We start from the raw sequence: 56,191 nt of genomic DNA, 5'->3' as shown, positions 1-56,191 counted from the left end.
AGACATGGGCTTCTCTGCTGCTAAGACTTATGACTTGGAAGTATGGATTCCTGCGCAAAATACTTATCGTGAAATCTCAAGCTGTTCAAATACAGAAGATTTCCAAGCTCGTCGTGCCCAAATCCGTTACCGTGATGAAGCCGATGGTAAGGTTAAACTTCTTCATACTTTGAATGGTTCTGGACTTGCTGTTGGACGTACAGTCGCTGCTATCCTTGAAAACTATCAAAACGAAGATGGTTCTGTGACCATTCCAGAAGTTCTTCGTCCATACATGGGTGGAGCTGAAGTTATCAAACCATAATTAAATAGATGTAAAAAGAGGAGGCTGAGCTTCCTCTTTTTGAGTAATTCAAAAGAAACAGGTAGAAATCTTTCATTCTACCTGTTTTTATTTATTTCTTAGTAGCCACCCATCATAGATGGATCCATAGCTGGCGCTGGTGCAGCAGGTTCTGGTTTATTCGCTACGACTGCTTCTGTTGTTAGAATTAAGCTTGCTACTGAAGCTGCATTCTGAAGGGCTGAACGGCTAACCTTAACAGGATCGATAATTCCTGCTTCAATCATGTTGACCCATTCACCTGTTGCAGCATTGAAGCCTGTTCCAAGCTCTGCATTTTTCAAACGATCGATAACAATTGAACCTTCATAACCTGCATTATAAGCGATTTGGCGTACAGGTTCTTCCAAGGCACGAAGAACAATGTTACGTCCTGTTGCTTCATCACCTTCTAACTCCAAGGTCGCAACAGCAGAGATAACATTGACAAGGGCAGTACCACCACCTGCAACGATACCTTCTTCAACAGCTGCGCGAGTCGCATTGAGAGCGTCTTCGATGCGGAGTTTCATTTCTTTCAATTCTGTTTCTGTTGCAGCACCAACCTTGATAACTGCTACCCCACCTGACAACTTAGCCAAGCGTTCTTGGAGTTTTTCACGGTCAAATTCTGAAGTTGTTGTTTCAATTTGTGATTTTATGACAGCAACACGGTTAGCAATTGCTTCAGGATTACCTGCACCTTCTACAATGACTGTACTATCTTTATCAACAGACACTTTAGCTGCTTGACCAAGTGCTTCAATGGTAGCATCTTTCAATTCAAGACCAAGATCTTCTGTGATAACAGTTCCGCCTGTCAAAATGGCAATATCTTCCAGCATAGCCTTACGACGATCACCAAATCCAGGCGCCTTAACAGCAACGACGTTGAAGGTTCCACGAATTTTGTTCAAAACAAGAGTTGGAAGAGCTTCACCGTCAACATCGTCTGCAATAATCAAAAGTGGACGACTGCTTTGAAGAATGCTTTCTAGAAGTGGCAAGATTTCTTGGATATTTGAAATCTTCTTATCTGTAATCAAAATGTATGGATTTTCAAGGTCTGCAACCATTTTTTCATTGTCAGTGACCATGTACTGTGATAGATAACCACGGTCAAATTGCATTCCTTCTACAACTTCAAGCTCTGTTTCCATCCCACGTGATTCTTCAATGGTGATGACTCCATCCTTGCCAACTTTTTCCATGGCTTCAGAGATGTACTCACCAACTTTTTCAGAACGAGATGAGACAGCAGCAACCTGCGCGATAGCTTCTTTGTTGGCGACAGGAATAGCATTGTTCTTCAAGGCTTCTACAGCAGTTGCAACTGCTGCTTCAATCCCACGACGGATACCGATTGGGTTTGCGCCAGCCGTAACGTTTTTGATCCCTTCACGAACAATGGCCTGAGTCAATACTGTTGCAGTAGTTGTCCCGTCACCAGCGATATCATTGGTTTTAGAAGCCACTTCTGACACCAATTTGGCACCCATATTTTCAAAATGGTCTTCTAACTCGATTTCTTTGGCGATTGTTACACCGTCGTTGGTGATCAATGGAGAACCAAATGATTTTTCAAGCACAACGTTACGACCTTTAGGCCCCAAGGTTACTTTAACAGTATCAGCTAGGATATCAACACCACGAACCATAGCTGAACGTGCATCAGATGAAAATTTAATGTCTTTTGCCATACTTACTTTCTCCTTCTATTATTCCACGATTGCCAAGATATTTGCTTCACCTACGATGATATACTTTTCATCACCATCTTTGACATCAATACCTGCATGAGCTTCCACTAAAACCTGATCTCCAACTTTTACACTTGGAGCGACTAACTCACCGCTCAAGGTACGAACACCTTGTCCAGTAGCCACTACAGTAGCTGTTTTTGTTTTTTCTTGAGATGTTCCTGCTAGGACAAAGCCTCCGACAGTTTGTTCTTTTTCTTCAATTTTTAAGACCACACGGTCTCCTAATGGTTTCAACATTTGTTTTCCTCCATAACATAATCATATTGTTAGCACTCTTTATACATGAGTGCTAAACCATAGTTCTATTGTATCACTTGGTCAAAAATAGTCAAGAAAAAAGTCTGATTTATAGCACAAAAAGAGTTGGAGAAAATTCTCAAACTCTTGTCATTTTAGAATGGAAGTTCCTCTTCTTCCAAGACCAAATCTGCTAAGTCTTGTCCAGCATTATTTTCACGCATAGCACGTTGGGCGCGACTTTCTAAGAGTTGGAAGCCCGTACAGAGAACTTCTGTTACATAGTTGGTCTGTCCATTTTTCTCGAAGCGACGGGTACGTAGTTCCCCATCCACAGAAATGAGACTGCCTTTGCTTCCATAACTCGCCAAAGTTTCAGCAAGTTTGCCCCAGACTACAATATTGATGAAGTCTGCTTCACGTTCCCCATTTTGATCTTTATAACGGCGATTCACTGCGATAGTTGCTCGTGCAACAGACTTGTCATTGTTGGTTTTGTGCAATTCTGGTGTTGCCACAATTCTTCCAATAAGAATAATTTTATTAAACATTTTTTCATCCTCCTACTTATCTATTCGAAGGTAAAAGAAAAAAGTTACAAAATTTGTAACTTTTTTAAAATAATGTTAGTCTCTATGAATCATAAATCCAGTTGCTTGTTGATTGGCCATGATGGTCACATCTGTGATTTGCACACGACGAGGTTGGCTGGTCACATAAACCACAGCATCTGCGATATCTTGTGCCTGTAAGGCTTCGAGTCCCTGATAGACCGTTGCAGCCCGTTCCTCATCTCCATGGAAACGGACTTTTGAAAAATCAGTCTCTACAATACCAGGTTGAATGGTTGTCACCTTGATATCTGTCGCGATGGTATCAATCCGTAGTCCATCTGAAAAGGTTTTGACTGCAGCCTTGGTTGCTGAATAGACTGCTGCACCAGCGTAAGCGTAAATACCTGCGGTTGAACCCATATTAATGATATGGCCTTGATTTGCAGTCACCATAGAAGGCAAGAGACAACGAGTAACAGCCATCAAGCCCTTGACATTGGTATCCAGCATGGTCAGCATATCCAACTCTTCATAATCCTGATAGGGAGCTAAGCCTAAAGCAAGTCCAGCGTTATTGACCAATATATCAATCTGACCTACAGTCTCTATAATTTCCGAACAAACAGTCTTAACCATGCTCATATCCGTAACATCTAAAGGAAAGGTCCAGACTTTTTGATTTGGAAAGGCTTCTGCGAACTCAGTTTTGAGAGCTTCAAGTCTTTCTGTTCGACGTCCTGTGAGAACAATATTCTCACCTTTTTCTAGATAGGCACGCGCAATTGCTTCACCAATACCTGATGTTGCACCTGTAATGACTACATTTTTTGCCATCTTATTTCCCTCAAGCGAAGATTATAAATCACTTTTAGTGACTAAGCAGTCCAGTGCTTAGCTGGGTCAAAGGGTGTTCCAACTACCTGGTCGTCTGACAGTTCAATGACACCACGTTTTTGCGGAGCATTTGGCAAGGCAAGTTCACGAGGACTACACATCATCCCAAAACTCTTTTCCCCACGAAGTTCACCTGGGAAAATGAGATTGCCTTTGGGCATCATAGCTCCTGGAAGAGCGACAATGGTTTTCAAACCGACACGCGCATTGGGAGCACCTGCAACGATTTGCACTGTCTTGTCACTTGCGACTGCAACTTGGCAGATGTTGAGGTGGTCACTATCTGGATGAGCTACCATCTCGACAATCTCACCAACAACAAACTTAGGTTCCTTGTCATTAACAATTTCCTCTGTAAAACCTTCCGCCTGCAATTCTTGATTCAAACGAGCTACTTGGTCGTCTGTCAAGAATACTTGACCACGTTCCTCAATTTCGAATAAGCTAGAAACTTCAAAAATATTCCAAGCAACAGTTTCACCTGTTTCCTTTAGGAAAACACGCGCTACATTGCCTTTACGTTCAACATCTAGTTTGGCATCGCCACTGTTTTTCACGATGACCATAAGGACATCACCAACATGTTCTTTGTTATATGTAAAAATCATTCTTTCTTTTCTCCTATTTTAATCCTGCTAAAAAGTCGTTTATTTGTGCCTTGGTTTTACGATCACGATTGACAAAGCGTCCAATCTCCTTGTCCTTATCTAAGACAACAAGACTTGGAATCCCGTAAACATCCCAAAGTTTGGCTAAGTCCATGTACTCATCACGGTCTACTCGTATAAAGGTAAACTCTGGATTTGACTCTTCAATCTCTGGCAAAGCAGGGTAGATATAACGACAATCGCCACACCAATCCGCAACAAAAAGGAAGACCTTCTTGCCATCCTGCTCTACTAGATTTGCTAATTCTTCGATACTCTTAGGAGAAATCATAAGACTTCCTCCTCATAGATGAGATCTTCATCTTCATAGACAAAGGTATAGTGACGACCATCTTCAAAAATGACACCACCAACGAGACGTTCTAGGCTACTTTCGTACACTTGGACATAGAGAGTCGCTATCTCACCCATCTCTGAAAAGGAGTCACGCACAAGAGCGGTCAACTCTTCCTGCGTTTTCATGAGTTTGTGGTCATCGGCTACTTTCTTAGCTCCAAAAGCAAGTGCTCCGAGGCCTACTAATGCCAAACCTGTTTTAATGATATTTTTCGTTTTCATGCTAACATTGTAACACAAAAAGATAAGTAGGACAAATCGTGAATGCTATTTTCGTTTGAACTATATGTACCTCATTTCAAGAAATATTGACTCCTATCTCCTCCTATGGTACAACACCTCAAAGTAATGATTTACTTATCCATAAAATTCTAAGGAGACTCTATATGAACAAAGAAAGTTATTTTGACGGTGGATTACTCAGCTTTATTGGACACTCGATTGTCGCTTTTTTCATCATCGCCTTAACTCTAGAAATTGCCACACCTTGGGCCGTTTGTTTTATGCAAGGTTGGAAAGTCAGACATACTGTCATCGATGATCAACGTTTATATTTTGATGGAACTGGTGCCCAGTTATTTGGAAATTGGATCAAATGGTTCTTACTGACGATTATCACTCTTGAAATCTATTCATTTTGGTTAAAAATAAAAACAGAACAATGGATTACCAAGCATACCCATCATATGTAAAAAGTGCGGTTTATAGACCACACTTTTTTTATAGCTCTTAATAATATCTCTCACCAAACAAATCCTCTGGCAATTCATGAAAACCCTTGCCTGCCTTGAAATTTTCAAACTTGCCTAGCAAGAACTGGTAGGCATCCAAGCGACTTTCATAGCGAATCATGGCATCTTTAGCACGCTCATCTTGATCTTCTTCATAGACTTTTTGGCTTTCCTTATGCGCCATGTCATTGATCATGATCTGGGTATTGACCCAGGCTTCAAATTCTTTCATAAATTCTTGTTCGTAACTCATTGTTTCTCCTTATTCTATTCCTCGATAATAATCTGTATCAATCTCACGGTAAGGCTGGATATCCTGAACATACTCCAATACACCTTGAAATTCTCCATTTTCATCGTGTACTGCAGCATAGGTGATATGGACAAACTTACCTCGTGACTCGGACTTGAACCACATCTCGTACTTGTCCTTGACCCCGTCACGAAGACCTTTCATAATGGTCTTAACCTTATCAAGGTACTTGGGCGGATGACATAGCTCAACATTGCGCCCAACTTGAGACGGTGTCCGCTTGAAAATCATCTCTTTTGCTGGCGTATTGTCATTGTAATACTGGAAGATATCATCTTTATTGACAAAGGTAATCTCCATAGGCAAATGATTAAGGATAAGATTCGCCTGTTCAACTGAAAGATAGCCATTTCCAAAAGCCTGCTGACTATTTCGGTCCATCACTGCTTCCTTTTCCTTAGGTGTAAAGGTGATGGTAAACTGACCCTCTGGCGTATCAATCACTTGTTGAACCTGTCCATCTACAGTTTCTGACCGACTTGCTTCTTCTACACTTTTCTTCTCAACAAAGCTTTTACGTTCAGGAACCCATTTTTCAGATGGCCGGATGATCGCATAGCCATAAGCATCACTTTCCTCGGCAATCTGAATCCAGTCATCCTGGGTGAAGGATTCGAGCAGAATCATGAGGAGGATGGACTCTTCCTTGAAAATCATACTCTCAAATTCAGTCGCAAAAGCCTCAAAATCTGTCTTTACAATACCAATGGATGATTCTGGTAGTGACCTAACTGTCCCCAAGGCTTTTTGATAAAGTTCCCTGATTTGATCATCCACTCCCCACATGACTTTTGGAGGCGAATCATGTCCATAACGCTCCATGATAGGAAAGAAGAGTTTTTCCTTGCGCTGGTAGTGACGGTCGAACTGACCTACAAGCCCCATCTGACGAACCAACCCCTTACGCATCTCTGCAAGCATTTCCTCGTCTTCCATAGACTCATATGTGTCTAACAATCTTCGAACACGAATCAAGGCAGCACGGAGAGCTAGATTTTCATCCTTAAAAACACGCACAGGATGACCAGGATGATCGGTGTCCTCAACTTCGACACCCTTAACAGCATTCTTAAAGAGATTGGCATGAACATCACAGAGCTCCATGACGTCTTCAAATGTCACACCTGAGTCAGAGTTCATCAACTCGTGCTCCATGAGAGAAATCTCGATAGCTGATACACCTGTAAAGGTTGCATCAAAGCGTTCCTGAACGGATTCAGGGGAGGCTCCATTATGCAATTCTAATAAAATATCCCGTAGGATATGAATACGTTCATCTGCCATTAGTCTATTCCAATCACTTCGTAACCATTTGCTTCAAGTGTGCGCACAATCTTATCCATAGGAGTTCCCTCCAGTTTAGACCCCTGTTTGAGCGATACTTTTCGTCCGACTGTATTTCGCATCAAAGGATTTGCAAGAGGTTTAAAACCGAGTTCTACTAGGATATCTAAAACTTCTGGATGCTTGTCCACAACTTCCGCAACAGGAATAGATACATCAATGATATTGTCCATCATAACCTCCATCATATTCTCTAACAGTTTTTTCTTTTTTATTATACCACAAGGGCAAAGATTAAAAAACTAGCAGTAGAAGACTTGCTAGTTTATTTCGTATAATTTCATTATTTCTAATTATATAGACTTTTCCTAGTAAAACCTCAAAGTCTTATCCTTACCATGATCATCAGAGAAGTTTGAAAAACCAATCTATGATCTTGAAAAGAATTCTATAGAACAGTAATTGGAAGGCGAAAGAGATTAGAAACCAGAGAATTTTTATCAAACCAACAATTGGTGTTATAAAAAGAAGAGTGAAGAGTCTCCAAAAAGATTTCATTCTTTATCCTCCGGCTTCATTAACCAAGTAGCTGTATCCATAAGCTTATCTACGAGAACTAATTTTCCCAAACTAACGACTATGTTTTCATCTTTTTTTATGGTTTCTGCAACTTTTAAAGCTTGCCTTGTAAGAAGATAATTACCGTAGGTTTTGACCAGTACTGTTATGATCCCCATGTCAATCTCCTTCTATGATTTCCACTTCTTTTCGGATAGTGGCAACATCTCTTTGATATTGTGCTTCATCGTAGTTAATCAATTTGGACAATTCTTTTTGCAATCTTTCTCCCATGGGTTTCATGGTCGCAAAAGTTAAGCCACCTGATAGGACTCCACCTAAGATAGGAATAACTTTTCCCATCCCCTTAGCCAATCCTCCCTTAGTCAGATTCACTCCAAAGATTTTCAGAGCTTTTTCCAAAATTGGATACCAAAGAGTCTTTGTCAAAGCCTTTTTGTTTACAATTTTCATCACTTGCTTAGCAACTGTAACACCACCAGAACGAAGTAGAGCGCCCGCACCATTTACTCCCAACATCACTCCCAGATAGAGCAAGAGGGTATTTTTAGCTTCTTCGCTCAGCTCATTTCGCGAAGCCCAGAGATCATCATAGCCGTAAATATAGCCTAGCTCCTGGGCTAGTTTTAATGAAAATGCGTAAAATTGGGCTACATCTGTCGGAATGGTAACTGCCATGGCAATACCTCCTGGCAAACCTGCCAAAACAGATGTCCCACTTGCCAGTAAAACATTATCTTTAATACAGGCATTGGCCACTTGATCTAAGGTTTCCTTAGGTAATAAAGCTGTCGGCCCTTCTTCCAATAATCTAGGAATATCCTTTGAAGCCACTTTCTTAGAGAATTTATCCATTAAAAATTTTGACCGGTTCACTTTGACGACAGGAAGTTTTACTACCTGTTGCAACACATGCATCGCCACATCTTCTTTAGCCATCTCTATCTCCGTTTTTCATTCATATCAAGCTTTATCTTATCATATTTATGGAATAAATGATATTTTCAAGATTTATTTTCTTGATTTCTACTCATCTAATCTGACTAGACAATGACCTACTTATAGACACACAAAAAAGAGGGTTTCCCCTCTTTCTGCTTAATGTTTATCCAGATTGCGTAGCATTTCATCAATTTTGTTTCCATATTCGATGGATTCATCTTTGACAAAAGTTAAGTCTGGAATTTTGTACAATTTCAAATTGCGACCAAGTTCACGTTTGATAGTACCAGTTGCTTTTTCAAGTCCGACTTGAGCTTTCTGATTATCTGAAGCAAGATTACTCAAAATAGTGTAGTAAACCTTAGCCATAGATAAATCACCTAGCATCTGAACATCAGTGATAGTCACACCTTGGACACGCGGATCACGGACTTTCTTTTGCAAAATCTCATTGACTTCGCGCTTGATTTCCATGCCCACACGGTCCGTACGGAAATGATTTGCCATGCGTTTTCCTTTCTCTCAATTGAACCAAAAGCTAGGCCAGCAGACCTAGCTATTTTTAAACTTATTGATTTTCAATTCAAATTGAAACGAAGTTCAATTTGAACTTATCTGCTTCTTTCACCGTGGCGAAAGTGATTGGACTGATAATTCAATTCAATCACTGGGTATTTTGGGGACTCTAGGCTCAAAAATAAGCAATGAAACCATCGGTTTGCTTGTGTCCCTCACCACCTAAGAAAGGAGCAAAAACCTTATCTCTTGATTTCTTCCATGATATAAGCTTCAATCACATCATCCATCTTGATATCATTGTAGCCGTCAATCATGAGACCACCTTCACGGCCGTTTGTAACTTCTTTAACGTCATCTTTATAGTGTTTCAAGCTAGCTAGGGCACCATCGTAAATAACGACACCATCACGGATGACACGGACTTTAGAGTCGCGAGTAACTTTACCGCTGGTAACCATAAATCCACCGATTGTTCCCACTTTAGATACCTTGAAGGTTTCGCGGATGATCGCTTCACCGATAACTTTTTCTTTAAATTCTGGGTCAAGCATCCCTTTCATGGCTTCTTCCATCTCTTCGATAACCTTGTAGATGATACTGTGGAGACGGATTTCTACATCGTCAGCTTCTGCTTGTTGACGAGCTTGTGGTGTAGGACGCACGTTGAAACCAACGATAAAGGCATTTGAAGCCTCGGCAAGAGTCACGTCAGATTCATTGATAGCACCAACTGCTGAGTGAACAATAGTTACTTTAACGCCTTCCACATCAATCTTTTGAAGTGATGCAGAGAGAGCTTCAACAGAACCTTGTACGTCGGCTTTGATGATGACGTTAACTGACTTGAGTTCTCCTGCTTTAAGGGTATCAAAGAGGTTTTCAAGGCTAACACGTTGAGTAGCTTGACGTTGCTTCATAAGAGCACGTTTGGCACGTTCTTCACCAGCTGCACGCGCAGATTTTTCATCTTCGTAAACAGCAAAGTGGTCACCTGCCATTGGCGCTTCATTCAAACCAGTGATAGATACTGGTGTTGATGGGCCTGCAACCTTCACACGACGTCCAAGGTCGTTAGTCATAGCACGGACACGTCCGAAAGTATTTCCGACAACGATTGGATCTTGAACGTTCAAAGTACCTTGTTGGACAAGGAGGGTCGCAACTGCACCTTTTCCTTTATCCAAACGAGCTTCAATAACAGTACCAATGGCACGAACTGTTGGATCTGCTTTGAGTTCTTGGATTTCAGCCACAAGTAGAACAGTTTCCAAGAGTTCATCGATATTTTGGTTGAATTTAGCTGAGATTTCTACAAACTCAGAATCTCCACCCCAGGCAGTTGACATAACACCGTGTTCAGCCAATTCACCGATCACACGTTCTGGGTTGGCACCTGGTTTATCGATTTTGTTGATGGCTACGATGATTGGAACATTAGCAGCTTTTGAGTGGTTGATGGCTTCGATTGTCTGAGGCATAACCCCATCATCTGCCGCTACGACCAAGATAGTAATATCGGTAACAGAAGCACCACGCGCACGCATAGAAGTAAAGGCCGCGTGTCCTGGTGTATCAAGGAAGGTAATCTTCTTGCCATTTTCCACGATTTGGTAGGCACCGATATGCTGAGTGATACCACCTGCTTCTCCTGTTGCAACACGAGAATTACGAAGGGTATCCAAGAGGGTTGTTTTACCATGGTCAACGTGTCCCATGATAGTAACAACTGGTGGACGCTCTACAAGTTCATCTTCATTGAGATAACCATCTTCAGCGAAGAAACGTTCGATATCAGCATTGTCCACTTCAACCTTTTGTTTCGCATCAATACCGTAATCGACCATGAGGAGTTCGATTGTTTCACCGTCCAAGGACTGGTTTTGTGTCGCCATCACACCCATCATGAAGAGTTTCTTAACAATCTCAGCTGGTTCGCGTTTGATACGTTTTGCGATTTCCGCAACGGTCATACCATCTGTATATTCAAATTCTGTTGGCAATTCATGGAACTTACGCTCTGTAACAGGTTTTGGTGCCTGATTACGGTTATTTTTGTTATTGCCTTTTTTATTCTTTTTGTTATTGTTCCAGTTACTATTTCTTTGATTTCTCACTTGATTTTGACTACTTCGATTCTTTTGTTGTTTTCTAGGACCATCTTCTTCGTGATCGAAATCATCACGTTCTTTGTCTGGTCGGGCTTGTTTCTTACGACGTGTATCCACTACAGGTTCTTTAGCTGCAGGAGCAACTTCAACCACTGGTTGAACTGGCTGCGCTTGTTCAGCTAACTTAGCAGCTTCTTCAAAGATTTCCTCAGGTTCCTTGCGTTTGTTTGCTTGGGTCAAGGCTTCTTTAGCTGCTTGAGTTTGCTTGAAGCGTTCCTCACTTGAACGAGCATATTCTGCATTTTGCTCTGCCTTTAGAGCAGCTGCACGGGCTTTAAAGTCAACACGTGGGCCAGCTTGATTTGGACGGTTGTCCTCTTGCTTGCGGCGATCATTTCCGCGATTTTGCTGACCTTGTTGTTTTTTACCTTGATCATTGAATCGACGGTTGTCACGATTGCCTTGACCTTGTTTACCACCATTACGGTTATCATTTTTTTGACGATTCCCATTTTGTTGATGGTCACGGTTATTACCCTTATTTTGCTTGCGTCGTTCAGCCTGCTCTTTTGCACGTGCTTCACGCTCAGCCTTAAAGTTTCGACTCTGCGGTTTTGCTGGTGCCACTTTTTCTTCTTTAGGGGCAACAGCTGCTGCTGGTTTTGCCTCTTCCTTAGCGTCAACTGGCTTTGGAGCCACAGGTTTCGATTCTACCTTTGGAGCAGGAGCAGGTTTAAAACTTGCTACGATTTTTGAAGCAGCTGCTTCCTCCACACTTGATGAGTGGCTTTTTACATCCAAGCCCAACTCTTTTGCACGCGCTACAACTTCTTTACTTTCTTTTCCAAGTTCTTTTGCGATTTCGTACAATCTTTTCTTAGACAAATCATGTCCTCCTCTTCTATTCCATAAGAGACCTCATTTTCTTTGTAAATCCAGCATCTGTCACAGCCAAAACTTTTCTTGATTTTCCGACTGCTATGCTTAATTCCAGTGTTGAAAACACGGTAATAACTTCTACTTGATAATAATGACTTTTATCCTGAATCTTCTTGGTCAGGTTGGGGGCGGCATCATGAGCGAGAAATACCAGCTTTACTTTCTGGTCTTGAATGGCCTTGACCACCATTTCTTCACCCGAGATGATTTTCCCTGCTCTTTGAGCAAGTCCCAAGAGATTGGCAATTTTTTGCTTATTCAAGTCCTAACTCTCTTCTTTTCACTTTGTGATCGACATAGGCAATCAACTCGTCATAAAAGCTTTCTTCAACTTCCATACTAAAGCTACGGTTAAAGACTTTTTTCTTTTTGGCCTCAAGGGCTTCTGCATTGTCTAGCTTGATATAAGCGCCACGACCACTAGCCTTGCCTGTTGGGTCGATAAAGACCTGTCCTTCTTTGTTCTTGACAATACGGAGTAAATCTCGCTTATCAATCACTTCATTGGAAACAACAGACTTGCGCAAAGGGATTTTTCTAGTTTTCATCCTTCCCTCCTCTGATCAGCTCTTATTCTTCTACCAATTCATCTGCTTCTACCTGGTCAGCTTCTTCTGCTGCTTCCATGGCTTCAAACTCACTGGCAGACTTGATATCGATACGATATCCTGTCAAATGAGCTGCCAAACGAACATTTTGTCCACGGCGACCGATGGCAAGAGAAAGCTTGTTATCTGGCACAACGACCAAGGCACGCTTGCTGTCGTTTTCATCAAAGATAACTTGGTCAACTTCTGCAGGAGCGATAGCGTTGTAGATAAATTCAGCTGGATCGGCTACCCATTCGATAACGTCGATGTTTTCTTCGATTGGAACCATACGATCGCTCTTGGCATCGTAGCGAGCTGGGTGGAATTTGCTAGTAATTTTCTTGATGTTAGCACCACCACGTCCGACGATTGTCCCGATCGCATCCACGTTTGGATTATGGCTACGAACAGCAACCTTGGTACGGTCACCTGCTTCACGAGCAACACTCATGATTTCAACAGTTCCGTCATAGACCTCAGGAATTTCTTGTTCCATCAAGCGTTTGATCATTTCTGGATGGCTACGACTCACAAATACGTTCACACCACGAGGATTGTCTTCAACCTTGTAGACATAAACTTCGATACGATCATGAGAAGCAAAAACTTCTCCAGGAATTTGGTCTTGTTTTGACAATTGAGCTTCGATGCTGCCAAGGTTGACATAGATAAAGCGATTGTCGAAGCGCTCCACTGTACCTGACATAATTTCTTGCTCATGCTCTTTGTAAGTATTGTAGGTAATGGCACGTGTTTGCTTGCGCATTTTTTCCATGATGGTTTGTTTGGCAGATTGAGCTGCTACACGACCAAACTCACCTGGTGCTTCTTCAAATTTAATCTTGTCCCCAAGCTCGTAAGCTGAGTTAATGGCAAGAGCATCTTTTAAGCTGATTTCCAAACGGCTATCAAATACTTCATCAACAACTTCACGGACAGTATAAACTGTAAAGTCACCTGTCTTTTCGTTGAAATCAATGGCTACGCTATCAGACTGCCCATAGCGTCTGCGATAGGCTGAACGAAGCGATTCCACCACTGCATCAATGATGTCTTCTTTTTTGATTCCCTTGTCTTCTTCCAAAATGCGGAAGGCCTCTAGCATTTCTTTACTCATCTTCTATTCACTTTTGAATCTTCAAAAGCTTCCTTTCTTTTACTATAATTTTACTGCTAAACGTGCTTTTGACACCAAACTGTATGGGATTTGGACCGTTTTCTTACGTGTCTTGTCCATATATTCCATAGTCAACTCATCCTCTTCAAAGGCTAGCAAGGTTCCTTCAAAGACCTTTTGCTTATCGATGGCTTGGTAAAGTCCAACATGGATGTATTTCCCAACTGCTCCAGCGACTGCTTCCTTGGTTTTCAAAGGACGTTCCAAGCCTGGGCTGGTGATTTCTAGGAAATATTGTTCTGGGAAGGGATCTGGCTTGATAGTATCTAGGACAGGACTGATAATCTCTGTCAAGTCCGCTGTGTCGTTCAAGGTAATTCCCTCTGGTTTATCTACAAAAATACTAAGAATCATGTCACTGCCAATCTTTCCGTACTCGATATCCACGAGTTCAAAGGGAGCTTCAATGACAGGTTCTACGACTTCTCTGACTAATTCTACGATAGTTGCGATTGCGTCCACCTCCTCATAAGCAAGAGGCGAAGATATTTCCCCGCCTCACTTTCTCATATTCTTACTTATAGTATAGCACTTTTGACTACTTATGTAAAGTATAAGCACTCAGAAGGCTTGATTTTAAGCTTTTTCTTAAAATTCTGCCTCAACTCGATAGATGACCTGACCCTTACTTGAGAATTTTTCTTCATATTCTGTCATGACATTGCCTTCAAAGTCGCTGGCGTGCAAGTCCAACCAAACTCCATTGAGCTTCATGCCATATTGAGAAAAACTCACTAGGCTATATTCAAACAAGCCGCGGTTATCCGTTTTGAAATGAATCTCACCGTGTTCAGGCAAGATACGCTTGAAGGTATCCAAGAAACTCTTATAGGTTAGACGACGCTTTTCATGGCGCTTTTTAGGCCACGGATCTGAAAAGTTTAGGTACAAGCGATCAATCTCACCATCTTCAAAGTAGTCGGTCAAATCAGAACCATCAACCCACAATAATTTAATATTAGGTACAGCGACTTCCAAAACCTTGTCCAAGGCATAACTCAAAACAGACTTTTGAATATCAATCCCGATATAGTTGATATTAGGGTTTTGCTTGGCCATACCTGACACAAAGGCTCCCTTACCACTACCAACCTCAACATGGATAGGATTGTCATTTCCAAAGAGGTCTCGCCATTTTCCTTTGGCTTCTAAAGGATTTAAGACAACATACTGAGGATTAGCCTCTAGTAATTCTGTTGCCCCTTTACGATTTCTAACTCTCATCTCTTCTTTCCATACTTGTCACGGAAGATACGCAAGGCATAAATCTCCCGATTGACATTTTCTAGATCTTCATTTGTATAATATTTGGCAATCTGGCTCAAGAAGGATAACTGAGCATACCAAAATAGTTTGTTGATGACTGTTTGGTTGTATTTGTAACCATAATAAGTCAACCACTCTTTCCACTGATAGTCTGGAATATAGTGACATAGCATATGCGCCACATCAAACATGCGATCCGTTAAGCGAACGGAATCCCAATCCACTAAATAAATAAGACCGCTCTCTGTCTCAATCCAATTACTATGTCGTACATCTCCATGAACGATCGTTGCATAATCTTCCCTAAAGTTTGGCAAACTTCCTCGCAAATCCTCTACTACCATTCTTAGATATTGATTGTTCTTCAAGGATTCTGGAGCATCTTTTAACCAAGCCTGAAGCAAGTCAAAAGGTGTTTCTAAAGAATAGCCCAAACGAGTCAATTGCGTCATCAAAGGACGCGAACGATGCAAGCGGCTCAAAATATTGATAATCTGCTTGCGATTCATATCATAAGGGGTCAAAATTTTACCATTCAACCATTCTTGGGCACACATATCACGCCCATCCGATAAACGGCGAGTCCATAATAATTGAGGAGCGATTTGTTCCTTGGCTAAACCAGGTAGGATTGGAGAGGTGTTCATTTTAATAAAGACGCGCTTCCCATTAGGGTAGCTTCCCATATAAGCTTTCCCACTTTTCCCAGGTATAGGGGTCAGCGTTAGCTCAATATCACCCAAGTCCATTTCTTTCCTCCGTATAAAGTTTCCTTACTATTCTACTAGTTTTTAGCCTATTCGTCAACCAGTCCAGACCCGATTCTCAAAGAAAAGCCTCTGGGGTGGTTTGGGTTATCATTATAGAAAGAAAAAGGTAAGCACAATCTCCTACTTACCTTTCATGATTTTTATAAATAAAATAAGAGTGGCCAACTGTTGTAAAACATATGGACTAAAGTAGAAACCCATAGATTTTGGCTCTTTTTATAAGCAAAGCCTAGCAACAAGCCCCCAAGTAGATAAAAAATAAACGAAGGGACATTGGAAGGTCCATGCAAGAAAGAAAAGAGAGAGGAAGTTAGAACAAGCCCTAACCACGAATTATCAAAAACCGCCCCCTGAATAAGTCCTCTAAAAATGAGTTCCTCCTGGATGGGTCCAAAAACTGAGGTAGCCAAAATCAAAGACAGGGAAATTCCTCTGCTGACTTCCGCCAAGTGTTGAGCTCCTGCGCCAGAAGAAACAGCGAAGAAACGAATATAAACTAGCGTCTCAAGCACACTTAGAAGAAAAGTTCCAATGAAGAGCAAGAGTTGTTTCTTGCTTAAAATCCCAAAAGAAATCATTTCAAACTGTCTAGCATAAGCAACACTCATCGAGGTTACAAGAAGACTTACAATAATCAGTGCAGGTTCATTTTGAAAAAAATCCCCATGGTTAATCGTATAAGGAACTGTAATGACGATTATTAGTACTAAAAATCCAAAACAAAAGGCATGACATTTATTAAAAATGGCCATAAACACAACCTCTCTCCTATTTAGAATCATCAAAATAAGGATGCAAAAATTTTTATTTATGAACTCTTTGTTTCCACTTGATCATACCTGAAGTAATCAAGAGTGCAACAGCTATACGTAATAGATTGTAACTTTCTTCCTCTCCTGTATTAGGTAGTAATTGTTTGCTCAAATGAATGGTTTGGGAGGCAGAATCATTCCCCTTAACTTCGGATAAAGAAGTTTGTAACTTATCAGTATTTTCAGAGATTGTCTTAGATGTATCTCCTCGCTTCTTCTTATCTGTCATTACCAAATCTTCAGGCTGAACAGTTATAGTGTTAGAAGGAGGAATATTATTCTTCAATTGTTCTCTACTATCACTATTATTAGTTAAATTTTCCTTTGAATTCTCCACCTCTCCTGTTTTATCATCACGGACACTTTCTGTTACTGTATCCTCAGAAGATGCTACTGTTTCCGTTTGCTTAGGTGAGTTTCTCGAGTACATATAATCATAAACCTGTTGTGCAGTTGCTCCGCCACCAACCCATCCAGATATCGGACGTCCATTTCTTAAATACAAAATTGTTGGTGTTCCTGGAATACCGACTTTTTTAAATAGAAACTCTCTCGCTTCCCCGTCAAAATCTTTACCATCCAAATCATAATATTCTAACTTCTTTTCAATTAAGTTATTAAATTCTTTCAATTCAGGAGAAAATTGACGACAATGAGAACAAGTTTTTCTACCAAAATATATAGTATGTTCCAATTGATCCTCTGTAAAAGATTGACGAACGGCTTCAATATCTATCTTTTTAAATTCCGCAACATTCTGCTCATACTCTTCGGGAGTTACAACGGAAGGTTTATGCTCAACATTTTCCGTACCCGATTGCAGATCTGATGCCACAACAGAACTATCATTAGCCCGGATAGAGGAAGAAGTAGTTTGTTCTTCTGCATATGCAACACCTGTAGTAATAGATGCAAATACAAGTGGTACAAGTAATAGTGATTTTATCTTTTGTTTCTTCATAAGAATACTCCTTTACATTTGATATATTTATCTTACCTTATTTAAGATTACAAATTCATCTAAATCTTAAATGGTCATCAAAACATCTTGAATTGCAAAAACTTCATTAAAAAAGGTAAGCATTTCGAAAACACTTACCCTTTTATACTTCATTAACCTCTACTTTTTATAATACTTCAAGCCCCAAACGAGCAGAAGCATGATAATAAAGCATAGAATAGCTCCAATATAGGCGATTAGTTGTTGATAGGATTCTACTGCTGTGATACCTCTATACAAACAGATAATAGTCATAAAACATGTCAATCCTACGAACATTAATTGATTGGCTCTAGGACTTACCAAATCATCATCTTCAAATTTTTTCACTCTCATTTTCCTAGTGAGATAAACAACAGCCAAAATAGAAGTCAAGTTGATAACCACTAAAATCAATTGGCAAATTAAGGAAAAATTTAAAAATTGACGAGAGAGAAATAGATAAGTAGAGATTAGCAAAGGCAACTGACCTAGAAACAATCTCATTAGAAATACGTTGCGTTTTTTAGCAAATATTTTTTCCATACCTAAACTCCATTACAATTAAATGATATCTAATCATTTTCTAAAATTTGATAACTTTTGTGAAATGTTTTAGCAGAAACAACTCTATGATTGGTGATATCTAGATAATCACCTGGGTAACCAAGAACATACATTCCATAACCAGCGAATCCTCCTCCAACTGTTCCAACTAGACCAAACTTGATATTCGTTGCGAGAGAAGTGTTGAGACCTGCCATTAGAATGCGCACATGATTATCCAACCAAACCATATAATTTTTTTGAAAAGCTTCCTCTACCCAACTTGGTTTAGGAGTTGCTTGACCAATTTCCCAAACATCAACAATTTGATTCCCATATTTTGCCTTCATAGCTTCAATCCTTTTTAAATACCATTACATGAGTTTGGAGTTCCCCCTATACCATAAGGACCACATGGTTTTGAAAAATGTATAATAGGCCACTTACCATTTAATTGATCCAAAGTTGGAGAAGGTGCTAGCCCACCCAATAAACCAGAAAGCATATCTCCCCAACCTCCGAAACCTCCTTCAACTTTCGCAAGCATCTCAGTATCCATAATCTCAAATTGTGACATCATTTTTGTATTCATGATGAATACCTCCATTTTTATTTTAATTTTTGTCCTGTTGCAACCTTGACAATTTCAGTATAGCACTATTTGTTAAAGTTTTTTCATCCGAATCTTGAATTGTCATCGAAACATCTTGAATTGCAAAAACTTCATTAAAAAAGGTAAGCATTTCGAAAACACTTACACTTTTATACTTCATTAACCTCTACTTTTTATAATACTTCAACCCCAAAACGAGCAGAAGTGTGATAATAAAGCATAGAATAGCTCCAATATAGGCGATTAGTTGTTGATAGGATTCTACTGCTGTGATACCTCTATACAAACAGATGATAGTCATGAAACATGTCAATCCTACGAACATTAGTTGATTGGCTCTAGGACTTACCAAATCATCATCTTCAAATTTTTTCACTCTCATTTCCCTAGTGAGATAAACAACAGCCAAAATAGAAGCCAAGTTAATAACCACTAAAAGAAATTGGAAAACCAAGGAAAAATTTAAAAACTGACGAGATAGAAATAGATAAGTGGAGACAAGTAAGGGCAACTGACCTAGGAACAATCTTGCAAGAAAGATGTTCCGTTTTTTAGCAAGAAAAGTTTTCATTTCTTTGCTCCTTTCTTTTTCATTAAAGCAAAATAGATCATAACCGCAATCACATAGGCTATGGTATAAAATAGCTGATACCAAGTACTCTCCCTAAGCGGATAAAGAAAGATGGACATGATTAGATACAATATGAAAATGACAAGTATTTTTTTCTTCATAAGATCCCCTTCTTAATATGTGATATGTGCTTTATCTTAGTTAAGCTTTAACCTTTACTCTCTTAGTTTAGCACTCCTTTTGATCTTTGATTACTCAAATCATGAATGGTCATCTAAACCTCCTAAATTGTTAATAAAAAAGCAAGCACGAAAAACATGCTGGCCTCTTTACACTGTAATGATATCAACTTGTTTGTAGACTTTTCATCCTGCTATCACATATCATTTTGACAGCCGAAACAATATTAAAGAAACTCCCCTGTAGATTATGCTAGCAAATACAGGGGAGGGATTTATTTTTCAGGGGGTACTATCTGTATTCTTTTTGGGAGATTTTGAAAATATTTTTTTAATTAAATCATCCATATAAGGACTAAATACACCAACTACTAAACCAATAATAAAACTCTTAAAATCCATAATTACCACCAACATATTGCTACATAGGCTACACCTCCAAGTATAGCTCCTCCTGCATCACCAGTTGCAACGCCTTGCCATGTTCCTGTTTTAATTCCTAATTGAAGACCTCTTGCTACTCCTCCTCCAACACCTGCTTTAGCAAAATCTCCCCAATTGCAACCGTCACCTTCAACGCAAGCAAGCATCTCAGTAGCCATAACAGAAAATTGTTCCATCATTTTTGTATCCATGATGAATACCTCCATTTTATTTTTAATTTTTGTCCTGTTGCAACTTTGACAAGTATAGTATAGCATTGTCAAAGTTGCAACAGGACAAAAATCTATGTTCAGAGTTGAGTGTCATTAAGAATAAGATTTATTATGTATCTATTTTTTATGGTGTATTACTATTTTCTATTGGATTAACATCAAAAGTATTTGTCTTTACCAGCTTAACTTCAATAACTATGATAACTCTATCCATAATAGGACTTTTTAAAATTAAACGCAAGGACAAGGAGTAAATATGTTAGAATTAAATTTCAATAAATTAGAGGAAATGTATCCGACTGCATGCTATCAGCGAGTGGTGCGCTAGGTACGATAGCTAGCGTAGGAGCAATAACAGGTCCCGTTGGCTGGGGTGTCGCACTAGTTTCTGCAGCAGGCTTTGGCTTCCTAACGGGATATAATTGCGCTGCTTTATATTTAAAAGGAGATTAAAGATACATATGATTTAGAAAGTTATAAAAGAAATATCTTATACAAATCATAACTACCTGTCAAACGGGTGGTTTGTACCAGGGCTATAAGTCCAAATTACTAGCCAGCGCCTAAAGACGCTGGATTTCACGTTGTTCAAGCCTCATTGCTCTTGACTCGTCACTTGCCTCTTAAAGAGGCTTTAGTATTACTTACCACTATCCCTAAAGGGATCCTCATATTCTTTTACACTCAATTTATCTAGTGCTATATCATGCTTTACTCGTTCTCAAATTTTTAGACTCGTGAAGAAATCATCCACTGGATAATTTCTTTAATCTTGAATATATTTCTTAATTGTGGCTTCATTGAGCCCTACTGTACTCACATAATAACCTTCTGCCCAGAAATAACTTGTACTTAAGATTGGCGTGTTTGTCAAACATCATGAGTGCACTTTTACCCTTTAAATAACCCATGAAACTTGAAACACTTATCCTTGGTGGAATACTTACTAACATATGTACACGATCTGGCATCAAGTGTCCTTCGATAATTTCAACTCCTTTATAACTACACAAACGATGAAATATTTCGCCTAAACTACTCCGATATTGATTATAAATGACTTTTCGTCTATACTTAGGGGTGAACACAATGTGATAGAACACATCCACTTTGTGTGTGATAAACTATGAGACTTTTGGACCATGGTTTTCTCCTTTCGCTTTACAATTGGCTTGAACACCTTTATTGTATCGCGTTTGGAGTTTTTGGGGTATAACCTTCGACGCGCACCCGCATAGCGGGTGGTTTATTTGGCTCGCACCTCACGGAGCGAGACGGACTAATAGTCACATAACAAGGCAAAAAGCAACGGTTTTAAAGCCGTTGCTTTTTGCATGAGTCAGAGAGAGTGTTATCTCAGGCTCTATTAAAACTGTATCAAAACCACAAGTTGAGTCACAATATTGTATATTTAAAATGTTTAAGAGTAATTAAACAATGAAAATAATAAATTAATCCCCGTGAAGATATAAACTAGTACATGCATAGCCTAATCTAAAACCAGCTGCACCTGCCACAAGCAAACCTGCCAAACCAGCAGGTCCTGCCGCAATTGCTAACGCACTGGCACCAATACCATACGCACAATCAGCAATGTTCCCACCTCCAGAAATTTCTTCTAGAGTAGTTTGATCAATATTTTTCATAATTATCTCCTTAATCACCAGTGTGATACCATGCACCACAAGAATATCCTGTGCCAAATCCAGTAGCCGCTGCTCCAACCGCCAGCAGTGCAAAAGTTCCCCAGCCAATCGGACCTGAAGCGGCTGCTAAAATGGCACCACTCATGCCAATTCCGGTCGCACAAGACAACGCATTTCCTCCGCCAACAACATTTTCTAAGTCATTAATAGCTAAATCAATCATTTTTTCTCCTTTTGTATTTCTTATAATTAACATGACACGATATAATGGAAGTAATAATTAACACACCTCCAATAATAAAGTTTAATAAATCCTGATGTTCTACAACTACGTACAGACCAAATAAACATAGGCCAAATTGCGAACTACAGTTTTGAAATTTCATCAAGCCCCCCATTTTACAAAATTGATATACACTCTAATCTGGTTCATACAATATACTTTATAAGTATTTACTATGAGTAAAACCTGTAAGATTGATACATTTCTTTTTTGTCTTGTTGCAACTTTGACAAGTATAGTATATCGCTGTTTATTAAATTTTTTCATCCAAATCTTGAATTGTCATCGAAACATCTTGAATTAGCTTTTTTATTTCAAAGCATATTCTATAACTTTTTAAAGAAAGATAGCTTCTAATTACTTTTTTACCATTCAGGAAGTTTCAATGACTATTCAAGATTTTATAAGATATGAACTTATTATTATGGCATAATAAACTCATCTATTATATGAAAGGATTTGCCAATGACTTCTTATAAACGTACATTTGTTCCACAAATAGATGCTAGAGACTGTGGTGTTGCTGCCTTAGCCTCGATTGCTAAATTCTATGGTTCAGATTTTTCTCTAGCTCACCTAAGAGAACTTGCAAAGACCAATAAAGAAGGAACGACTGCTCTTGGCATTGTAAAAGCCGCTGATGAAATGGGCTTTGAAACAAGACCAGTTCAAGCAGATAAAACTCTCTTTGACATGAGTGATGTCCCCTATCCATTTATCGTTCACGTTAACAAAGAAGGAAAACTCCAACATTACTATGTTGTCTATCAAACAAAGAAAGACCATCTGATTATTGGTGATCCTGACCCTTCTGTAAAAATCACCAAAATGTCAAAAGAACGCTTTTTTTCTGAATGGACTGGAGTAGCTATTTTTCTAGCTCCCAAACCCAGCTATCAACCCCATAAAGATAAAAAGAATGGTCTACTGAGTTTCCTTCCTCTGATTTTCAAACAAAGATCTCTCATTGCTTACATTGTTCTCTCAAGCTTATTGGTCACGATTATCAATATCGGTGGTTCTTATTATCTCCAAGGAATCTTAGATGAATATATCCCAAATCAGATGAAATCAACTTTAGGAATCATCTCAGTTGGTCTGGTTATAACCTATATCCTCCAACAAGTCATGAGCTTCTCCCGTGATTATCTCCTAACTGTTCTGAGTCAAAGATTAAGTATTGATGTGATTTTATCTTATATCCGCCATATTTTTGAACTTCCTATGTCTTTCTTTGCGACACGTCGTACAGGAGAAATCATTTCACGGTTCACAGATGCTAACTCTATTATAGATGCCTTGGCTTCTACCATTCTTTCTCTTTTTCTGGATGTTTCTATTCTGATTCTTGTAGGGGGTGTCTTACTGGCACAAAACCCTAATCTCTTCCTTCTTTCTCTTATTTCCATTCCTATATACATGTTCATCATCTTTTCTTTTATGAAGCCTTTTGAAAAAATGAACCATGATGTCATGCAAAGTAATTCTATGGTTAGTTCTGCCATCATTGAAGATATCAACGGGATTGAAACTATCAAATCGCTCACTAGTGAAGAAAACCGATACCAAAATATAGACAGTGAATTTGTAGATTATTTGGAAAAATCCTTTAAGCTCAGCAAATATTCTATTTTGCAAACGAGTTTAAAGCAGGGAACAAAATTAGTTCTGAATATCCTTATCCTATGGTTTGGCGCTCAATTAGTCATGTCGAGTAAAATTTCTATCGGTCAGCTGATTACTTTTAACACACTTCTTTCTTACTTTACAACTCCTATGGAAAATATTATCAACCTCCAAACCAAACTCCAATCTGCGAAGGTCGCTAATAACCGTTTGAACGAAGTCTATCTAGTCGAATCTGAATTTCAAGTTCAAGAAAACCCTGTTCATTCACATTTTTTGATGGGCGATATTGAATTTGATGACCTTTCTTATAAGTATGGTTTTGGACGAGATACCTTAACAGATATTAATCTCACGATTAAACAAGGAGATAAGGTTAGCCTAGTTGGAGTTAGTGGTTCTGGTAAAACAACTTTAGCCAAAATGATTGTTAATTTCTTTGACCCTTACAAAGGACATATTTCCATCAATCATCAGGATATTAAAAACATTGATAAAAAAGTCTTACGACGTCATATTAATTACCTGCCTCAACAAGCCTATATCTTTAATGGCTCTATATTAGAAAACTTAACCTTGGGTGGTAATAATATGATTAGCCAAGAAGATATTCTAAGAGCTTGTGAATTAGCTGAAATCCGTCAAGACATTGAAAGAATGCCTATGGGCTATCAAACTCAGCTCTCTGATGGATCTGGCTTATCTGGAGGACAGAAGCAGCGAATTGCTCTCGCTCGCGCTCTTTTAACTAAAGCTCCTGTTTTAATACTGGATGAAGCTACTAGCGGTCTTGATGTCTTGACTGAGAAAAAGGTTATAGATAATCTTATGTCCCTAACTGATAAAACCATTCTCTTTGTAGCCCATCGTCTCAGTATAGCCGAACGAACTAATAGTGTCATTGTTCTTGACCAGGGTAAAATCATTGAAGTTGGTAGTCATCAAGAGTTAATGAAGGCGCAAGGCTTCTACCATCATCTATTCAACAAATAAGGAGAATGTTATGAATCCTAATCTTTTTAGAAGCGTCGAGTTTTATCAGAGACGTTACCATAACTATGCGACAGTATTAATCATACCACTTTCATTACTGTTTACTTTCATCGTGATTTTCTCCCTCGTTGCCACAAAAGAAATTACTGTTACATCGCAAGGAGAAGTCACTCCTACAAGTGTCATTGCATCCATTCAGTCAACCAGCGATAATACTATCTTAGCTAATCATTTAGTGGCAAATCAAGTAGTTGAGAAAGGTGATTTACTCATCAAATACTCTGAAACAATGGAAGAGAGCCAGAAAACTGCCTTAGAAACTCAATTACAAAGACTTGAGAAGCAAAAAGAAGGACTTGGAATTTTGAAACAAAGCTTAGAAAAAAATACCGATCTTTTTTCTGGTGAGGATGAGTTTGGCTACCATAATACCTTTATGAATTTTACCAAACAAGCTCGTGATATTGAACTGGGTATATCAAAGACTAACACTGAGGTTTCAAATCAAGCCAACCTTGCCAATAGCAGTTCATCAGCTATCGAACAAGAAATCATAAAAATCCAACAACGAATTGGAGAATATGAAGAACTGAGAGATGCTATCATAAATAAAAAATCTCGATTACCAACTGGTAATCCACACCAGTCAACCTTGAATAGTTATCTTGTAGCATCACAAGGACAGACACAAGGAGCTATAGATGAGCAATTTTTCTCTCAAATTAATCAAAGTGTTACAGGTCTCGAATCATCTATCGCCAATCTTAAAATTCAACAAGCTGGTATTGGAAGTGTAGCAACTTATGACAATAGTTTAGAAACCAAAATTGATGTACTTCGCACTCAGTTTTTACAGACAGCTTCTCAGCAACAACTAACCGTGGAGAATCAATTAACAGAATTAAAAGTACAACTAGATCAAGCGACACAGCGCTTAGAAAACAATACCTTAACCGCTCCAAGTAAAGGTATCGTTCATCTGAACAGTGAATTTGAAGGTAAAAATAGAATTCCAACTGGTACAGAAATTGCTCAAATATTCCCTATTATAACAGATACAAGAGAAGTACTAATCACTTACTACGTATCATCTGACTATCTCCCCTTACTAGATAAAGGACAAACTGTAAGATTAAAGCTTGAGAAGATTGGAAATCATGGCATTACCATCATCGGCCAACTTCAGACAATTGATCAAACTCCTACCAGAACAGAGCAAGGAAATCTCTTTAAATTAACCGCTCTTGCAAAACTATCTAATGAGGATAGTAAACTCATCCAATATGGCTTACAAGGTCGCGTCACTAGTGTAACTGCAAAGAAAACATATTTTGATTATTTCAAAGATAAAATTTTAACACATTCTGATTAATTTTCAGATAACACTCTATAACTATTTATTATCTTATAAAACAGGAGAATTGTAACATGGATAAGAATCAAAATCTAACCTCATTTCAAGAACTAACAACTACCGAACTCAACCAAATTACAGGTGGAGGATGGTGGGAAGATATCTTATACAGCCTTAATATAATTAAGCATAACAATACGAAAGGACTTCATCATCCAATACAACTATAAAAAATAAGACCGAGAAACAAGCACTCTCGGTCTTATTTTTTCATCATTCTATAGGTATCATAGTAAGCACCTGACGAAAGACTTGATCTTGACAGGTGGTATTGAGACTAGCATTGGGATAACTTTCCACAATCTTCATGACAGTATAAAGACCAACACCTCTGTCCTCCCCTTTAGAACTAACTCCAAAAGAGAAGATTTCAGAAATATTTATGCCCTCTTCTTTGATGGAATTTTCGATGATGAAGGTCTCCTGTGCTCCACTTTTTAAAAAGGCGATTGAAACATGAGGTTGACTGGCCTCTACACTGGCTTCAATGGCATTGTCACAAAGGATAGATACGATGGTCAAAAAATCAAGCAGGTTCATACTCTCGACTTGAATCTCCTCAGGAACTTCGACATTAAAGACAATGTCCTTTTCTCTAGCTTTTATAAATTTTCCAGCTAGAAGACTTTTGAGGGCACGATCCCGAACATTCACCAATCTGCCAAGGTCATATTTATTGTCCTGCAATTTTTGGCTGGAGTCCTTCAAGACGGAGTCGTAGACCTCTTTTATCTGCTCTATATCCTCCTCTTCAATGCCTAGTCGTAAGCTGGTCAAGAGGTTGGTGTAGTCATGGCGAAAACTCCGTACTTCCTTGTAAAGCTCCTCTATATGCAGACTATACCGCTCCATATCTTTGTAGCGCAAGTCCTGCTCTTGGTCCAGTCTCTCATGGAGTTTGTCCTTCAAATAGGTATCCAATTTCTTGATAACCCCCATAAAAAAGAGTAGGTAAAACACTAGGATGAGATGGCGAACAGTCGTTGATTGAATACCTTGCTCATATTCAAAGTAAGACAGACTTTGTATCACCAAATAGTAAGCCCCCATTATCCAGTTAATCTGAGTCAGGGACTTTTGAAAGGCTTTATCTAGAATCTCCCTTCTCAAACTAGTAAAATCATAGTCCAACCATTTCAAAAAGGCTAGAGAAATGAAGAAATTGAAAATTATTATACATAACCCAGTAAATGAGTAGTCATCATATACTTGCCCTTGTCCCAAAAATGGAAGCACAAAATAGGAGACCCCTCTATAAAAGAGATTCACCAATATCATTGGAAAGAGACCATAAAAGAAGAGAAGTTTTTTAGGAAGCCCTCTTAACAGTAAGAAAGACAAGCCGATGCCATACAAGGGTTCCATAAAATAAGATAGGTAAATATTTCCTACTATATAGCCAATCATTACAAAAACAAAGGCCAACAGTATCTTAAAAAGAAAGGCCTTAAAAATCCTCTCGAAAGTGAGACCAATTCCATCCACCTTAAAGAAAATGACAATTTCTAGCCCATTAGTAATAAGTGTATGCAATAATATCCAAGCAATATTCATAAACTCTCCTAGCTCAATGTAAGTTATTGATAGCCTCAGACACTTCCCTGACCTTATAACGCGCGATCAGACAGCTTCCGCTATTAGGAAAGAAAAGGAGTTTTTCTTTCTTATCCAAACGAACTACATTGGTTGGATTGATGAGGAAGGAGCGATGGCACTGCAAGAGACGTGGCTCCTGCTTGAGAACCTCCTCTAAACTCGCCGTAAATTCCAACCTGTCTGTCTTGGTATAGAGGATAACACGATGGGGTCTTGGGGATGTTTCGAGATAGTAAACCTCTTTAAAAGGATACTGGAATTGAGCAAATTTTGATTTAAAGTAAAAGCAATCGTCCGCCAGACTTTTACTATCTTGACTATTGGCATAGAGGAGGGCTGTCTCGATACGAGATTCAAACTCCTCTGCCGACAAGGCCTTATCAATGTAGTCCAAAGCTGAAACTTGGTAGCGAAAAGACAGGGGCATAAACTCTGAGTGAGTCGTCACAAAGACAATCAGGGCATAAGGATCCCGATCCCGAATCTTTCTAGCCACTTCCAGACCCTTCATCTCTTCGTTTCGAATCTCAATGTCCAAAAAGAAAAGCTGATGCGCCCCCTTCTCATGCACCTCTGCCAGCAGTTGGTTTGGCTTGCCAAAAACTTCAAAAGAACTGGGAATGATACTCTGTTTTTTCAAAAGTTTTTCAATCGTCGTTTCAATTCTTGCTTGTTGGGAAAAATCATCTTCTAAAACAAAAATTCTCATCTTCTTACTCTCCTTCTTTCAACCATTTTTGGCGAATTTCTCTATAACGACGTCTGGAATACTGAACAGCATATCGACCTTCTTCTCCAAGAAAAAGAGTCTTTGATTGGAGTTCCATGGATTTTACTCGTTCAAGGTTGACCAGACAATTTCGATGACATCTCGTTAAGGTATCCCCATATTGTTTCTCAAGCTTGCTTAAATTTTGAAACAGATCAAAGCTAGCTTCTTTAGTAAAAATCTGCACGGTATGGGCTTTACTTGGATGCGTTTGGATGTAGTAGATATCCTTTATGTTTAATTTGAAAATTTCTTTCTCTTTTTGAATGATGATATAGTTCATGGCTAAAACCTCCTGTAGAGAGGATACCATAAGTCTAGCAACTAATTTTCACCAAATCCTAAACGGTCCTCAAAAATTCCTAAAGTGTTGAAGTTTTTACTAAATAACCACGATAACCTTACAACTATTTTATCATAAAATTCCGCTATTACCATTCAGGAAATTTCAATGACAATTAAAGATTTGTAGATAAAAAAAGAGTAAAAAGTGATAGGCTATGATTAGAAAGACAAAGGCTTCAAACAACTCTAAAACCATCACAAAGGAGGAATTCTCATGACGGATACAGACCCCATCAAAACCGCTCAGGCACTGATAACTGAGTTAAACAAAGCTTACCAAGTCTGCAAACAGGCAACAGCTGACGATGTCCGTTTCCAGGAGCAACTGGACAATATCCTCTGCTTTCTCTCTAAAACTGAGACAGTGGATAATCGATTCTTGATTGAGCTGGAAAAATTTTACCAAACTTCCAGTCTTCTCATGGGCCTCAGTGCTCTCAATCCAGACGGCCCTACCCGTGCCGCTTGGAGAGCCTATGACCGCTTCCACTTTGACCAAGTCAAAACCAAGCTGAGTCTCTACGGGCCAACCCTTATCTTGTAGTAACTAAAAAGAAGCTGAGACAGATTGAACTCAACTTCTTTTTTAGTATCATATAAGCAATGTTATACTCAATGAAAATCAAAGAGCAAAATAGGAAGCTAGCCGCAGGTTGCTCAAAGTACCGCTTTGAGGTTGCAGATGGATGCTGACCTAGTTTGAAGAGATTTTCGAAGAGTATTAGTCTCTACGGACCAACCATTATCCTGTAGTAACTAAAAAGAAGCTGAGACAGATTGAACTCAACTTCTTTTTTAGTATCATATAAGCAATGTAATACTCAGTGAAAATCAAAGAGCAAACTAGGAAGCTAGCCGCAGGTTGCTCAAAGCATCGCTTTGAGGTTGCAGATGGATGCTGACCTAGTTTGAAGAGATTTTCGAAGAGTATTAGTCCTGCATCTGGCGTTTCACCTGATAAGGGAGATACAAAATCTGTAAGACCAAGCCAGCTCCAAAGAGGGCTAGAAGGGCTAGTTTTTCTTGGAGGGCAATCAACCCAACTACCAGTTGAACCAATAAAACAAAACTAGTCAATCCTCGGACAACTGCCTGTAACCCTTTTTCCTTTTGTCCCTTTTCTAGCGGGAAAAGTTGGGTCAAATATTGGTAATCAAAGGCATGATAGAGAGCCAATAACTGAAAGAGTAAGAGGTAGTTAAATAAAACCACTACTGCTGTTGCAATCCAAGCTTGCTCGATAAAGATCAACGCCAGCAAAGATAGGAAGAGGAGGCGAAGACTGAGGGCAAAGAGATCTCCATTTCGCAGATAAGAACGAAGATAGAGGTTCTGCCAAATCTTGCTCGGCACCTTCTGAACTGCTTTTAGGATAAAATCTAGATAAGCTCGTCGCTTGACGCTGTTTGAAATTCCCTTGACTTGGGTAAAGAGGGCAAAGAAGCGAAGCAAGAACTGCTTGCGTTTACTTTCTTGGGCAATCACATAGTCCCAGTCCAGATGATTTGCACTAAAAAACTTGCCAGTCTTTTTCTGAAAAAGGAAATATTTCACGACTCCCAAAAGAAGAACATAAACACCAAAAACTCCTAAGCCTAAGCCCATGACTAAAAATAGAGGGGCAAAAAGAAGCAAAAAGAGAGTCTGTACACTAACCCAAAAGATGAAGGAAACTAGGCTTTGCTTTTGGATATGTTCTCTCACTTCTTCTTCAGCTACTAAGAGAAAGAGCTTATCAGGAGCTTCCACATAGGTCGCGATTCCACCCCAAAGCATGAGTAAAATAGAGACAATCCCCACAAACAAAAGGATAGGCCAATGATTTTCAGGAAAATGCTGGAGCAGTTGACTATACTGATAGGCTAGAAACCCTACTAAAACCAGTAAAAACAAGACAAAGTGGTCATTGAGTACATAGCGCAGATAACCGACACACTCTTTACGAAAATCCTGCTTTCGCTTTAGAAACAAGTCTTTCATCTGTCCTCCTCTTTGGTCAAAGCCAAATAGATATCATTGAGACTTGCTTGAGACATGGCAAAAGCTTGTCTCAGTTCTTCAAGATCCCCTTTAGCCCTCACTTGTCCTTTGTGAAGAATGACAAAAGAGTCACACATTTTTTCAGCAGAGTCAAGAACGTGGGTACTCATGAGGATAGACTTGCCTTTTTTCTTTTCAAGGTCCAAAAGCTGAATCAAGTCCGAAATCGCCAGGGGATCAAGACCAAGGAAAGGTTCATCGACGATAAAGAGACTCGGATCCACAACAAAGGCACAGATAATCATGACCTTCTGCTTCATCCCTTTCGAAAAATGAACAGGGAACCAATCCAACTTCTGATCCAAACGGAACATTTTTAAAAGAGGTTCTACACGTTCAAAAGCTAGGTTTTGCTCAATACCATAGGCCATGGCAACCGTCTCGATATGTTCTCTGAGAGTTAATTCTTCGTACAAACTAGGAGTTTCAGGAATGTAACCAATCTGCTGACGATATTCTCGAGGATTGGCACCTAAAGTTAGTCCGTCGATGTTTATTTCTCCACTATAAGGTGTCAAAAGTCCAATAATTTCATTGATGGTCGTCGATTTCCCAGCACCATTTAGACCGATCAAACCGACCAACTGCCCACTTTCAACTGTAAAGGACACATCTTTCAAGACAGGAACATGAACATAGCCCCCAGTCAGGTTTTTAATTTCTAACATATTTTCTCCAAATCTGGTATAATGTAGCTATATTATATCAAAATTCAATACAGTAGAGGTAGATTTTATGTCAGATTGCATTTTTTGTAAAATTATCGCAGGAGAGATTCCCGCATCAAAGGTTTACGAAGATGATCAAGTTCTTGCCTTCCTTGATATCTCACAAGTAACACCTGGTCACACCTTGGTCGTACCAAAAGAACACTACCGCAATCTTTTAGAAATGGATGCTGCAAGTGCCAGCCAACTTTTCGCCCAAGTACCAAAGATTGCTCAAAAAGTCATGAAAGCTACCAAAGCTGAAGGCATGAATATCATCGCCAACTGTGAAGAAGTTGCTGGACAAACGGTTTTCCATACCCATGTTCACCTTGTTCCTCGCTATAGTGCAGATGACGACCTAAAAATTGACTTTATCGCACATGAACCAGACTTCGACAAACTTGCTCAAGTCGCTGAAACAATCAAAAACGCTTAAGGAGTCACTATGAAACTATCAAATTTACTACTTTTTGCAGGCTCTGCAGTCGGTTCATACCTCCTCATTAAGAATCGCCAAGCTATCACTGAAGAAGTTCTAGATACTACTGATCGTGTTGAAGCCATTAAGGATGACTTGGATATTATCCAAGATAGCCTGCAAATTATCGACCAACAAAAAGAACTCATCAAGGAATATCAAAAAGATTTGACCTATAAGTTTAAAGTCCTGGAAAAAGATGTTCAAACTAGACTTGCTGTACTAAAAGAAATGCAGAAAACTGAAGAAAACTAATGTAAAGAAAATCTCCAACTTTCCTTATTCCCCTTTAAAGCCATTTTGGGTCAGCAGATCCTAACAGACCAGGGAGGGCATGAAAATGAAACAGTTTTTTAAAGTTTTGACGCGGATCATCCTGATTATTTGTGGGGGTCTCTGCCTTCTTGCAGCTCTGGCATTTCTAATACTGGCCAATCTTTTCAAGGCCTCACCAAGTGACATCCGAGAAGGAAATGAAGCCTTAAAACAAATCTTTATCTCCCTTGACCTGCCTCCTGAGAAAGTAGAATCAAATGGAAGCTATCAATTCGAGGGTGGGGGCTTAGATTTTTATGTGACTTTCTCAGATGATGTCGTCAATAGCCACCCAGTCCTAAAAGAAAGCCCAAACCTCACTAAAAACCGACTCAAAGTCTATGTCTTAAACACAGGAGATATTTCCTACCATTCAGTAGAAGACAACTTATTCAATCATGGTTTATTCCAATTTTTAGAGGAGGAAAGCAGGAAGTATTTCCAAGAAATCGGAAAGAAATCAAATCCTTCTTACTTTATTCTCTCTTGGAGGGATCCAGAAAGCATGAAAAAGGGAATCGCATTCTATGAAAAAGCGTTGACCTTGGTGGATATCCAGGACAATTCGGCGATTAAGCGCATTGATACCGTCACCGTTAAGCCTGGCAAGGAAGCAGAACTTAAGCAACTCATCCAGGACATGGATGAGGCTGGCTTACTCACTCAAAGATCTGAATAGCAGACCAACCAGAGATTATTTCTCCCATGCTAAACTTCCAAATATTACACGAAAAAAGAGCCCTCGGGCTCTTCAGAACGAAGACAAACGTCATTTTTGGCGTTTGTCTTTTTCTCTTTTCAAAAATAGTTTGTCTCATCATCTACTAATCTATACCAAAATCTGAATTTGAGAAAAATAAAAAGGGATATTTCCTATCCATTTCACCAGTTTTTTAATATTTAAACACGCCAAAGTAAGCCCAACCTGATCCTCCATTTTGGACTTTCCTTTCTCTCTAGTGTATCTCAAATTATGGTACTCCTTAGCCGTCCCAAAGAGCCGTTCAATTGTTTCTTTGCGCTTCTTATAGAGCTCTTTCATTTCTCTTTGGTGACGAATCTCCTCACAAAATTCAAGGGCATCTTTCCAGACATGTCTCGTTACTACTTTTTGATGATTTTGGCTTTGGGTACAAACGGATAATAAAGGACAGGCAACACATACTTTGGGATTACTCTTATACTCACGGTAGCCTTCTCGAGTGGTAGTGCGATAGCTTAATACTTGATTCTCTGGACAAATATAAGAGTCATGACTTGCATCATAAACAAAATTACTAGGTCTTAAGTTCCCCTTTACTCCCTTTGGACGAGTATAAGGAAAGACAGGGATGATGTTTCGCTCTAACAAATAATGGGCAATAGTTGGGGTCTTGTAGCCTGAATCCGCAATAATATAGCGTGGAGAGAAAGGTTCTAACTTTGAAAATAGGGCAGGGAAAGCCTGGCTATCATGAACATTTCCTGCTTCAACCGTATAAGCCAAGGCCCAACCATGCTTATCGCAAGCAACTTGGGCAGAATAGGCAAATACTTCCTTGTGTTCGCCCTTGTGAAACCAACCACATTCGGGATCTGTCGTTGAGATTTTCTTTTCCTTAGCCTCACTTTCTTTTGCGGGCTTTAAGGACTTTTTTGCGTGTTTTTTCCGATCTAAATCAATCTCAACTGCCAATTGTTCACTCATAAATTTAGCTTGTTGATCTACCATTTCCTTACGGTACTTGTGACTATTAGCTGCCGCTTTGATATGGGTACCATCCACAAATATTTCAGAAGGATCAATTAAACCTGCATACAAAGCTTGGTTGAGAACTTGGGAAAAAATCTCAGAAATGAGTTCTTTATCTTGAAAACGACGACTGTAATTTTTCCCATAGGTAGTAAAATGAGGAACCTTATCATCTAAAGTTAGTCCGAGAAACCAACGATAGGCTACGTTTACTTCAATCTCTTTCATGGTTTGACGCATAGAACGGATACCATAAAAACATTTGATTAAAGGAATTTTGACTAACATGACGGGATCAAGACTAGGCCGACCATTATCTGGACTATAGGTATCTTCTACCAAATCATAGATAAAGCCAAAATCAACCTTTGAATCAACTTGTCGAAGAAAGTGATCTTTAGGGACCAATTCGTCTATTGTATAGAAACCATATTGCTTACGATTATAATCAGGTTTTTCTTTGTGAAACATAGGGATTACCTCACAACTCTTCTTACCTCTATTATACGACTTTACAAAAAGAAAAGCCCTTAGAAACTTGAGTTCTAAGGACTTTGTCTTCAATCTGAAGAGCCCTCGGGCTCTTTTTACTTTATGCTCTATTCTCCTTCAAAGGCATCCTTAATATGGTCAAAGAAGCCTTTTTTCTTTGGATTGACTTTTAGATCACCTGCAGCTGCGAATTCTTTCAAGGCTGCTTTTTGTCGTTCGTTCAAGCCTGTTGGAGTCACGACATTAACAGTCACGTATTGGTCACCAATGGCACCACCACGAAGGCTAGGCGCACCTTTACCACGTAGGCGGAATCGTTTACCAGTCTGAGTTCCTTCTGGAATGACTAATTCTACATCACCATGAACTGTAGGGATATCTACTGTATCACCAAGTGCTGCTTGAACAAAATTGAGGTTCAAATTGTAGAAGATAGTAGTTCCTTCACGTTCAAACTTATCACTAGTTTCAACTGAAACCACCACGTACAAGTCACCATAAGGACCACCATTAAAGCCGGCTTCACCTTGACCAGCTAGGCGGATTTGTTGACCTGTTTCCACACCAGCAGGGATTTTTACGTGCACGCTATGGGCTTGTTTTTCATGACCAGTTCCATGACAGGTTGTACATGGATCTTTAATTTCTTGACCACGGCCATGACAGACATCACAGGTTACTTGGCGACGCATCATACCAAGAGGTGTTTGGGTATCAACATTGATCACACCTGAACCATGACAGCGTCCACAAGTAACTGGACTTGTTCCAGGTTTAGCACCAGACCCATTACAAGTACGACAGCTTGCTTCACGATTGTATTTGACTTCCTTTTCTGTACCAAAAATAGCTTCTTCAAAAGTCAAATGAACGCGATACTGGAGGTCGTCACCTTGACGAGGGGCGTTTGGATTACGTGATGCACCGCCACCACCAAAGAAGCTTGAGAAGATATCTTCAAATCCGCCAAAGCCACCTGCTCCATCAAAGCCACCGAAACCGCCAGCACCACCAAAGCCACCGTTGGCTCCAGCCGCACCATATTGGTCATAGGCAGCACGTTTCTGTTCATCGCTCAAAGTTTCATAAGCTTCTTGAACTTCCTTGTACTTGTCCTCAGCACCAGGATCCTTGTTGATATCTGGGTGATATTTTTTAGATAATTTCCGATAGGCCCTCTTGATCTCATCTTGAGATGCATTTTTCGAAACGCCCAAACGGTCGTAAAATTCAGTATTGTTCATAATTCAAGATACAAAGGGCGTTAAACGGACACAGCCAAAATAGGAGTTTTGACGACGAACGATCACGTCCTAGAAAAAACTATCTTTTTGGCACAGTCCGTAGCCCGTGTTCAGTTGCGAACACCTTTGTTCCTTTCTATTGATGTTGTGAATCAAACCTCGATGTAGGTCGGGTTCAATTCCTTTCTTTTATATTGAGTAAGAAACTTCAGAGCTCGGCTACAATTCCCCAAACGCTCTTTGTTCCTTTCTATAATTTTTATGTAAATCTTTAGAGGGTGTTTTCTATACTTCGCTTCACTTGATCAAACTCTTCATCTGATAGAGTAAATAACAAATCCTCTTCTGAATATTCGTTCTGTTCTTTAAAATAGTTGTCCGTATTCTCTGCCAACCCTAGACTTAGAATCACTTTCCTTGCAAACTCTTGATGTGCGAATCCTATAGCCGTAATGATCTGTTTATCTTGCACAAGAACTTTCGGTTGGAAATTCTCACGAGGAAGAAATTCAAAATAGTCAAAGAAGTTTTGCCAAATTCCACCTGTAAATTTCGTGTCCTTCAACAAGCCTGCTTTGGCTAATAAAAGGGGGGCTGAAGAAATGGCTGCAATTAGTATATCTTGCTCATTAAGACTTCTCAAAAACGAGATCAATCTCTCATCTTGTAGAGCAGGACCTATATTTACCATTCCTGGCAAAATCACACAAGAATACTCTTCTATACGGATTTGCTCCAATGTTTTAGTCGGTTGACAGGGTAAGCCATCCTCAGATATAACTATCGAATATTCTGAAGCTGCATAATCAATTGTTACACCAAAAGATAAAGCTAAAGTACTTGTTAAAGTGGTTATCTCATAAAGAGAAAAATTAGGATAAATGATACAAAGTACTTTTTTCATACGCAACATCCTCTATTTTACCGAAAAACAGAGGCTGGGTTGCAACCTCTGGATTTCTTATAACAAATTCGGATACTCCCTAATTATATTGATAATATCTCGAGCATTAGTTATATTTTCTGAGTAACTTCCACTCGCGCCATCATCATCTTGGTAACTATAATTACTTGTTAATGAATAATCACTTTCAATTATGTATTCTTTAACCCAATTCCTAGTATATCTACCATCCGAACTCCAGCTATCAAAGCTACCTTCTTCAGTATGTCTATTCCCTACCGAATTAATAAAACGCATTAACCAATCTACATCACTATCATTCAAATGACAACTCGCGATATCTACGAATTGCGAAAGATACTCTCTTTCTTCTTTAGTAGCCATATCATTCTCCTTTAAAGTATAACTATCTAATAACCAGGGAAATTAAATCTATAACTTAATAAATCTTTTTACTTTTCAGTAAACTCTCCGTCTACGACGTCATCGCCTGCGTTTCCTGTTGCTTGTGCGCCTTCTGCTCCTGCTTGAGCTTGTTGCGCTGCTGCGGCTTGTTCGTAGAGTTTGACTGCCAAAGCTTGAGCTTTTTCGTTGAGAGCTTCCAATTTCGCTTTCATGTCGTCCAAGTTGTTGTCTTCTTGGGCCTTCTTAAGATCATCAAGTGCAGCTTGAGCAGCGTCACGTTCTGCATCGAAGCCTTTGCCTTCAGTTTCCTTGATTGTCTTTTCAGTCGCAAAGATAGCTTGGTCTACTTCGTTACGAAGGTCAACTTCTTCCTTACGTTTCTTATCTGCTTCAGCGTTAGCTTCTGCATCTTTCATCATGCGGTCGATTTCTTCGTCAGTCAAACCTGAGTTCGATTGGATCACAATAGTTTGTTCTTTTTGAGTTCCAAGATCTTTAGCCTTAACAGATACGATACCGTTCTTATCGATGTCAAATGTTACTTCGATTTGTGGAATACCACGAGGTGCAGCTGGGATATCTGTCAATTGGAAACGTCCAAGAGTCTTGTTATCTGCTGCCATTGGGCGTTCCCCTTGAAGAACGTGAATATCAACGGCTGGTTGATTGTCTGCTGCTGTTGAGAAGACTTGTGATTTAGATGTTGGAATAGTTGTGTTACGGTCGATGAGTTTTGTGAAGACACCACCCATTGTTTCGATACCAAGTGACAATGGTGTTACGTCAAGAAGGACAACGTCTTTGACATCACCAGTAATCACACCACCTTGAATCGCAGCACCCATAGCCACAACTTCATCAGGGTTTACTGATTTGTTTGGTTCTTTACCAGTTTCAGCCTTAACAGCTTCTACAACGGCTGGGATACGAGTTGAACCACCAACAAGGATGACTTCGTCGATTTCTGACAAACTCAAACCTGCATCTGAAAGAGCTTGGCGAACTGGAACTTTTGTACGTTCTACAAGGTCACGAGTCAAATCGTCAAATTTCGCACGAGTCAAAGTCATTTCCAAGTGAAGAGGTCCAGCCTCACCAGCAGTGATAAATGGCAAGCTGATTTGAGTTGAAGTTACACCAGAAAGGTCCTTCTTAGCCTTTTCAGCTGCGTCTTTCAAACGTTGAAGAGCCATCTTGTCTGTTGACAAGTCGATACCATTTTCTTTCTTGAATTCTGCAACCATATGGTCGATGATTTTCTGGTCAAAGTCGTCACCACCGAGTTTGTTATCCCCTGCAGTTGCCAATACGTCAAAGACACCATCTCCCAATTCAAGGATAGATACGTCAAATGTACCACCACCAAGGTCGAATACCAAGATTTTTTCTTCTTTGTCAGTCTTGTCCAAACCATAAGCAAGAGCTGCTGCTGTTGGTTCGTTGACGATACGTTCTACTTCAAGACCAGCAATTTTACCAGCATCTTTAGTCGCTTGACGTTGAGCATCGTTAAAGTAAGCTGGAACTGTGATAACAGCCTTAGTTACTTTTTCACCAAGGTATTCTTCAGCATAACCTTTCAAGTATTGAAGGATCATAGCTGAGATTTCTTGTGGAGTGTATTCTTTACCGTTAGCAGAAACTTTTTCAGAAGTACCCATCTTAGATTTGATAGAGATAACTGTATCTGGATTTGTTACCGCTTGACGTTTTGCAGCGTCACCAACGATGATTTCACCGTTTTTGAATGACACAACAGATGGAGTTGTGCGGTTCCCTTCTGGGTTTGCGATGATTTTTGATTCAGTTCCTTCAAGAACTGCTACTGCTGAGTTTGTTGTACCTAAGTCAATACCGATAATTTTAGACATATGTTTTTCTCCTTAAATTTTATATTCTATTTTTCTTTTTGATACTCATCTTAGGTGGCGGCGCCGTCAGGGCTTAACTTCGTTAATCTATTTGACTAAACTTTGAGCCTAAGGTCTCAAAGTTTGCGCAAATAGCGCCGCGGCGAAGAGTATCGCCTTTGGTTCGCTACGCTCACTATTGGTAAAGCCGAACCGTTTCTTATCTTTCTTTCATAGTTTAGTGTCATTTCGGACAAGTTTTCTTTTATGTTACGACACGAGGAGTCGGAACCACAGATTTCTGACTTATTGCCTAGTTATAGACAACTACCATGGCTGGGCGTAAGATGCGGTCATGGAGTTTGTATCCTTTTTGGAAGACTTGTGCGATGGTGTCTGCTGGATGTTCGTCATCTGCTGGAACTGTTTGAATGGCCATGTGGTAGTTATGGTCAAATTCACCATCCGCTGGAATTTCTTCAATTCCTTCTTCTTTCAGAGCATGTACCAAACTTTCTTGGACCATTTCCAAGCCCTTCTTCACATCATCTGTCAACCCTTCAACAGCAAGAGCGCGTTCAAGGTTATCAAGCGATGGCAAGATTGCTTTCGCCAAATCTTGGCTGCGATAGCGTTGCAATAGTTGACGTTCTTCATTGGCACGGCGCTGAATGTTTTGCATTTCTGCATGAGCTCGAAGATATTTGTTTTCAAATTCTTCGGCACGTTCATTTGCCAAGTCCAATTCAGACTTCTCAGGAGTTGTTTCTTCAGCTGTTTCCACAACTTCCTCTTCTTTTACTTCTTCATTTTTAATATCTTGGGCCATTTTCGCCTCCTTTAATGATTTCAATCCTATACTCAATAAAAATCAAAGAGCAAACTAGGAAACTAGCCGCAGGCTGTACTTGAGTACGGCAAGGCGACGTTGACGTGGTTTGAATTTGATTTTTGAAGAGTATTAATTCACTTCATAGTGATTACTGCTGAGATAGCGGTAAAAATCCGTCAACTTCATAGTCAAAACTCGATTGACAACATTAAGTTGATTAACCAATTGTTGATAATCCAGATTAACCGGACCTATAATCGCAAGAATTCCAAATCCACGATAAGGAATCAGGAACTTACTACTAATCACTGCCAAGTCAGCAAGACAAGATTCTTGACTATCCGCAACTCGGACACTCTGCATCTGGTCTCCAATCAAATTCTCTCGAATTTCTAAAGCTACTTTTTGTGGCTGATCAAAAAACTGATAAGCTACTAGATTTGCGAAATTCAGAAGATTGACTTTGCCAGAAACCACGATATTTTCATTGAACATTTCTTTGAAGATATGTTCAACGAGGTCCATGACGTTATCCGTTGTTGTAAAGTAACGTTGGATAATTTGCGGAATCTCTGTCCGAATCTTGTAGTGAATATCCAAAACAGTTTGATCCAGAAAACGCTCTTGAATCATGGTCTTGAGGCGATTTAAATCCTCCTGCAAGAAATTTCTCGGAATCAAAAACTGACTGGTAACTGTTCTAGACTCATCAAGCGTAAAAACTGCCAGAGCTGTATGTTGTCCGAGGACAACAATATCAAAAGCTGTTAGCTTCTGCCTACTTGGTTCTACATCCAGCGCTACAACCGTACAACCACTCAAGTCTGTCAAGATTTTCGTTGCCTCTTGAAGAATATCCTCAAGCTTGAAGAATTCCTGATCAAAGGCTTTTACAATCTCATAAACTTGATTCTCAGCTAAACGGTCAAAGGATAGGGAGTGCTTGACATAGTATTGAAAACCAGCCACACTCGGCATTCGACCACTGGAAGTATGTGCCTTTTCAAGCAAACCTTGCTTTTCTAGGGCTGCCATATCATTTCGAATGGTAGCACTACTTGAGTTGATAGACTCTTGCAAGGCTTTGGATCCAACAGGTTCGTGCGTTTTGGTAAAGATGTCAATGATCAGATTTAAAATATTCTGCTGACGTTCTGTAACCATCTCGCTACTCCTCTCTGATAGATCGTTTTAGCACTCAATACATCCAAGTGCTAACTTATGATTCTATTATACACCCTTAGAAAAGAATGTCAAGACAAAAACTCAAAAAATTAGCACTCTTTTGCCAAGAGTGCTAAAAATCGGTCTAAGGACCTAGAAACTAATGTCAATCAACCAGATATTTCCGTCTAAGTCTGTAAAAACTATAGATTAGATAAGAAATAATGAGAGCATATAGGGCAAAAATAACGAAAAAAGACTGAGAGAGACTTTCGCGAAACAGACTCATACAAACAACAAGACCACCAGAGATAGAAACTGTAGATGTACGAAGTCCAGATTTCACACCATCCCATCTAAGACGATTGTTCATAAAAATTTGATCGTTTGGAACTAAATCATCAGTTGCCTTCCGAAACACAGAATAAGAACAATTTTCTACAAATTCCCATCCTCTATCCTTAATACTTTGTAAATCTAGCTCATTTTTTCTAAGGTAGCTAGCATTCCATACACAGTAAACCACATCATCTGGTTGGCATTGCTCAAAATAGAAAAAGCCAAAACGATTCGATTTAAATTTCCAACCTTTCAAATGCATCTCATGCAAATAATCTTCTACCTTATCCAAATCAAAAATGGTAAACATTCGAAATTGTACTTTGCTATTCATTGTCTGACCTCCAAATTAGAAAACATGCATGGTCTTATTTATCGGATAATTCTTTCCACTTTTGAAACAATCTCCAAAAAATATAAGAAATCTGAATCGCAAAAACGATCAATAAAGTACAGTCTATGCTAATAATCAGAAACATTCCCCAACTGAAATAACCTCTTCCACTGAGTGACTTTGAGAAAACCGGTAGTAGCGCTGAAAAGAGAAGCAAAATAGGAAGCATCCGCATTATTAAAATGCGCTTGACCATTGCTAACTTCCCGGTCGCATCATTATAAATTTCAAACTCGGCATCCGACTCAACTCCAGAATAAAGCTTTCTAAAGTAGGAAAAACCATTAAAGTCTGTAATATGCTCCCAGCCACAATCTTTAAACAGTTGTAAATAGGAAGCTCTCTCTGATTTTTTCATAGGATAAAAGTCCAACTGATAAACCACCTGCTCCGGTTGGCACTTTTCAAATGTATACTTAACCGCAACTACTAAGTTAGAATAACTTACTTCCTTAAGTTTCCAGCCCTGCGCATGCATTTCTCTAAGATAGAGAGCCTCTCTATCATAATCCGCAATGGTACAAATCCTATAAACAACTTTCTTTTCCATCAAAGCTCCTCCCGACTGTTTCTGTAGAGCCGTTCAATACGTTTCAACTCAATTTCTAAAACTTTTCTGCCCAAGTCTGTTATCTGATAGATTTTTCGTTTGTCCTCTTCTCGGACAAAGGAAATCAAACCATCCTTTTCCATCTTTGACAGGGTTCCATACATAGTTCCAGGACTAATGGAAACCTGTGAATCTGTTAATTCTTTGACCTTTTGTGTAATACCATAACCATGGTTCTCCTTTTGCAGACAGAACAGAATATAAAAACCTGTTTCAGTCATGGGAAGGTAGACCCGTCTAATCTTATCTGTTAATCCCATTTAACAAGACCTCCTATTCAGTTCGATATATCGCACTTCGTTATACAAAATATATCACACCTCGATATAAATTGCAAGAAAAAAAGATTGCCCTCACGGACAATCTTCTTATTTGTTATTAGTAAAGATCTAGGTAGTTGTCAATTTCCCATTGTGAGACAAAGGTTGCATAGCTCGCCCACTCGATGCGTTTAGCTTCAAGGAAGCTAGTGTAGATATGTTCACCAAGGGCAGCTTTAACGACTTCGTCTTCTGTTAAAGCCTTCAAAGCGTTGTGAAGAGTTGATGGAAGGTCAGTAATGCCAGCTTCTTTACGCTCTTCTGCAGTCATGATATAGATGTTTTCTTCGATTGGTGCTGGTGCTTCAATTTTGTTTTCAATACCATTCAAACCGACTTCCAAAAGAACAGCCATAGCAATATAAGGGTTTGCCATTGGATCCACTGAGCGCAACTCCAAACGTGTTCCCATTCCGCGTGATGCTGGTACGCGGACAAGTGGTGAACGGTTACGGCCAGCCCAAGCGATGTAAACAGGTGCTTCGTAGCCTGGCACCAAACGTTTGTATGAGTTAACGGTTGGGTTCATGATAGCTGTATAGTTGTAGGCATGTTTGATCAAACCACCAAGGAAGTAGTAAGCAGTTTCTGACAATTGCATTCCTTTTGGATCATTTGGATCAAAGAAGGCATTGTTTCCTTCAGCATCAAACAAAGACATATTGCAGTGCATACCTGAACCAGCGATACCAAATTTTGGTTTAGCCATAAAGGTTGCATAGAGACCATGTTTACGCGCAATTGTTTTTACAACGAGTTTAAAGATTTGAATCTTATCACAAGCACGAAGAACTTCATCGTACTTAAAGTCAATCTCATGTTGACCTACAGCAACTTCGTGGTGACTTGCTTCAACTTCAAATCCCATTTTGGTCAAGACGTTAACAATCTCACGACGAGTGTTATCGGCAAGGTCTGTAGGCGCCAAATCAAAGTAACCACCCTTGTCATTTACCTCAAGAGTTGGATCACCATTCTCATCCAGTTTAAATAGGAAGAATTCTGGTTCTGGTCCAAGGTTGAAAGACTTGAATCCAACTTCTTCCATGTGGCGAAGAGCACGTTTGAGGTTTCCACGAGGATCTCCAGCAAATGGTTCCCCTTCTGTTGTATAGACATCACAGATCAATCCTGCGACACTACCGTTCTCATCTCCCCAAGGAAAGACTGTCCAAGTGTCCAAGTCAGGGTAGAGGTACATATCTGATTCGTTGATACGAACAAACCCTTCAATAGAAGATCCATCAAACATAGCCTTGTTTGACAAGACCTTGTCTAGTTGTTCATCTGTAGCAGGAATTTCGACGTTTTTCATAGTTCCCAAAATATCTGAAAACATGAGACGGATAAAGGTTACATTTTTTTCCTTAACTTCACGACGAATATCTGCAGCTGTGATTGGCATGGTTTTTCTCCTTATATATGACGACTTGCGGTTGCCTAACCGCGACCAAAAGGTGATTGTTGAGAAGCGAAGCGACTTTGCTGGAGAACTTCATTCCGAAGCGCTCTACGCACTTCAGTTTGACTCACTGGTTTCTTAGACTTCGCCTCACGTTCAGCATATTTTTTCTTGATGGCAGCAATGTTAAGACCTTCAGAGATATAATCTTTAATCTCAAGCAATCGATCCATGTCATTCAAAGAATACATACGGCGATTGCCCTCGTTACGATCAGGCTTAATCAATTCCTGGTCTTCATAGTAACGAATTTGGCGCGCCGAAAGATCGGTCAGTTTCATAACACTGCCAATAGGGAAAACTGCCATATTGCGACGAAATTCTTTTTCCTTCATGTACACTTCCTTCTTTCTGTCTATTATAGTCTAAAAAAATTCAATCGTCAATCAATAATGTTATATCTTGTGACATTATTTTGTTTTTTTCAGTAAAATGCTCCGTAAACGATCAATATCGTAATTTACAAGAATTGCTACAAAAACACCCATAAATGTTTCAAAAACTCGGGCAAATACGTACAAAACTGTCTCACCATTTGGAATTGATAAGGTAATAATCAACATAGCCGCAACTCCACCGATAACACCTGCTTTATTGTTCATAGCAACATTTGTCATAATGGTTAACATGGTGCAAATTGGAACAACAAGGAGGGTTACCCAGAAGGCGCCGTGAAAAAGATTATTTAAGAGAAAGAAAATCAGGGCATAAAAACCACCGATACTATTTCCGAGAATACGTGATGTCCCAAAGTGGACACTCTTATCAAAGTCTTCTCTTAAACTAAAAACTGCAGTAAGAGCTCCAATCTGAAGTCCTTTCCAACCAAAAAAACCAAAAATCATGAGAACTAAAAAAACAGCGATTCCTGTTTTAAATGTTCGCATTCCTAACTTAAACTTAGATTTATCAAATGTATACTTTTTAAAATAACTCATTATTTCAACTCTCTATCTCCATTTTACCATAAATTTACCTATTTTTGAGAAGGGGATGCAATAAACTGATGGAAATAAAAAAGAGAAGGAACTTAATCCTTCTCTACCTGATGATTCCACATTCTCTTTTTAGAACAAATATATGAAAGCTAAAGTCAAGAGACTAGCGAGCAAGCCCACTCCCCAGAAGAAGAAGTCGACCTTCCATTCACTCCAGGCTTGCCCTTTTCCAGAAAAACCACCCAGTTCAAAATGGTGATGAACAGGTGTCATCCGGAAGATACGCTTACCTCCACTCAGTTTAAAATAGCCGACCTGCATCATGACAGATGTTGTTTCAAAGACATACACTAGACCAATCAATAGAAGAGTCCACTCTTGGTGAAGAGCCATTGAGATAGCAGCCAACATTCCTCCAAGTGCTAGACTTCCTACGTCCCCCATAAATACCTTAGCAGGCTTGTGGTTAAAGACGAAGAAACCAAGTAAGCCACCAATCATGGCTAAAATTACTAACAGAATATCTAACTGGTTTTGCACATAAGCAATCACTCCGTAGGCAGATAGACTAATCACCACCGAAATACTTGCCAAACCATCAATCCCATCAGTCAGGTTAACTGCATTTGAGAAACCAACTAACCAAAAGAGGGCAAAGAGAATGTAAAGAACACTTAAATGCAAGGGATAACCAAATACATTTAAGATATCTCCACCTCTTTCATAGAAGAAATAGAAGATAACTCCTCCGACCAACTGAAGCAAGAGCTTCTGTTTAGGATTAAGTCCTTCATTGATTTTTCGGAAAACCTTGAGGAAATCGTCCAAGAAACCGACCAAACCATATAAGACCAGGATAAAGAGGATCATTCCGACATTATTGGTTAATTGATTAGTCACGAGAGCAAGGACCAGACTAACTAAAACTCCTGCTAGGAGAAAGACGAGTCCTCCCATTGTTGGTGTCCCGGCTTTTGCTTGGTGTTGTTTGACATCTTCATGCATCTGTTGACCGGTAATCTGTGCTTTATGGTAAAAACGGATAAAGGCTGGAATTCCTATGACTGTTAGAATAAAGGCAATCACTCCAGCAAAGATAGAAATAAGCATTCTAATCTCCTAATGTTATTTTTATTTTCTGTAAATCTTTTAAAGCTGTATTGGCACGAACACTTTGCTTTTTAACAGTTTCTCCTGTGCCTTCAAACTCAACTTGGATATTCAGCCATTTGGCAAAGGTTTCAACATTTTTCTTAGACCAGCCATATAAGTCAGGCATCTCTTCTACCTTATCTGAAAGGAGTAAGATTTGCTGATTGGCGTCTAGATTGGTTCCTTCTGCTACAGAGCTTTCTTTGATTTTTGTTCCCGAACCGATAACAATTGGTTGTACAAGGTTACGACGGAGTTCCTCAGCTAGATCTCCAGGGCTATAATCCTTCATTTCTGGCATGGAATAACTAGTTGTAGATGTTACCTGATCCAAGCTTTTAGCTGTTGATTGAAGATTGAGTGTATCTTTCATTGCTGAAGCTCTTTCCAGAATAGGGTTGGCAAATTCTCCTAACTGTATTCCTGAGTAATGTTCTGGCTGTTGAACGGTCACATAGAGGATGAAATCTGGATTTTCAGCTGGGTGCATAGAGACAACTGAGAAAATATAGTTGGTTGAACCTTTTAGATATCCTCCATTTTGTTCATCCGCAATCTGGGCAGTCCCTGATTTCAATGCCACATTATAGCCAGGAACGTTGATTGTCCCTTTTCCTGTACTATGATTGTACATTGTACCATAGGTAGGATCTGTACCAACCATCACCATGTGATCTCGAGTCAGGCTAGCTGCTTCCTTGGACACAGGATTTCCCACAACTTCCTTTTGTGACTTACGTACTGTTTGATCATTTGGATCATAAAGGGCACTGATAAATTTAGGCTCCAACATAACCCCATCATTGGCAATAGCCGTAAAGGCACGAAGCATCTGGGTTTGCGTAACAGAAATCCCTTGACCAAAGGAACTCATGGCAATATTAACGATATTATCTTCAGGGAGTTGACCAGCATACTCTTCACTCATCCCAAACCGAGTCGGAACTCCAAATTTGAAACGATTGAGATAGTCTAACCAAGTAGCATCACCCATTTTCTGCTCAAGGAGAGTCATACCGATGTTACTAGAGTGAGCAAAACCTTGCGAGAAGGTCATCATTCCACCACTAGTCAGACCTTCATTGACATCCCAGTCTTTGATGGTAGCATCCGCCACCTTCAGTTCACTACTGTTGAAATATTCTCCTCCAGGGAAGGTATTGTTATCTATAGCTGCTGCTAAGGTCATGACCTTCATGGTTGAACCTGGTTCATAGTTACTTTGGTAAAGGATATCACGCCAGACAAAGTCCTCTGTAATCCCTTCTTTGGTATCAGCATCAAAGGTCGGCCTTTGAGTCGTGGCCAGAATTTCTCCTGTCTTGGCGCTAACCAAGGTCGCAGTCATATACTTGCCTTTCACTTTTTCCTGGAAGGCATCCATTTGGCTTTCCATAAAGGATTGCAAAGGACTAGATATTGTCGTGTAGACATCTTTTCCATCTACGGTTTGTTGAGTGACTTGTTCCGTACCTGGAACGATATCCCCCAAACGATCCTTTTCATAGGTAATAATACCATCTGTCCCTGCTAACAATCTATTCAAGGAGCTTTCAATACCAGATGTTCCAATAAGGCTCTTTGAACCATCTTCATTTTCATGAAGCTGGGCTAGACCAATGAAGGATGAAGCAAATTTCCCATTTGGATAACTTCGATTGGGGCTTGTGGTAAAATCCACTCCCTCAACCTTGGCAGCTTCTAGATCCTTTTTTATGGACATCATATTTGCGTAGGTAATCCCATTTCCTTTAGTACCAAAGGAAACCTGTTTGAGATTGGGTTGAGAGAGTTGATCTTTGACGTAGGTCTCCTCCATATCCAAATACTTATGGAAAATTTCGGCTACCTTATTGTACTGAGATTCCTCAACATATAGAATATCTCCATTCGCAGACTTATAATCCTTATCAATGACCGCATAAACATTGTAGGAGGTTGCATCTTCTGCAATCGGAGTTCCATTACGATCATAAATGGTTCCCCTCTTAGCAGGGACTGTTCGAGTTGTTTGATGAACCTTATAAGCTTCTTTGACCAGGTCAACACCAAACTTCTTTCCCGTACCAATAATCACCGCAAAGTTAACCAAAAAAACAGCAAAGAGAATGACAGCCAAGAGACTAAGGCTTTTTCCAACTCGTCTGCGGTTTTCTAGAGGAGTTCTGCGATTCTTAATGGCAAAGTGTACTATTTTTTCTTTCCATGTTTTCATATATTACTCCGCCGATCGGATATTTCCATTGTTTAATTGCAAGTCTTGCGAATCCGCGACACCCGCCAGACGTTCTGAGCGAATCAATTCATTGACTTCTTGCTTAGCGTCGTCCAGCTCCGTCTTTTTCTCCTCAATCTGTCTGTTGACAGTTGTCAAATCACTTTGAACTTGTAGGAGCTTGGTTTGCATATAGACCACACTGATGGCTAAGACAAGGGCTGTAATGGCAATCGAAAGGTAAAAGGCCTTCTCAACACGTGAAAATCTCTTGATACGAGCTTGCAGTAATTGGCTCGTTGTTTCTCTTTTTTCTACCATTTTATCCCCTTACTTATGAATTTTTCGAGCTACTCGTAACTTGGCTGAGTGGGAACGATTATTGGCCTCCAACTCCTCCTTGCTTGGTAGAATCGGTTTGCGAGAGACTAATTCCATCTTGGGCTTAAGATCATCTGGGATGAAAGGCAAGCCTTTTGGCACTTCCACTGTTGAAGCTTCCTTGAACAATTGCTTGGTCAAGCGATCTTCCAGTGAATGAAAGGTAATGACTGAGATTCTTCCGTCCACTGCTAGTAATTCCATAGCTTGTTGGATGGACTCATCTGCAGCTCCTAATTCATCATTAACCTCAATACGGATGGCTTGGAAAATCTGCTTGGCCGGATGACCTTTTTTCTTGAGTTCCTTGGCAGGCTTAGCAGACTTGATAATCTCGGCCAATTCTGTCGTGGTCTCAATCGGCTTCAGCTCACGCGCCTGTTCAATCTTCCGAGCGATCTGTTTGGAGAATTTGTCCTCGCCATACTTGAAGAAAATACGAACCAAGTCATGATAGTCATAGTGATTGACAACCTCATAAGCTGTCAAACTAGCCTCCTGGTTCATCCGCATGTCCAGTGGCGCATCTTTTTTATAAGAAAAACCTCGTTCACGCTGATCCAATTGCGGGCTCGAAACTCCCAAATCATAACAAATGCCATCAATTTCTTCTACACCTGCTTCCTGCAAACGTACCTGCAAATGACGGAAGTTGTCCTTGATGAAGGTAACCATTCCTTTTTCGATATAAGGCGCCAGACGTTTTTGGGCGTTGTCAATGGCATTCTGGTCCTGATCAAAGGCATAGAGATGCCCCTTTTCACTTAATTTACTTAATAAATACTCGCTATGGCCTGCTCCACCCAAGGTCGCATCAACGTAAATACCGTCAGGTTTTACATCAAGCATATCAATGGTTTCATGGAGCATGACCGTTACATGATGAAATTCTTTAGTCATATCTTATCTATTTTACCACAATTCTGACTAGCTTGCACTCGCTAAAGCAAAAACCTTTCCTTACTACTTTATCACTTGTATTCAGCAGGCGATTCTGCTACCTGAGCTAGTTCTACACGCTCTTGAGGATTCAAGTGTTGGCGAACAGCCTCTGCGACTGCTCTTGGTATACCAACTGCGACAATCTCATCCACGCTGGCTTCCTTGATTTTAGTCAGAGATTTAAAATATTTCATTAAATTCTGCTTGCGTTTTGGACCCAGACCTTCAATTCCATCCAATTGAGAGGAGAAGGAATTTTTAGAGCGCAGTTGACGGTGGAAGGTGATGGCAAAGCGATGGACCTCATCTTGGATTCGCTGTAGGAGGAAAAATTCTTGCGAATTCCTAGACAGCTCTACCACCTCAAGCGGATCTCCAAAAAGCAATTCATGGGTTTGGTGCTTATCATTTTTTTGCAGACCCGCGATTGGAATATCTAACCCTAACTCTTCTTGAATAACCTGCTTAGCAATATTAACCTGTCCTTGACCACCATCGATGACGATTAGATCTGGTGGTGTCAAACCGTCACGCTGGACCCGTCCATATCGTCTACGAATAACCTCTCGCATACTTGCATAGTCATCTGGCCCCACAACTGTCTTAATCTTATACTTGCGGTAATCCTTCTTGCTCGGTTTCCCGTTAACAAAAACAACCATGGCAGAGACAGGACTAGTCCCCATAATATTGGAGTTATCAAAGGACTCGATACGGACTGGGGTTGGAATTTGTAAAAGTCGTCCCAAGTTTTCAATGGCCCCTTGAGTCTTCTCAACTGATTTTTCTAGCAAGTTAAATTTCTGCTCCAAGCTTACACGCGCATTTTTGATAGCGAGATTAACCAGTTGCTTCTTCTCACCACGTTGGGGTTTGAGAACCTTGGTATCCACCAAAGCCTTGACGGCCTCTTCGTCAATATCCTGAGGAATCAGAATCTCATTAGGAACCAAGTGTGATTTTTCTTGATAAAACTGTCCAACATAGGTCAGGAAATCTTCATCTGGATCATTGTAGTAAGGAAAAAGGTTGACATCACGCTCAATGAGCTTACCTTGACGGACAAAGAATACCTGAACGCACATCCAACCCTTATCTACATAATAGCCAAAGACATCGCGATTTTGGAGATCCTTGGCCATAACTCGTTGCTTGGTCCGAAGGGTTCCAATGGCCTGAATCAGATCTCGATATTCAGCTGCACGTTCAAATTCCATACTCTGAGCTGCCACATTCATCTTTTCCTTGAGGTCATTGATGATTTTATCATCCTGACCCTTTAGAAAATCAGAGACTTCTTGGGCCATGGCTTTAAAATAAGCCTCGTCTTTCTTACAGATGGTGTGAGCCACGCACTGGCCAATATGGTAATAAAAACAGACCTTTGATGGTGGATTGGTACATTTACGAAAAGGAAAAATCCGATCCAGAAGTCGCTTGATTTCATTAGCTGCCCCCACATCCGGATAGGGACCAAAATAGAGTCCTCCGTCTTTTTTGACCTGACGAGTAATAATCAGTCGAGGATAGCGTTCATTGGTAATTTTGATGAAAGGATAGGACTTATCGTCCTTGAGCATAATATTGTACTTGGGCTTGTTTTCCTTAATCAGGTTAATCTCCAAAAGGAGGGCTTCAATATTAGACTCCGTGACAATAAACTCAAAATCTACAATCTCCGACACCAAGGCTTCTGTCTTGGTATCATGACTTCCACGGAAATAAGACCGTACACGATTACGTAGATTTTTGGCCTTTCCTACATAGATAATCGTACCATTTTTATCTTTGTGAATGTAACAACCAGGGCTGGTCGGCAAGAGCTCTAGTTTTGATTTAATCAAGTTATTCATAGTTCCATTATAGCAAAAAGCCCCCTTCATTGCTTACATCAAGGAGCTCTATTTTTCGTTGAAAATCACTTATTCTCCAGACTCATAAAGTTCTTGAACTGCTTGAACGTCTAGAGCCTGAATACCATAATAAGAACCTGCTGGCTGCATGACTGACACTTCATTAGTATGCTCCAGCCCAATGGCATGTCCTAACTCATGCTCTGCTGTATGCAAGATACGATCATAGGTATAGCCATAGTTTGGATTAGATAGATAATAATGATTCAAACGAACTGTTACTGAAGTAAATTGTTTGGTTAGGAGATTTGTCTGGCTCTCCGCCTCACCAGCAACAGATGTGGAACCATCATTCATTTCAGTCGCAAAAATAGTTGCTTGGTCAGGTTCTGTCACAAGTACAAAATTAAAAGCACCGGTCTGATTCCAACTGGCAATAGCCTCAGCGTAGGCCCTTTGGAATGTTGCATCCATTTGAGGATCAATATAAATAGTCGCCTGTGCTTGGGGCCATTTTACTCCTGAATCTTGATGATGATCAGTCTGAGACAAACCTTGCAACTTACCAGTTTCTTGCCATTGATGCCAGCCTGCCTGACCAACTTGAACAAGTTGCCCCACTTGATTGAAGACACCAGATAAATCCCCTGTCATATACCAGAGAATCCCTAAAGCAATGAGAATTAAGACCACAAGAGTCCACACAAGGCGCCAGAACATGCGCCAAATCCCTAGTAACAATCGACATAGAACACGAATAATCCAGAACATGATTTCCCGCCTTTCTAAAAAAAATAAGAATCCATCTTTTAGTCCTGGTTTCCCATTCTAAAGATAGATTCCTTATTTTACTTGAGTAAGCTGAAAGAAAACTAAAACTAAGACAAGCGTTCTTCCAAAACAAAATCAATTGGCAAGGTAGCCAAAAATCGTTCCAATTGTTTTTCCCAATAATACCACTCATGGGTTCCTGCACTGTGACTATAGGTCACATCAAAACCAAGTTTCTTGAGATTCTTCACCGCGAGGTTATTGGCAGCATACAAGAAATCTTGTTCACCACACCAAGCCCAGAGCTTGGTTTTCTTATCAGACTTTTTAGCGAGTGTTTCAAGTGAGTAAGGGCTATTCACCCAATCATTAACTTTACCAAAAACACCTCGCCAGTAAGCAAGCGACCCAAGATTTTGACTTTCTGGAGAAAACTCTTCGAAACTGAGAGCACCAGAAAGACTAGCTGCATATGAGAAACGGTTGGTTGATAGGGCCAATTTGAAGGAACCGTAGCCTCCCATTGATAGACCAGCAATAAAAGTCTTTTCACGCTTGCTAGACATATTAGGGAAGAAGCGTTTGAGCACTTTAGGCAGTTCTTCTGCTAAAGCTGTATAGTAGTTATAGCCATACTGAGTATCTGTGTACCAGCCATTACTTGTATTTGGCATGACAACAATTAGATTAGTCCCTCGCACCAAGCGCTCTACATTGGTCCGTTTGAGCCAGCTATTATGATTTCCTGACATCCCATGTAAGAGATAGAGGACAGGAATATCCGTAGAATCTGGCTCCTCAACCCGAGACGCATCTGGGTAGAGAACATTTACTCCCCACTCCATATCTAAAACTTCTGAGTAATACTCAATCTTCATTACTGCCATAACTTGCTCCTTATTCATTTAAGATAAGAAAAAGCCGAAACTCGACTTTCTCTTGCTATTTGATCCTATTTTGCTTCCATGACTACTGGTAAGATAGCTGGACGACGTTTTGTTTGGTCAAAGAGGAACTTGGCCAAATGATCACGTACCTTACCTTTGAGTTCTGCCCAATCAAAGTCTTCACCTTGGAGGTAATCTTCAACTGTTTGGTTTACCAACTCAGTACTTTCACGCAAGATATCACGGCTCTTCTTGAGATAGACAAATCCACGCGTGTGCACTCGAGCTTTAGCGATGATTTTTTTCTCACGACGGTTAACAGTGATAGCCACGATGAAAATTCCATCTTCTGACAAGACCTTACGGTCACGAAGGACGACATTACCGACATCTCCGATGGCATTCCCATCAATCAAGACATCGCCTGCTGTAACTGCACCAGATGGAACAAAGTCTCCATGCTCATAAGACATAGTAGTCCCTTTTTTAGGGATGAAAATCCGTTCCGGCAACATACCAACTGCCATAGCAGCCTTGGCATGGGCATCCAACTCACGGTATTCTCCTTGGATTGGGAAGAGATATTTAGGTTGCAAGAGATTGATCATCAATTGCAAATCACGCGCATTCCCATGTCCTGACACACGCAAGCTATGAGTAATTGGCTTGACAACTCCACCTGCTTGATAGACCATATTTTCCACGCGTGCCATCACTGCTTCCTTGGCGATCGATGGTGTTGTAACGATATAAACTAGGTCACCTTCTTTGATTTCAACATAACGGTGACGACCGATAGACATCTTGCGTAGGCCGTTAATTGGTTCCCCCATACGTCCAGTTTCAAGGATAATTAATTCGTGATCTTCAAAACGAGACATATCTTTTGGTTTAATCAAAAGATTTTCACTTGCTAGAGACAATTTTTTCAAGCGAATCGCTGTACGGACGATATTTTCAATGTCAAATCCTGTCAAGACAACACGACGCCCTGTCTCCGCAGCTGCATCAAAAACTTGCTGGATACGAGAAAGGTTACTTGCAACTGCAGCAACGATGATACGTCCATCCCAATCAGAGATAGTTTGCGTGATTTCTACACCAACTTCATTTTCACTAGCTACTTGGATATTGCTATCTGCATTTGCTGAGTCACTAAGCAAAGCCAAGACCCCTTCGCGACCAATCTCTGCCAAACGCCCAAAGTCAGTGGCGTAAGATTCACTAGCCGTTTGGTCAAACTTGAAATCCCCTGTATAGACGATGTTTCCTTCAGATGTTTTCAAGACCACACCCAAACTTTCTGGAATAGAGTGGGTTGTACGGAAGAAGGATACTACCGTTCCGCCAAAATCAATCTCTGTATTTTCGTCAATGACATGGAAATCATCAAATTTCTTGACACTGTCATTTCCTTTAACAAAAAGCTTGGCAAGTTCAATGGTCAGCTCTGAGCCAAATACAGGAACCTTAGCTTCTGCCAAGAGATAAGGAAGGGCGCCAATCGCATCCGCATGCCCGTGTGTTAAGAAAACCCCAGCAATACGGGCGCTATTTTCAAACAAATAGTCCATATTTGGAATAACGACATCGACACCCAACTGTTCATTTTCAGGATATTTCAAACCTGCATCTAATACAAAAATCGAGTCGTTAATTTCTGCGATGTACATGTTTTTACCGTTTTCACGTACACCCCCAAGTGTTGTTAATTTAATAGTATTCATTTTTCCTCCGAATAGTCACTTCAACTGTTTGTAGAGCTTTAAAAGCTCTCTTTTTCTGAAAGTCCAATTCACTTTCAGCCGAATCTTTTCCATTCATTATACCATTTTTTTACTAATTTTCAAAATGAATCTTACAGATAATCTAACTTCAACTATCTCTTTCCTATCATTCTTACAGATACTGGAGGAGAGTTTGCTGGTAAAAAACAGGAATGACCTGCACCCTAAATGTTAGATTTTTCTTGGCTGCTGGTCAGCATTATATGGCTTTTATAATGAATGAGCACTTATCCCCTTTCTACTTCAGCAAATCAAAAACAAGTGAACGGCATGTTAGCAAAGGCTTTTAAAATTGAACAATCCGAGTATACTATCTCTCATAGCTACCAAGGACGGTAATAGCACCATGATTTTTATCATCAATTTTTTAATAACAAGGATTGCCATAAATGAAAAGGACACGATGATGCCCTTCTTTAGTATTTGGAAATAGGATCTCGTTCTAAGGTTATGAGAAAATGTTTAATCCTCTGAACCGAATGTGATATGAAATTGTAAACAATATTGATTATTATAGTGGATTAAAATAAGATATGAACAAAGAAATTAGGAAAGTCAAATAAATTTCTATAAATGTTTTAGAATCCGTAGCCTACTATTCTAGGTTCAATCCACTATACTTAAATACTCAATGAAAATCAAAGAGCAAACTAGGAAGCTAGCCGCAGGTTGCTCAAAACACCGTTTTGAGGTTGTGGATAGAACTGACGAAGTTAGCTCAAAACACTGTTTTGAGGTTGTAGATGGAACTGACGTAGTCAGTATCCTACATATACAGTAAGGCGACGCTGACGTGGTTTGAAGAGATTTTCGAAGAGTATAAAATCAAACTAAAACATACTAAGATTAGTAGTGAGGAAATCTCCGACGGGAGAAAGTACTCACTACTTTTTCGTTATGTTAAAGTAGTGGTGTCTTGTTAAGTCGATAAGTCCTTTGGCGCTAGACGTCGTA

65 protein-coding genes and 1 pseudogene (1 of these 66 cut by a window edge) are annotated in these 56,191 nt (G+C 39.8%); 9 read left to right on the top strand and 57 right to left on the bottom strand.

What is annotated here, in order from left to right:
• Positions 1–304: the 3' end of a serine--tRNA ligase gene (gene serS, locus QM469_RS06155; protein WP_000884217.1), read on the top strand. The gene continues 971 nt to the left of window position 1, outside the view; the window shows 304 of its 1,275 coding nt (coding positions 972–1,275); its start codon lies off the left edge, out of view; the stop codon is at positions 302–304.
• Between the two features lie 98 nt (positions 305–402).
• Here serS and groL read toward each other — a convergent pair whose 3' ends face one another.
• The 7 genes from groL to QM469_RS06120 form a co-directional block, all read right to left on the bottom strand.
• A complete protein-coding gene (groL, locus tag QM469_RS06150; protein WP_320692799.1) occupies positions 403–2,022 on the bottom strand; it encodes a chaperonin GroEL in 1,620 nt (539 codons plus the stop codon).
• A gap of 18 nt (positions 2,023–2,040) precedes the next feature.
• Entirely contained in the window at positions 2,041–2,322 is a 282-nt protein-coding gene (gene groES, locus QM469_RS06145; protein WP_414276285.1) for a co-chaperone GroES, read from the bottom strand.
• 155 nt (positions 2,323–2,477) lie between these two features.
• Positions 2,478–2,873, bottom strand: coding sequence for a single-stranded DNA-binding protein (locus QM469_RS06140; RefSeq protein WP_049527040.1), 396 nt, complete (start codon positions 2,871–2,873; stop codon positions 2,478–2,480).
• A gap of 75 nt (positions 2,874–2,948) precedes the next feature.
• On the bottom strand, positions 2,949–3,710 hold the full coding sequence (locus QM469_RS06135) for an SDR family NAD(P)-dependent oxidoreductase (protein ID WP_414276284.1): 762 nt from the start codon (positions 3,708–3,710) through the stop codon (positions 2,949–2,951).
• Between the two features lie 41 nt (positions 3,711–3,751).
• Positions 3,752–4,378 carry a YtpR family tRNA-binding protein gene (gene ytpR / locus QM469_RS06130; RefSeq protein WP_414276283.1) on the bottom strand — a complete coding sequence of 209 codons (627 nt, stop codon included), beginning with the start codon at positions 4,376–4,378 and terminating at the stop codon, positions 3,752–3,754.
• Positions 4,379–4,391: 13 nt separating this feature from the next.
• Positions 4,392–4,709: a thioredoxin family protein gene (locus QM469_RS06125; protein ID WP_414276282.1), complete on the bottom strand. Its 318-nt coding sequence runs from the start codon at positions 4,707–4,709 to the stop codon at positions 4,392–4,394.
• Positions 4,706–4,996, bottom strand: a complete 291-nt coding sequence (locus QM469_RS06120) for a DUF4651 domain-containing protein (RefSeq protein ID WP_414276281.1) — start codon at positions 4,994–4,996, stop codon at positions 4,706–4,708. Before QM469_RS06120 ends, QM469_RS06125 begins: the two co-directional genes overlap by 4 nt.
• A 164-nt stretch (positions 4,997–5,160) precedes the next feature.
• Here QM469_RS06120 and QM469_RS06115 point away from each other — a divergent pair, with 164 nt between their 5' ends.
• Positions 5,161–5,466, top strand: a complete 306-nt coding sequence (locus QM469_RS06115) for a DUF898 family protein (protein WP_414276280.1) — start codon at positions 5,161–5,163, stop codon at positions 5,464–5,466.
• A 37-nt stretch (positions 5,467–5,503) separates the two neighbouring features.
• Here the strand turns inward: QM469_RS06115 and QM469_RS06110 are convergent, their stop codons facing one another.
• From QM469_RS06110 to QM469_RS05995, 24 genes and pseudogenes are all read right to left on the bottom strand, one after another.
• Positions 5,504–5,758 (bottom strand): DUF1912 family protein, encoded by a 255-nt coding sequence (locus QM469_RS06110; protein ID WP_414276279.1) that lies wholly within the window; start codon positions 5,756–5,758, stop codon positions 5,504–5,506.
• 9 nt (positions 5,759–5,767) lie between these two features.
• Entirely contained in the window at positions 5,768–7,102 is a 1,335-nt protein-coding gene (locus QM469_RS06105; protein ID WP_414276278.1) for a DUF438 domain-containing protein, read from the bottom strand.
• A complete protein-coding gene (locus QM469_RS06100; protein WP_000368731.1) occupies positions 7,102–7,335 on the bottom strand; it encodes a DUF1858 domain-containing protein in 234 nt (77 codons plus the stop codon). The genes QM469_RS06105 and QM469_RS06100 overlap by 1 nt, the downstream gene beginning before the upstream one ends.
• 321 nt (positions 7,336–7,656) lie before the next feature.
• Positions 7,657–7,839: a hypothetical protein gene (locus tag QM469_RS06095; protein ID WP_414276277.1), complete on the bottom strand. Its 183-nt coding sequence runs from the start codon at positions 7,837–7,839 to the stop codon at positions 7,657–7,659.
• A 1-nt stretch (position 7,840) separates the two neighbouring features.
• Positions 7,841–8,620 carry a hypothetical protein gene (locus QM469_RS06090; protein WP_414276276.1) on the bottom strand — a complete coding sequence of 260 codons (780 nt, stop codon included), beginning with the start codon at positions 8,618–8,620 and terminating at the stop codon, positions 7,841–7,843.
• Between the two features lie 159 nt (positions 8,621–8,779).
• Positions 8,780–9,130 (bottom strand): 30S ribosome-binding factor RbfA, encoded by a 351-nt coding sequence (gene rbfA, locus QM469_RS06085; protein WP_049527021.1) that lies wholly within the window; start codon positions 9,128–9,130, stop codon positions 8,780–8,782.
• A 251-nt stretch (positions 9,131–9,381) separates the two neighbouring features.
• Positions 9,382–12,135 (bottom strand): translation initiation factor IF-2, encoded by a 2,754-nt coding sequence (gene infB / locus QM469_RS06080; RefSeq protein ID WP_414276275.1) that lies wholly within the window; start codon positions 12,133–12,135, stop codon positions 9,382–9,384.
• 16 nt (positions 12,136–12,151) lie between these two features.
• A complete protein-coding gene (locus tag QM469_RS06075) occupies positions 12,152–12,451 on the bottom strand; it encodes a YlxQ-related RNA-binding protein (RefSeq protein WP_049504276.1) in 300 nt (99 codons plus the stop codon).
• The gene (rnpM, locus tag QM469_RS06070; protein WP_414276274.1) at positions 12,444–12,737 is read right to left on the bottom strand and encodes an RNase P modulator RnpM; all 294 of its coding nucleotides are present in this window, start codon (positions 12,735–12,737) and stop codon (positions 12,444–12,446) included. The genes QM469_RS06075 and rnpM overlap by 8 nt, the downstream gene beginning before the upstream one ends.
• A gap of 22 nt (positions 12,738–12,759) precedes the next feature.
• Positions 12,760–13,896, bottom strand: a complete 1,137-nt coding sequence (nusA, locus tag QM469_RS06065; RefSeq protein WP_414260749.1) for a transcription termination factor NusA — start codon at positions 13,894–13,896, stop codon at positions 12,760–12,762.
• A 42-nt stretch (positions 13,897–13,938) separates the two neighbouring features.
• On the bottom strand, positions 13,939–14,418 hold the full coding sequence (gene rimP, locus QM469_RS06060; protein ID WP_000338687.1) for a ribosome maturation factor RimP: 480 nt from the start codon (positions 14,416–14,418) through the stop codon (positions 13,939–13,941).
• Between the two features lie 126 nt (positions 14,419–14,544).
• The gene (gene trmB, locus QM469_RS06055) at positions 14,545–15,180 is read right to left on the bottom strand and encodes a tRNA (guanosine(46)-N7)-methyltransferase TrmB (protein WP_049508543.1); all 636 of its coding nucleotides are present in this window, start codon (positions 15,178–15,180) and stop codon (positions 14,545–14,547) included.
• Complete coding sequence (ccrZ, locus tag QM469_RS06050; protein WP_075232002.1) at positions 15,177–15,971, bottom strand: cell cycle regulator CcrZ; 795 nt, start codon at positions 15,969–15,971, stop codon at positions 15,177–15,179. Before ccrZ ends, trmB begins: the two co-directional genes overlap by 4 nt.
• A gap of 161 nt (positions 15,972–16,132) precedes the next feature.
• The gene (locus QM469_RS06045) at positions 16,133–16,744 is read right to left on the bottom strand and encodes a lysostaphin resistance A-like protein (RefSeq protein ID WP_414276273.1); all 612 of its coding nucleotides are present in this window, start codon (positions 16,742–16,744) and stop codon (positions 16,133–16,135) included.
• A 52-nt stretch (positions 16,745–16,796) separates the two neighbouring features.
• Positions 16,797–17,765, bottom strand: a complete 969-nt coding sequence (locus QM469_RS06040) for a thioredoxin domain-containing protein (RefSeq protein WP_414276272.1) — start codon at positions 17,763–17,765, stop codon at positions 16,797–16,799.
• A gap of 159 nt (positions 17,766–17,924) precedes the next feature.
• Entirely contained in the window at positions 17,925–18,329 is a 405-nt protein-coding gene (locus tag QM469_RS06035) for an immunity protein (RefSeq protein WP_414276270.1), read from the bottom strand.
• Between the two features lie 29 nt (positions 18,330–18,358).
• The gene (locus tag QM469_RS06030; protein ID WP_125840949.1) at positions 18,359–18,679 is read right to left on the bottom strand and encodes a role in replication; all 321 of its coding nucleotides are present in this window, start codon (positions 18,677–18,679) and stop codon (positions 18,359–18,361) included.
• A gap of 14 nt (positions 18,680–18,693) precedes the next feature.
• Positions 18,694–18,921, bottom strand: coding sequence for a bacteriocin class II family protein (locus tag QM469_RS06025; RefSeq protein ID WP_414276269.1), 228 nt, complete (start codon positions 18,919–18,921; stop codon positions 18,694–18,696).
• A gap of 187 nt (positions 18,922–19,108) precedes the next feature.
• Positions 19,109–19,513: a hypothetical protein gene (locus QM469_RS06020; RefSeq protein WP_061862671.1), complete on the bottom strand. Its 405-nt coding sequence runs from the start codon at positions 19,511–19,513 to the stop codon at positions 19,109–19,111.
• 461 nt (positions 19,514–19,974) lie between these two features.
• On the bottom strand, positions 19,975–20,094 hold the full coding sequence (locus tag QM469_RS06015; RefSeq protein ID WP_061863213.1) for a PncF family bacteriocin immunity protein: 120 nt from the start codon (positions 20,092–20,094) through the stop codon (positions 19,975–19,977).
• A gap of 2 nt (positions 20,095–20,096) precedes the next feature.
• A complete protein-coding gene (locus tag QM469_RS06010; protein WP_061862670.1) occupies positions 20,097–20,327 on the bottom strand; it encodes a Blp family class II bacteriocin in 231 nt (76 codons plus the stop codon).
• A gap of 661 nt (positions 20,328–20,988) precedes the next feature.
• Positions 20,989–21,492: pseudogene (tnpA, locus tag QM469_RS06005) on the bottom strand (IS200/IS605 family transposase).
• Positions 21,493–21,799: 307 nt separating this feature from the next.
• Complete coding sequence (locus tag QM469_RS06000) at positions 21,800–21,994, bottom strand: hypothetical protein (protein WP_061862669.1); 195 nt, start codon at positions 21,992–21,994, stop codon at positions 21,800–21,802.
• 10 nt (positions 21,995–22,004) lie between these two features.
• Positions 22,005–22,217 (bottom strand): hypothetical protein, encoded by a 213-nt coding sequence (locus QM469_RS05995; RefSeq protein ID WP_049550811.1) that lies wholly within the window; start codon positions 22,215–22,217, stop codon positions 22,005–22,007.
• Between the two features lie 525 nt (positions 22,218–22,742).
• Here QM469_RS05995 and blpA point away from each other — a divergent pair.
• Genes blpA through blpC form a run of 3 tightly spaced genes read left to right on the top strand, consistent with a single transcriptional unit; the run spans position 22,743 to position 26,480 of the window.
• Complete coding sequence (blpA, locus tag QM469_RS05990) at positions 22,743–24,896, top strand: peptide cleavage/export ABC transporter BlpA (RefSeq protein WP_414276268.1); 2,154 nt, start codon at positions 22,743–22,745, stop codon at positions 24,894–24,896.
• A gap of 10 nt (positions 24,897–24,906) precedes the next feature.
• Complete coding sequence (locus tag QM469_RS05985; protein WP_061862667.1) at positions 24,907–26,268, top strand: bacteriocin secretion accessory protein; 1,362 nt, start codon at positions 24,907–24,909, stop codon at positions 26,266–26,268.
• A gap of 56 nt (positions 26,269–26,324) precedes the next feature.
• The gene (gene blpC, locus QM469_RS05980; RefSeq protein ID WP_061862666.1) at positions 26,325–26,480 is read left to right on the top strand and encodes a quorum-sensing system pheromone BlpC; all 156 of its coding nucleotides are present in this window, start codon (positions 26,325–26,327) and stop codon (positions 26,478–26,480) included.
• 43 nt (positions 26,481–26,523) lie between these two features.
• Here blpC and QM469_RS05975 read toward each other — a convergent pair whose 3' ends face one another.
• Genes QM469_RS05975 through QM469_RS05965 form a run of 3 tightly spaced genes read right to left on the bottom strand, consistent with a single transcriptional unit; the run spans position 26,524 to position 28,958 of the window.
• A complete protein-coding gene (locus QM469_RS05975) occupies positions 26,524–27,864 on the bottom strand; it encodes a sensor histidine kinase (RefSeq protein ID WP_414276267.1) in 1,341 nt (446 codons plus the stop codon).
• A 13-nt stretch (positions 27,865–27,877) separates the two neighbouring features.
• Positions 27,878–28,615 (bottom strand): response regulator transcription factor, encoded by a 738-nt coding sequence (locus QM469_RS05970; protein WP_061862664.1) that lies wholly within the window; start codon positions 28,613–28,615, stop codon positions 27,878–27,880.
• Between the two features lie 4 nt (positions 28,616–28,619).
• Entirely contained in the window at positions 28,620–28,958 is a 339-nt protein-coding gene (locus QM469_RS05965; protein ID WP_311522639.1) for a LytTR family DNA-binding domain-containing protein, read from the bottom strand.
• A 276-nt stretch (positions 28,959–29,234) separates the two neighbouring features.
• On the opposite strand from QM469_RS05965, the gene QM469_RS05960 reads away from it, so the two are divergent.
• Entirely contained in the window at positions 29,235–29,564 is a 330-nt protein-coding gene (locus tag QM469_RS05960) for a helicase BlpT (protein ID WP_414276266.1), read from the top strand.
• Between the two features lie 386 nt (positions 29,565–29,950).
• Here the strand turns inward: QM469_RS05960 and QM469_RS05955 are convergent, their stop codons facing one another.
• Both QM469_RS05955 and QM469_RS05950 read right to left on the bottom strand, forming a co-directional pair.
• Positions 29,951–31,000, bottom strand: a complete 1,050-nt coding sequence (locus tag QM469_RS05955) for an ABC transporter permease (protein WP_075231992.1) — start codon at positions 30,998–31,000, stop codon at positions 29,951–29,953.
• On the bottom strand, positions 30,997–31,728 hold the full coding sequence (locus QM469_RS05950) for an ABC transporter ATP-binding protein (RefSeq protein WP_075231991.1): 732 nt from the start codon (positions 31,726–31,728) through the stop codon (positions 30,997–30,999). Before QM469_RS05950 ends, QM469_RS05955 begins: the two co-directional genes overlap by 4 nt.
• 67 nt (positions 31,729–31,795) lie before the next feature.
• Here QM469_RS05950 and QM469_RS05945 point away from each other — a divergent pair, with 67 nt between their 5' ends.
• From QM469_RS05945 to QM469_RS05935, 3 genes are all read left to right on the top strand, one after another.
• Positions 31,796–32,206, top strand: coding sequence for an HIT family protein (locus tag QM469_RS05945; protein WP_070460226.1), 411 nt, complete (start codon positions 31,796–31,798; stop codon positions 32,204–32,206).
• A 9-nt stretch (positions 32,207–32,215) separates the two neighbouring features.
• Positions 32,216–32,503 carry a hypothetical protein gene (locus QM469_RS05940; protein ID WP_075231990.1) on the top strand — a complete coding sequence of 96 codons (288 nt, stop codon included), beginning with the start codon at positions 32,216–32,218 and terminating at the stop codon, positions 32,501–32,503.
• An 85-nt stretch (positions 32,504–32,588) separates the two neighbouring features.
• Entirely contained in the window at positions 32,589–33,242 is a 654-nt protein-coding gene (locus QM469_RS05935) for a hypothetical protein (protein ID WP_075231989.1), read from the top strand.
• A gap of 150 nt (positions 33,243–33,392) precedes the next feature.
• Here the strand turns inward: QM469_RS05935 and QM469_RS05930 are convergent, their stop codons facing one another.
• The 21 genes from QM469_RS05930 to QM469_RS05830 form a co-directional block, all read right to left on the bottom strand.
• The gene (locus QM469_RS05930) at positions 33,393–34,766 is read right to left on the bottom strand and encodes an IS1182 family transposase (RefSeq protein ID WP_414276265.1); all 1,374 of its coding nucleotides are present in this window, start codon (positions 34,764–34,766) and stop codon (positions 33,393–33,395) included.
• Between the two features lie 128 nt (positions 34,767–34,894).
• Positions 34,895–36,031 (bottom strand): molecular chaperone DnaJ, encoded by a 1,137-nt coding sequence (gene dnaJ, locus QM469_RS05925; protein ID WP_075231535.1) that lies wholly within the window; start codon positions 36,029–36,031, stop codon positions 34,895–34,897.
• Between the two features lie 271 nt (positions 36,032–36,302).
• Positions 36,303–36,935 carry a DJ-1/PfpI family protein gene (locus tag QM469_RS05920; protein WP_075231536.1) on the bottom strand — a complete coding sequence of 211 codons (633 nt, stop codon included), beginning with the start codon at positions 36,933–36,935 and terminating at the stop codon, positions 36,303–36,305.
• A gap of 57 nt (positions 36,936–36,992) precedes the next feature.
• A complete protein-coding gene (locus tag QM469_RS05915; RefSeq protein WP_075231537.1) occupies positions 36,993–37,319 on the bottom strand; it encodes a hypothetical protein in 327 nt (108 codons plus the stop codon).
• Between the two features lie 68 nt (positions 37,320–37,387).
• Positions 37,388–39,211, bottom strand: a complete 1,824-nt coding sequence (gene dnaK, locus QM469_RS05910; protein WP_414276264.1) for a molecular chaperone DnaK — start codon at positions 39,209–39,211, stop codon at positions 37,388–37,390.
• Positions 39,212–39,503: 292 nt separating this feature from the next.
• The gene (gene grpE / locus QM469_RS05905) at positions 39,504–40,019 is read right to left on the bottom strand and encodes a nucleotide exchange factor GrpE (protein ID WP_045763635.1); all 516 of its coding nucleotides are present in this window, start codon (positions 40,017–40,019) and stop codon (positions 39,504–39,506) included.
• 132 nt (positions 40,020–40,151) lie between these two features.
• A complete protein-coding gene (gene hrcA, locus QM469_RS05900) occupies positions 40,152–41,186 on the bottom strand; it encodes a heat-inducible transcriptional repressor HrcA (RefSeq protein WP_414276262.1) in 1,035 nt (344 codons plus the stop codon).
• A 166-nt stretch (positions 41,187–41,352) separates the two neighbouring features.
• A complete protein-coding gene (locus QM469_RS05895) occupies positions 41,353–41,859 on the bottom strand; it encodes a DUF2812 domain-containing protein (protein ID WP_414276261.1) in 507 nt (168 codons plus the stop codon).
• 34 nt (positions 41,860–41,893) lie between these two features.
• A complete protein-coding gene (locus tag QM469_RS05890) occupies positions 41,894–42,469 on the bottom strand; it encodes a DUF2812 domain-containing protein (protein ID WP_414276260.1) in 576 nt (191 codons plus the stop codon).
• A complete protein-coding gene (locus QM469_RS05885; protein ID WP_414276259.1) occupies positions 42,469–42,789 on the bottom strand; it encodes a PadR family transcriptional regulator in 321 nt (106 codons plus the stop codon). Before QM469_RS05885 ends, QM469_RS05890 begins: the two co-directional genes overlap by 1 nt.
• A 118-nt stretch (positions 42,790–42,907) precedes the next feature.
• Positions 42,908–44,254, bottom strand: coding sequence for a type I glutamate--ammonia ligase (gene glnA / locus QM469_RS05880; protein ID WP_045763630.1), 1,347 nt, complete (start codon positions 44,252–44,254; stop codon positions 42,908–42,910).
• Between the two features lie 35 nt (positions 44,255–44,289).
• Positions 44,290–44,646, bottom strand: a complete 357-nt coding sequence (glnR, locus tag QM469_RS05875) for a transcriptional repressor GlnR (RefSeq protein WP_000659543.1) — start codon at positions 44,644–44,646, stop codon at positions 44,290–44,292.
• A 75-nt stretch (positions 44,647–44,721) separates the two neighbouring features.
• A complete protein-coding gene (locus QM469_RS05870; protein WP_301559805.1) occupies positions 44,722–45,249 on the bottom strand; it encodes an FUSC family protein in 528 nt (175 codons plus the stop codon).
• A gap of 129 nt (positions 45,250–45,378) precedes the next feature.
• Entirely contained in the window at positions 45,379–46,359 is a 981-nt protein-coding gene (gene mraY, locus QM469_RS05865) for a phospho-N-acetylmuramoyl-pentapeptide-transferase (protein ID WP_414276258.1), read from the bottom strand.
• Between the two features lies 1 nt (position 46,360).
• Positions 46,361–48,616, bottom strand: a complete 2,256-nt coding sequence (gene pbp2X / locus QM469_RS05860; RefSeq protein WP_075231547.1) for a penicillin-binding protein PBP2X — start codon at positions 48,614–48,616, stop codon at positions 46,361–46,363.
• 3 nt (positions 48,617–48,619) lie between these two features.
• Positions 48,620–48,937, bottom strand: coding sequence for a cell division protein FtsL (ftsL, locus tag QM469_RS05855; protein ID WP_075231548.1), 318 nt, complete (start codon positions 48,935–48,937; stop codon positions 48,620–48,622).
• 9 nt (positions 48,938–48,946) lie between these two features.
• Entirely contained in the window at positions 48,947–49,897 is a 951-nt protein-coding gene (gene rsmH / locus QM469_RS05850) for a 16S rRNA (cytosine(1402)-N(4))-methyltransferase RsmH (protein ID WP_075231549.1), read from the bottom strand.
• A gap of 71 nt (positions 49,898–49,968) precedes the next feature.
• A complete protein-coding gene (gene uvrC / locus QM469_RS05845; RefSeq protein WP_414276257.1) occupies positions 49,969–51,792 on the bottom strand; it encodes an excinuclease ABC subunit UvrC in 1,824 nt (607 codons plus the stop codon).
• A 69-nt stretch (positions 51,793–51,861) separates the two neighbouring features.
• Positions 51,862–52,563, bottom strand: a complete 702-nt coding sequence (locus tag QM469_RS05840) for a matrixin family metalloprotease (RefSeq protein ID WP_414276256.1) — start codon at positions 52,561–52,563, stop codon at positions 51,862–51,864.
• A gap of 107 nt (positions 52,564–52,670) precedes the next feature.
• The gene (locus QM469_RS05835) at positions 52,671–53,450 is read right to left on the bottom strand and encodes an alpha/beta hydrolase (protein ID WP_414276255.1); all 780 of its coding nucleotides are present in this window, start codon (positions 53,448–53,450) and stop codon (positions 52,671–52,673) included.
• 65 nt (positions 53,451–53,515) lie between these two features.
• Positions 53,516–55,177: a ribonuclease J gene (locus QM469_RS05830; protein ID WP_414276254.1), complete on the bottom strand. Its 1,662-nt coding sequence runs from the start codon at positions 55,175–55,177 to the stop codon at positions 53,516–53,518.
• Between the last annotated feature and the right edge of the window lie 1,014 nt (positions 55,178–56,191).

The sequence above is a fragment of the Streptococcus infantis genome (assembly GCF_047464215.1).
Lineage (GTDB): Bacteria > Bacillota > Bacilli > Lactobacillales > Streptococcaceae > Streptococcus > Streptococcus infantis_P.
Note: the sequence above shows the minus strand (reverse complement) of the source record. Positions and strands in the feature narration are given on the sequence as shown.

What these genes read in the sequence shown, in the direction of transcription:
- QM469_RS05920 (WP_075231536.1), bottom strand. Translation starts at nt 36,935, where the DNA reads ATGAAAAAAGTACTTTGTATCATTTATCCTAATTTTTCTCTTTATGAG.
- QM469_RS05890 (WP_414276260.1), bottom strand. Translation starts at nt 42,469, where the DNA reads ATGGAAAAGAAAGTTGTTTATAGGATTTGTACCATTGCGGATTATGAT.
- QM469_RS05965 (WP_311522639.1), bottom strand. Translation starts at nt 28,958, where the DNA reads ATGAACTATATCATCATTCAAAAAGAGAAAGAAATTTTCAAATTAAAC.
- grpE (WP_045763635.1), bottom strand. Translation starts at nt 40,019, where the DNA reads ATGGCCCAAGATATTAAAAATGAAGAAGTAAAAGAAGAGGAAGTTGTG.
- QM469_RS05895 (WP_414276261.1), bottom strand. Translation starts at nt 41,859, where the DNA reads ATGAATAGCAAAGTACAATTTCGAATGTTTACCATTTTTGATTTGGAT.
- glnA (WP_045763630.1), bottom strand. Translation starts at nt 44,254, where the DNA reads ATGCCAATCACAGCTGCAGATATTCGTCGTGAAGTTAAGGAAAAAAAT.
- glnR (WP_000659543.1), bottom strand. Translation starts at nt 44,646, where the DNA reads ATGAAGGAAAAAGAATTTCGTCGCAATATGGCAGTTTTCCCTATTGGC.
- QM469_RS05885 (WP_414276259.1), bottom strand. Translation starts at nt 42,789, where the DNA reads ATGGGATTAACAGATAAGATTAGACGGGTCTACCTTCCCATGACTGAA.
- QM469_RS05915 (WP_075231537.1), bottom strand. Translation starts at nt 37,319, where the DNA reads ATGGCTACTAAAGAAGAAAGAGAGTATCTTTCGCAATTCGTAGATATC.
- trmB (WP_049508543.1), bottom strand. Translation starts at nt 15,180, where the DNA reads ATGAGAGTTAGAAATCGTAAAGGGGCAACAGAATTACTAGAGGCTAAT.
- ytpR (WP_414276283.1), bottom strand. Translation starts at nt 4,378, where the DNA reads ATGATTTTTACATATAACAAAGAACATGTTGGTGATGTCCTTATGGTC.
- QM469_RS06090 (WP_414276276.1), bottom strand. Translation starts at nt 8,620, where the DNA reads ATGGCTAAAGAAGATGTGGCGATGCATGTGTTGCAACAGGTAGTAAAA.
- QM469_RS05955 (WP_075231992.1), bottom strand. Translation starts at nt 31,000, where the DNA reads ATGAAAGACTTGTTTCTAAAGCGAAAGCAGGATTTTCGTAAAGAGTGT.
- QM469_RS05970 (WP_061862664.1), bottom strand. Translation starts at nt 28,615, where the DNA reads ATGAGAATTTTTGTTTTAGAAGATGATTTTTCCCAACAAGCAAGAATT.
- QM469_RS06125 (WP_414276282.1), bottom strand. Translation starts at nt 4,709, where the DNA reads ATGATTTCTCCTAAGAGTATCGAAGAATTAGCAAATCTAGTAGAGCAG.
- QM469_RS06020 (WP_061862671.1), bottom strand. Translation starts at nt 19,513, where the DNA reads ATGAAAACTTTTCTTGCTAAAAAACGGAACATCTTTCTTGCAAGATTG.
- dnaK (WP_414276264.1), bottom strand. Translation starts at nt 39,211, where the DNA reads ATGTCTAAAATTATCGGTATTGACTTAGGTACAACAAACTCAGCAGTA.
- QM469_RS06105 (WP_414276278.1), bottom strand. Translation starts at nt 7,102, where the DNA reads ATGGCAGATGAACGTATTCATATCCTACGGGATATTTTATTAGAATTG.
- QM469_RS06015 (WP_061863213.1), bottom strand. Translation starts at nt 20,094, where the DNA reads ATGGATTTTAAGAGTTTTATTATTGGTTTAGTAGTTGGTGTATTTAGT.
- hrcA (WP_414276262.1), bottom strand. Translation starts at nt 41,186, where the DNA reads ATGGTTACAGAACGTCAGCAGAATATTTTAAATCTGATCATTGACATC.
- QM469_RS06120 (WP_414276281.1), bottom strand. Translation starts at nt 4,996, where the DNA reads ATGAAAACGAAAAATATCATTAAAACAGGTTTGGCATTAGTAGGCCTC.
- nusA (WP_414260749.1), bottom strand. Translation starts at nt 13,896, where the DNA reads ATGAGTAAAGAAATGCTAGAGGCCTTCCGCATTTTGGAAGAAGACAAG.
- QM469_RS06115 (WP_414276280.1), top strand. Translation starts at nt 5,161, where the DNA reads ATGAACAAAGAAAGTTATTTTGACGGTGGATTACTCAGCTTTATTGGA.
- QM469_RS05975 (WP_414276267.1), bottom strand. Translation starts at nt 27,864, where the DNA reads ATGAATATTGCTTGGATATTATTGCATACACTTATTACTAATGGGCTA.
- QM469_RS05870 (WP_301559805.1), bottom strand. Translation starts at nt 45,249, where the DNA reads ATGAGTTATTTTAAAAAGTATACATTTGATAAATCTAAGTTTAAGTTA.
- QM469_RS05995 (WP_049550811.1), bottom strand. Translation starts at nt 22,217, where the DNA reads ATGATTGATTTAGCTATTAATGACTTAGAAAATGTTGTTGGCGGAGGA.
- QM469_RS05840 (WP_414276256.1), bottom strand. Translation starts at nt 52,563, where the DNA reads ATGTTCTGGATTATTCGTGTTCTATGTCGATTGTTACTAGGGATTTGG.
- blpC (WP_061862666.1), top strand. Translation starts at nt 26,325, where the DNA reads ATGGATAAGAATCAAAATCTAACCTCATTTCAAGAACTAACAACTACC.
- QM469_RS05835 (WP_414276255.1), bottom strand. Translation starts at nt 53,450, where the DNA reads ATGGCAGTAATGAAGATTGAGTATTACTCAGAAGTTTTAGATATGGAG.
- QM469_RS05950 (WP_075231991.1), bottom strand. Translation starts at nt 31,728, where the DNA reads ATGTTAGAAATTAAAAACCTGACTGGGGGCTATGTTCATGTTCCTGTC.
- pbp2X (WP_075231547.1), bottom strand. Translation starts at nt 48,616, where the DNA reads ATGAAAACATGGAAAGAAAAAATAGTACACTTTGCCATTAAGAATCGC.
- ccrZ (WP_075232002.1), bottom strand. Translation starts at nt 15,971, where the DNA reads ATGGACTTGGGTGATATTGAGCTAACGCTGACCCCTATACCTGGGAAA.
- blpA (WP_414276268.1), top strand. Translation starts at nt 22,743, where the DNA reads ATGACTTCTTATAAACGTACATTTGTTCCACAAATAGATGCTAGAGAC.
- QM469_RS06110 (WP_414276279.1), bottom strand. Translation starts at nt 5,758, where the DNA reads ATGAGTTACGAACAAGAATTTATGAAAGAATTTGAAGCCTGGGTCAAT.
- QM469_RS05940 (WP_075231990.1), top strand. Translation starts at nt 32,216, where the DNA reads ATGAAACTATCAAATTTACTACTTTTTGCAGGCTCTGCAGTCGGTTCA.
- uvrC (WP_414276257.1), bottom strand. Translation starts at nt 51,792, where the DNA reads ATGAATAACTTGATTAAATCAAAACTAGAGCTCTTGCCGACCAGCCCT.
- QM469_RS06000 (WP_061862669.1), bottom strand. Translation starts at nt 21,994, where the DNA reads ATGAAAAATATTGATCAAACTACTCTAGAAGAAATTTCTGGAGGTGGG.
- QM469_RS05930 (WP_414276265.1), bottom strand. Translation starts at nt 34,766, where the DNA reads ATGTTTCACAAAGAAAAACCTGATTATAATCGTAAGCAATATGGTTTC.
- QM469_RS06010 (WP_061862670.1), bottom strand. Translation starts at nt 20,327, where the DNA reads ATGGATACAAAAATGATGGAACAATTTTCTGTTATGGCTACTGAGATG.
- QM469_RS05830 (WP_414276254.1), bottom strand. Translation starts at nt 55,177, where the DNA reads ATGAATACTATTAAATTAACAACACTTGGGGGTGTACGTGAAAACGGT.
- groL (WP_320692799.1), bottom strand. Translation starts at nt 2,022, where the DNA reads ATGGCAAAAGACATTAAATTTTCATCTGATGCACGTTCAGCTATGGTT.
- rbfA (WP_049527021.1), bottom strand. Translation starts at nt 9,130, where the DNA reads ATGGCAAATCATTTCCGTACGGACCGTGTGGGCATGGAAATCAAGCGC.
- mraY (WP_414276258.1), bottom strand. Translation starts at nt 46,359, where the DNA reads ATGCTTATTTCTATCTTTGCTGGAGTGATTGCCTTTATTCTAACAGTC.
- QM469_RS05960 (WP_414276266.1), top strand. Translation starts at nt 29,235, where the DNA reads ATGACGGATACAGACCCCATCAAAACCGCTCAGGCACTGATAACTGAG.
- QM469_RS06100 (WP_000368731.1), bottom strand. Translation starts at nt 7,335, where the DNA reads ATGGACAATATCATTGATGTATCTATTCCTGTTGCGGAAGTTGTGGAC.
- QM469_RS06035 (WP_414276270.1), bottom strand. Translation starts at nt 18,329, where the DNA reads ATGGAAAAAATATTTGCTAAAAAACGCAACGTATTTCTAATGAGATTG.
- QM469_RS06045 (WP_414276273.1), bottom strand. Translation starts at nt 16,744, where the DNA reads ATGGCCATTTTTAATAAATGTCATGCCTTTTGTTTTGGATTTTTAGTA.
- ftsL (WP_075231548.1), bottom strand. Translation starts at nt 48,937, where the DNA reads ATGGTAGAAAAAAGAGAAACAACGAGCCAATTACTGCAAGCTCGTATC.
- QM469_RS05945 (WP_070460226.1), top strand. Translation starts at nt 31,796, where the DNA reads ATGTCAGATTGCATTTTTTGTAAAATTATCGCAGGAGAGATTCCCGCA.
- QM469_RS06025 (WP_414276269.1), bottom strand. Translation starts at nt 18,921, where the DNA reads ATGAATACAAAAATGATGTCACAATTTGAGATTATGGATACTGAGATG.
- QM469_RS05935 (WP_075231989.1), top strand. Translation starts at nt 32,589, where the DNA reads ATGAAACAGTTTTTTAAAGTTTTGACGCGGATCATCCTGATTATTTGT.
- QM469_RS06135 (WP_414276284.1), bottom strand. Translation starts at nt 3,710, where the DNA reads ATGGCAAAAAATGTAGTCATTACAGGTGCAACATCAGGTATTGGTGAA.
- QM469_RS06040 (WP_414276272.1), bottom strand. Translation starts at nt 17,765, where the DNA reads ATGAAGAAACAAAAGATAAAATCACTATTACTTGTACCACTTGTATTT.
- QM469_RS06030 (WP_125840949.1), bottom strand. Translation starts at nt 18,679, where the DNA reads ATGAAGGCAAAATATGGGAATCAAATTGTTGATGTTTGGGAAATTGGT.
- dnaJ (WP_075231535.1), bottom strand. Translation starts at nt 36,031, where the DNA reads ATGAACAATACTGAATTTTACGACCGTTTGGGCGTTTCGAAAAATGCA.
- rsmH (WP_075231549.1), bottom strand. Translation starts at nt 49,897, where the DNA reads ATGACTAAAGAATTTCATCATGTAACGGTCATGCTCCATGAAACCATT.
- QM469_RS06140 (WP_049527040.1), bottom strand. Translation starts at nt 2,873, where the DNA reads ATGTTTAATAAAATTATTCTTATTGGAAGAATTGTGGCAACACCAGAA.
- QM469_RS06095 (WP_414276277.1), bottom strand. Translation starts at nt 7,839, where the DNA reads ATGGGGATCATAACAGTACTGGTCAAAACCTACGGTAATTATCTTCTT.
- rnpM (WP_414276274.1), bottom strand. Translation starts at nt 12,737, where the DNA reads ATGAAAACTAGAAAAATCCCTTTGCGCAAGTCTGTTGTTTCCAATGAA.
- QM469_RS05985 (WP_061862667.1), top strand. Translation starts at nt 24,907, where the DNA reads ATGAATCCTAATCTTTTTAGAAGCGTCGAGTTTTATCAGAGACGTTAC.
- groES (WP_414276285.1), bottom strand. Translation starts at nt 2,322, where the DNA reads ATGTTGAAACCATTAGGAGACCGTGTGGTCTTAAAAATTGAAGAAAAA.